Here is a 51,169-nt window from a genome sequence, read left to right as displayed (position 1 = left end):
CAGCATTCGTTTTGGTGGTCCCAGCACAACAGCATCTAAGAAGAAAAAGTGGGAAGCACCGACGCTTAATGCGTTATCAGTATCACCAAAAAATCGAGATGTACGTGTGCACGACCGACCGGGGAAGGGAGGTTGTACGGAATTCGGCTGCGGTGAATGGGCACTACTATAGTGGGACACTAGATGTCAAGTTCAACTCCCAAATCCCCTGCATTGACAGGGGATTTTTATTGCATCAATAATGTCAATAATCCCATAAACAAGACTTCATTGCCTGACACGATTGAGCGCAGTAAGTATTAATCAAAGACACTTCAAAGCATCGTTGCTATGACTGCTTAAAAGACCTGCTAACCGTGTCAGAAGAACAACTCAAAGCGTTCATAGAAAAGGTCAAAGCAGACACCAGTCTTCAGGAGCAGCTCAAAGCAGCCGCTGATGTTGACGCAGCTCTTGCAATTGCGAAAGAGGCTGGGTTTATGCTTTCAGCTGATGACATTCGGACCAAGATTTCAGATGATGAGCTGGAAGGGGCGGCTGGAGGTGGGACCAATCCATGTATCAATAATAGTCAACAGTGGAAATGTGTAAAATACAACAGTGGACAGTAAGAAGGCTTCGTGTGTGTTAGTTGAGACGATCATAGAAGTATACTCATAAGAACCCCTGCCACCACAGGGTTTTTATTTCTTCAATCACGCCAAACAGCCCACAAATCAGCCTTCAATACCTGGCACCATTGAGCGCAGTAATTATTAACCAAAGACACTGCTGCAGACCGTTGCTATATCTACTGAATAGACCTGCTACTCATGTCAGAAGAGCAACTCAAAGCCTTCCTTGAAAAAGTCAAGGGCGACACCAACCTTCAGGAGAAGCTCAAAGCAGCTGCTGATTCAGACGCAGTTCTTGCGATTGCCAAGGAAGCAGGTTTCAGTATTTCTGCTGATGACCTGACTAAGGCTCAATCCGAACTTTCAGAAGAAGAGCTTGAAGGCGCGGCTGGGGGTGGTGGATGTGTGAACAATACTTGGACAATATTGACGATTTGTGTGGGGGCAACACTTGCGTGTGATCCTAAGTGCAAGTGATATATAAATAGTGATCTTGATCACTCAAACATCCCGCAAAATTAAGGGTTTTCTACTGCTTCAGTAACCTGACTAATCATATAAATCAGCCTCAAACAACTGGCATGATTGAGCGCAGTAATTGTTCGCCAAAGACTTTGCTGCAGAGCGTTGCTATAATTAATCAACAGACCTGATACCCATGTCAGAAGAACAGCTCAAAGCGTTCCTAGAAAAAGTCGAAGGCGACACCAGCCTTCAGGAGAAGCTCAAAGCTGCATCGAATCCTGATGCAGTTCTTGCAATTGCGAAAGAGTCTGGGTTTAGTATTTCCGATGACGACTTAAAGAACACTCAATCAATGATGATTTCTGAAAAAGAACTGGAAGGCGCGGCTGGGGGTAGTGACGACTGTCGGTTGAGTGTTCCTATCTCTGAGTGCTATGTGTCGGTTGTACGATGCGAATGAGAATCTTAGAAAATTGATGAATCTTACACCCACAAAAGTCCCTGCAACCTTAGAAGCTTTTTACCCCTTCAATCACCCCTAACAGCCCTAAGATAATCCTTCAATACCTGCCACGATTAAGCGCAGTAAGTATTAACCAAAGCCTCTGCAGCAAACAAGTGCTATGACTGCTTAACAAGCACGTTACCCATGTCCCTAGAACAACTCAAAGCTTTCCTCGAAAAAGTCAAAGCAGACACCAGTCTTCAAGCCAAGCTAAAAGCGGCAAAATCACCTGAAGACGTTGTGGGCATCGCTAAAGAACACGGCCACGAATTCACTGCTGATAAGATTACTGAACTCAGTGAAGAGGAACTAGAAGGTGTGGCTGGTGGCGGTGACTGTACTGAAATCACATTCGGAAGGTGATGGAGCAAGTAGCCTGATTTCCCCCTCGGCTTCAAAACCTACACACTCAAAACCTCTTGATTGACAGGGGCCTCTTATTGCTTCAATAGCCCAAGTAATCCCATAAATCAGCCATCAATGCTTGGCACGATTGAGCGCAGTTGAGCAGAGATAAATAAAACTGATTTTTTGAATGGGGTTGTGATTTGGGATATTGCAGCCCACATGAAAATGACACCAAAGCAGATTCAATTATTGAATCGAGCTTGCAAGATGGCAGGCATTGATTCAAGCAAGATCAGCTCGTCTAATCCATTTGAAAAGAGTGGATCTACTGCGGGGATGTTGCAGGCAGCGATCGCAGAGATTGATCCAGCACAGGCTGCTAGGTGGCGCGTTGCTGCTGGTGGAAGTTTGAGTGTGGCGACGATGGCGGAGCTGCACACCGGAGAGGAGCTGAGTGCTGCGGCGCAGGCTGATCTCTGGAACCACGATCCTGAGTTCGTTGCTGAGTTTCGGCAGCAGCGAGAGAAGAGCCTCGAGGCACAGCTGAAGGCAATGGAAGACGGCGCCAATCAGAAGCGCTTCCAGAACGCTGTGGTTCGTGCTGGTGGTGATGAGCGCCAGGCAAAGCGGCTGATTGCTGCAGAGGACGCAGAGAACGAGCGAACCAACAGCAACGTCAGGGAGTGATGAGCTGATGGTTGAAGCAACCAAGGCTGAACAGGCGGCTTACAACGCGAGCGTTGCCAGGTCTAAGAAGCAGGTCGCCAGAGATCGTGATGCTGCTGATGCGTTGAAGGATGCACAGGCGGGTGCTGTTGATCGCGCTCGTAGAAGAGCCCTGGGCGAAGTGGAGGCACCTGCTGAACTTGCAGCTCGGCACTCCAGCTGCTGCAGCACCAAAGCCCAGCGTTCGGTTTATTCAGGGTGTTGATGGTCAGCGCTACCCCGAGGAATTTTTCGATCTCTCCCCAGCAGATCAGAAGCGATGTAAGGAGTTGATGGCGGAGCGTCAGCAGCAGACCGCTGATGAAAACACTCTTGCCACCGTTGCCAATGGTGTTTTGGATGCACTGGAGTTAGAGCGCAAGGCACGGAAGGTGCTGGAGGGCCAGGTGGCCACATTGCTGACGCTGGTGGAAGCGCAGCAGCGGCGGATGGATCAGATGGATCTGCAGGTGCAGGCCGATAAATCCACCGCGTTACTTGAGCAGGAGGCGGCGATTGGGCAGCAGGTCACCAACTTTTCAGCGATCAGGGCAGAGGCCGGGCAGGAGGCTGAACAGCATCAGCGAGAGCGTGAGCAGGCTGCAGCGGATCACCGTGACCAGCTCGAAGCACAGGCGACCGCCATTGATGCGCTGTCGGGATCGGTGAAGAGCACCACGCTGTTGATGCAGGAGCGGGGCAACGCAGTGGAGTCGCAGGTGGCTGCGATGGAACCACGGGTGCAGAAGCTCGACGTTTCCATTCAGGAGCTGGAGGGCAAAACCGATGCCTGGACTGATCCGATCACCAGAGCAGAGGTCAACACCATGGCGATTGAAGCGGTTGCAGAGCAGTGGAGAGCACAGCTGCCAGCGCTGGTGGATGCAGTTGCTGAAGAGCTGCAGATCAAGTTCCCGAATGGTGTTCATGCCGGGCGGATGGACATTGAATATGTGCGCCGCCAGAAGGCTGATGCAGCACGGCTAGCTGATCAGCAGCAGGGGATCAGCTGATGGCTGATCAAAAGGCAAGCTGTCGTTCGGCCTGCTGCGCTGCAGCAGATTCCGCGTGATGCCGATCCAATGCAAGAGGTCTGCATTCCTGCTTGTGATGCGGTGCTGCTGTCGCGGTCAGTGCTGAGAGGGCTGCGCTGACTGATGAAACCAAAGCGCCGGCGACCACCACCGCCGAAAGCAAGGGCTCAAGCTGAAGCGGAAATTCTGGAGCGTGGCCGCTGGAGCCAGCTTCGAGCAAACGAAAAGTTCCACTCAATTGAGGAGAACGCTGCTGCGCGTGAACGATGCCGGCAGCTCCTCACCGGCGGAGCCGGCGCGGTGGATTGGCTGGATCTGTCTGGACAGAAATGATTACCAACTAGGCGGGCATCGCTTCCACCCGCCTGATTTCTGCATCGTTTCCCAGGCTTCGATGGCGTTGTGCGTAAGCAAGCGCCTGTAGGACTGAGGAACAGATTGGCTGGCCTGATTTCGCAATGGACACAGGCGACATCATGTATTGACCTGCTTCCGTTCGATGCTGCCTTCGCTATCATCTACGGAATTGGTCATTTGTTTAAGCGTTATCTCGCTTTTGACTGCTTGCTCAAATGACGGCATTGCGTTGTCGAATCGCGTTGTTGATCGAGAAGCGGGTTTGATAGAGCTGGTCACCATGGATCAGGCGCCTGAAATGGATGAAGAATTAATCAATTTTGATCGTTTATAAAAGTAAATTTTGTGAAAAATATTTGATAGCTATATGTGCTTTGGAATACAGGCGAGACGCGCTGCAGGTTTTCGAGAAAGGTTCGGTTTTACGCATTCATTCAACGACACAAGTTGCTTAGGGTTTTCGCACCAGTCTTTTCAGAATGAACACCACCGATCTGCTCGTTCTATTCATCAGCTTTGCAACTGCTTGTTTAGCTCTCAACATCTACAAGATTAATCGAACCGCTAAGCAATGACAGAAAACATCACAGTCTTGTTTCTCGTAAGCTTCTCTTCTGGAGTACTTGCTTTGAGTATTTACAGGCTCAATCGAACTTCTGAGCAGTAATCCGCTGACAACCATTTTCCTGGTACATTCTGAATGGAGATCCACACCGCCCACGCCGAACCAATTGGTGAGTTCATTCGTGACGGAAAACACAAGCCATTTCGCGCTTTAGCTTGCCCAATTGGTCCCAGCTGCAGACTTGCCGGTCAAACAATACAAATCAAAGAAAAGATTCTGCGCTGAACTAGATACGACAATCCCACCCACGGCTGTCTGCTCTGATTCATGGATTATTCAAGTCACTTATTAGTGGTGATGATGGCGGAGGAGGGACGGGCAAACCCCTCCTCCTTTTCTTGACCTCACCAAGCAACGTGCTTTATCTGTTGAATACTTTCACGTGGATTGCGGTGTTCTTTGGTATCACCAAAAGCGATAAATAAAACAACAAAAGAAACTCCCGCATAAGGCAGAGGTTCCTGGAACTCTGCGTGAATGTTTCCTTGTTTTCACCATGACCAATTGAGCATGAGCTGTTGGATTCGCGTTGATGAAGCTGCAGACACTTCCTTCCCAATCATTTATCAACCAGCCGACACCGTTCTTTGGTGGGTGCCGTTCAACCTGTGGGCGGTCCTTATTCGGCATCGGTGAAGTCTGGAGAAATCGCCTGCCCACCAAGCGAAAGACCGACTGTTCGACAAGCAGTTGGTCGATCCACAAGAAAACTGGATACAGCTTGCCTTCTGTATCCAGAAACGTCCATTTCAGGGTCGCCCCCAATCGACCCCAGGCATTAAAAAGCCAGTCATAGCCCTGAAACCCCTTGCTACGACTGGGCTCAATTACTGCCTTCTAAGCAGTCGGTCGATGGTTCGAATCCATCAGGGGGCGTCAGTCACAGCACGGCTTCTCAGCCGTCCTCACACGCCACACCGTATGGGCGGTGCACGGAAGATTGGCGATGGGGTTCAAAAAGGCGGAATCCCGTTTAAGCCTTCGGAAGGCGCAGATGACCGAGGAAGCGGGCCTGGCCAGGTTGCGCACGATGTTGTGGGCGACCGATCGCGATGAGAGCCAGCCGTGGCTGAAGGCGAGCCGGCGGTGCAGGGCGTTTTGGGAGCTGACACCGTTGTTGGCGAGGGACACCAAGAAGCGGGAGATGTTGGATCCCACTGCGATCACTCACAGCATTAATACGTGGCGGTATGCGGTGAACTACTGCCAGAAGCCTTATGCGGTGGGCCGTGGGCCGAAGGTGTGGTGATGGATGTTGTCATTAAGGGTGAGCGTGCAGTTGTTGGCGATTGTGTGCTGCTGAGTTGTGGCGATAGCGAGCGGATTATGAGGGTGCGTGATGTGGATGGATGTCAGATCAGGCTTGATGGAGTGGTGAAGAGTGTGGAGCGTGATTGGTGCAAGGTTTTAGTTCAGGCTGAGGAAAAAGGACGGATTACTTATTCGTTGATGCACACAAGGCTGAGGGATGTGGAGTTAACAGAGAGGGTGCATGTATGGAGCAAGGTAAATGCGAAGCAGATTGATCGAGTGAGGCGATATGGAAATGACGAGTGTGAGTTTTGGGCACCATTAGAGGAAAGCAGTTTTTAGGGGCTACCCAAACGGGGGAGTCAGGCGGGTGGAAGCGTTGTCAGCCCAGGTGGTGACAAAGGTTTAACCCATTCACAAGAAGCTCAGCAGAACCTCATGAGGTCTCCATCAGAGCTGTGTAGTGGGGTTCACCAGAAGGGCTGTGATCTTGAAGGAGTCGAGGGGGCAACACCCCACACATTCACTCCTTAAAGCCATGTCAATCAAGTCACTCTTCGTCTACACCCTTTTCCTCACGCTGGGCATTGGCTCTGTCACGAATGCCAAAGCTCTGTTGATCGAGCAGGGACCTCAACCTCAGGAGGCCGCTCAAATCGCGAAGTCCTATCGCCCTGGTGGCGTACAGCACAGGCGCTATCGAATGAGACCCAGTTTCAGAGGCCCTCGGAATGACTGGCGATGGATGTACAGAACCAGTTACAGCAATGCGCCCAACCAATGGGGACGCTGGACTGCCTGATGCGGATTCACCACCCGGATCAATCCGGGGCAGTTGGATAAAGATCTGGACAGGTTGCAAGAAGACCTTTCGCTATTGCCACACCAAAACCTTGCTCGCCAGCTGACAAGGCATATGCGGTGAACTCAGGTCCATAGCCTTGCTTGAGCACGTAATCCACCGACTCTGTTCCCACCTCACCGACTTGACCTTTCTCCGCGGTGAGCTCACACATCTTGTCGATCAGCAGTTCGAACCACGCCTCGGTCGGATAGGCAGCAACTGGATTGAAGAAAGCACCCATAGCCAACAGCAGTGCAGGCAGAACATTGGATATGTTTTTCATCTCGGTTCTGAAGTGGATTGTTTGGCTGCCACGCTGGCTCTCCATTAGCACGGAAACTAATCGTCTCCCTGGGTGTTGGCATCACCCGGATCAATCCGGGTCAGCGTGGATCGACCGGCACCAACTTGGCCTTAGTCGGTACCGGGAAGGACGTGCGTCACCAGATCAGCGTTGACCCAGCGGATCACGCCTGAATCCACATCGGCGATCTGAAACAGGTTGTGCATGGAGGGATCACGGGCAGCACCACCGCAGTGGATCACCTGCCCCATCCACCAATCCTTGTCGGCCTTCTCTCCGGTCAGAAGGTCGTGGCGCACGATCACCCTCATGCCTGGAACCACGCTCAGGAAGATCGGCTGTTCTGAGGGGTCCTGTTGGTTGTAGATCCCGTGGTCGACTGACACTCTCTCACTGCTAGTGCACCAGTACTAGCCACAAAACAGAAGGTCTGCCCCAAGTTTTTTTGGCAAGACCAAGCCTGATGGTGCCCTGAGTGCGGGTGACGTTGATGCCGGTCATTGCTAAGTCTTCCGCACTAGCCAGTCACCCATGTCCTTAGAACAGCTCAAAGCCTTCCTGGAGAAGGTCAAAGGCGACACCACTCTTCAGGAGAAGCTCAAAGCAGCTGCGGACGTTGATGCAGTGGTAGCAATTGCCAAAGAGGTGGGATTTATGATTTCTGCTGAGGACTTGAAGAATGCTCAGTCAGTAGAACTTTCAGAGGTAGAACTGGAGAACGTTGCTGGGGGTGGCACTGGTTCAGGTGATTATTATAAATATGGCACTAATTGCCAATCTTGTGGCTGCGACTTAAACAAATAAACACCCCACTTTTAAGCAATAATCCTCAATCCCAAAAAAGCCAGAAACTCTTTTTATTTCTTAAATCACACCAAATAGCCCCACAAATCAGCCTCCAACACCTGCCACGATTGAGCGCAGTAATGATTAGCCAAAGACACTGCAGCAGACCGTTGCTATGACTGCTGAACAGACCTGACATCCATGTCCCTAGAACAACTCAAGACATTTCTCTCCAAAGTCAAAGGCGATTCCAATCTTCAGGAGCAAATAAATACAGCCAAATCATCCAAGGATGTACTTGCTATTGCAAAAGAATATGGCCACGACTTTAATGCAGATCACTGCAGCGAACTCACCAAATCTGATCTGGAAGCTATTTCTGGCGGCAACAAAGACTTGGAAAAAATATTGGGAAAAGCAGGGTGCATGCCGTGGAATGGCTCATGAAAACCAAACACATCATCCAATACCTGGCAAGATTGAGCGCAATAATTATCAACTAAAGACTCTGCAGCAGACCGTTGCTAAAACTGCTGAACAGACCTGATACCCATGTCAGAAGAGCAACTCAAAGCTTTCCTTGAACAAGTCAAAGCTGACACCAGCCTTCAGGAGAAGCTCAAAGCAGCAGCCGATTCAGATGCGGTTCTTACCATTGCCAAGGAGGCTGGATTTAGTATTTCTGCTGACGATTTGAAGAACGCTCAATCAGACATTTCAGATGAGGAACTGGAAGGCGCTGCTGGGGGGACATACTGCTGTTTAATGTCATATTTTTATGTGTACTCCTCGTGGTGCTGAATTTATTGTATGCACTCATTGTTAATTGCGTAGATGTATATGAGTTTACTCATCAAAGCCCCTGTCGCCGTTGGGGGTTTTTACTTCTTCAATCTCGCCAATAAGCTCATAAATCTCCCCCGATACCTGCAACGATTGAGTGCTGTAAGTATTAGCCAAAGACGCTGCTGCAGGCCGTTGCTATAACCATTCAAGACTCCCGACAACCATGTCAGAAGAACAACTCAAAGCCTTCCTAGAAAAGGTCAAAGGCGACAACACGCTTCAGGAAAGCTCAAAGCAGCTGCTGATTCAGACGTAGTTCTTGCGATTGCGAAAGAAGCAGGTTTTATGATTTCTGCCGATGATTTGAAAAACGCTCAATTAGAGATTTCTGCGGAAGAGCTGGAAAGTGCGGCTGGTGGCGGGGGTGTCGCCTGGTCAGCTGAGTGTTCTAAGGAGTGTACTATTCGGATTGAGGGTCGGGTAATTATTCGGTGCTGATCTGTCTGATGTCCTTGCTGGTAAATTGATGTCACAGCCTGACCAGGCTTACACACTCAAACCCCCTGCACTGACAGGGGTTTTTTATTGTAAATCACCCCTAAAAGCTCATCAATCAGCCTTCAATACCTGGCACGATTGAGCGCAGTTGATCAGAGATCAGGCAGGCAGATACGTTACTTACCTAAACGGTGAAAAGTTTCTGAGCCATTCACCAGAAGCTCACAAGAACCTCGCAGAGTCTGCATCTTCTCCAGCGAGACCAGACTTCCTAAATTCAACTTCACCCTCACTCGAACCATGGGGCTGACAATCATTGGTTGTGGATATCTCGGCGAGGCCGTGGCGCGTCAGCTACAACCGCGCCGACCGGCACTCCCATTGACCTTGACCACAACCGTGACCGAACGGCATGCAGAGCTGACCGATCTCGCCGATCAGCTGATGCTCTGCGACGCCACCGACCCTGCACAGCTGCTGGCGGCATTGCAGCACAAGCGCACGGCTGTGTTCTGTCTTGCCCCCAGAGGAAATCGACAAGTGAATGCTGATGGCTACCGCGTGACATTCGTTGACAGTTTTCGCTGCCTGAGATCCCTGCTGCCTGATCTGCCTCACCTGCACCAGATCATCTACACCGGCAGCTGTTCGGTGTATGGCGACGCCGACGGTGACTGGGTAGATGAATCGACAGCTCCTGCTACTGGAACTGAGCATGGTGCGGTCTTGCTAGAGAGCGAACGGTTAATCACCGAGATGGGAGACAGCAAACGACAGGTGTGCATCCTCAGACTCGCCGCCCTATATGGACCAGGACGTGAGCTGGATGATCGACTCAAAGGGCTGGCCGGCAAGGAGCGCACTGGAGACGGAAGCTTTTTCAGCAACTGGGTACATGTGCATGACGCAGCCGGTGCCTTGATCGCTGCCATGGATGGTGCCTGGAGCGGCGTTGTGAATGTGGTGAACGACGAACCGATCCGGATGCGCGATCTGGTGGACCGCAGTCTGAAGCGCCAACAACTGGACGCGGTGCACTGGAGCGGCGGGCCAGCACCGGTCTCGGGTAACGGACGCCGCATCTGTAACGACAGGCTCAAGGCCCTTGGCTATCGGCTTCAGCACCCGATGCTGGACTGAGAAAAACCAACTGCTCTAAAGGCAGTTGGCCGAACCACCGAAAAACTGGAGCCACTGCCTGAGATGGCTCCAGTAATGCCCTTTTCAGGGTCACCCCCAATCGACCCCAGGCATTAAAAACCCAGCCATAGCCTTGAAAACCCCTGCTACGACTGGGCTGAAAATTGCCTTCTAAGCAGTCGGTCGATGGTTCGAATCCATCAGGGGGCGTTAGTCACAGCAGGGGTTCTCGGGGAGTCCGGGAACCCTTTTTTTTAATGCCGAAAGGCGAATATGGACAAAATACTGAAATCCTGACTGCAACTTTTCCTTTCGCCTTCGAGCCAAAAACATCATCAGTCCGGAACTAGAGCGCTTCTTTCCTATGGTCGCTGGCAGCAAAGATTTGCAGCAGCAACTGACATGCACCAAAGAGGTTGCCGATGCCGCACAACTTGCGCAAGACCTGGGATTTCAAATCACAGACGCTGAAGTGATGCTGGCTCAAGCGAATCGGATTATCTCCATGCCGATCAGGGACCAAGAACAAATAGCCCAGGGGTATCAGGCTGAATTCGTTGCACAATGGCGTCAAGGTGGACAGGGCTACCTCAATGCCACAGGGCACAGGGCACAGGGCACAGGTTGATGAATATGATGGATCAGTTGCAACAGCTCCCGGATTGTCAAATCACGCGATTATTAAAGCCCCACCCGATCAGCACTGGCAAAACAGTGGCCGACGTTGCCAGTCGATTCGGTATTGATTACTGCGAACTTCTTGTCTTTTTGGCTCAGCAGATTTTGACTCTCAATGACAAGCAGCTGGCCGTCATGGCCTCAGGGAAGAAAGGAGGAGCTCCCCTGTAGCACTGGTGAGATCCAGGCCAATCGTCTTCCTGTTGTTCTCTTTTGACTATGACCTTGGCTCTGCATCCATAGATCCCCCCACCACGAACGGGGGTTTTTATTTCCTGCTCTAAAGGAGGGAGGGAGCTGTTAATAGATTGCGACTGAGTTCTGAGCCATTCACAAGATGCTCACCAGAACCTATTGGGGTCTGCACCAGAGCTGTGCAGTGGGGCTCACCAGAAGGGCTGTGAACTTGAAGGAGTCCGGGGGAAAACTCCCCCACACATCACACACTTAAGGCTGACTTCTCATGATTAACAAGTTTCTTTCCACAGTCGCTGTTCTTGGTGCAACGACACTCTCCACAGCTATTCCCGCAATGGCTCACATGCAGCCCACTCAGGAAAACCATGCCAACTATGCAGGCTATTGGCTATTGATTCAGACCTACACCACTGCTCCCAGCCACACGCTTGAGCCCACGGCAGCTGAACCTGAGGGTGCTGTCGACCTAGCTCATCAGAAACGGGTGCTGGATGCTTTTGGCCTTACACGGGAGACCATGGATAAAGCGCCTCTCGCCACCAAGCTTGAGTTGATCAAGCAGAACAATTTCTCCTTCGTTGAAGCAGAAGCAACCGGTTCTGAGGTACTTCCAATGCCCTCTCTACAAGTCTGTGAAGCTGCTGGAAAGGAGGCTGTTAACAAGCTGACAGTCCCATCTTTCATGACAACAGCCCGTTACACTTGCCTGCCAGGGCGATGATGATTTGTCAACAACACAACCAGTCAACCCCAGAAAATTGCTGTTGACATTTTGACCTTCATCCATTCCAGATAAAAAAACCCGCCGCGCCGCGAGCGGTTTTTTTTAATGCATCAATGACGCCTAAGAGCCCTTAGGTCAGATTTCAATACCAGGCACAATTGAGCGCAGCAAGTATTAACCAAAGCCTCTGCAGCAGACAGTTGCCATAACGACTGAACAGACCCTTCCCTATGTCAGAAGAGATACTCAAAGTCTTGCTTGAGACAGTCACAAGCGACATCAGCCTTCAGGAGAAACTGCAGGCTGCAAAGTCGCCCGATGAAGCGGGAAGAATTGGTATAGAACACGACCATGAGTTTTCTGCTGACGGCTTTAATCAGTTGAGCAATGAAGAGCCAGAAGGAATCGCCGGGGCAAGAGCTCTAGTCCAACAAACGCAATCATTTGGGGCAACAAATACATTTTGTAAAATGCGACTCAGGATATCCAGGATACGCCTGACAAATGCGCCACAACTTTTACGAAAGCCAAAACCAATCAGACAACACCACACAGCATAAATATTAAAACCAAAACACCCTAAAAAATAATCACCTAAGCGGCCAATTGTCAAGCCATAACCGGAATTCAAAATCCAGTAGGATATCGACAGAAGCAGTACAACCAATAAAACACTCACACAATCAGTAGTGGAAATACTGAAACGTGGTCGTAGAATCGAGCTTCGAGGAAGAGAGAAATTCTATTCAATTGAGGACTGCTCTACTACACGTCAACGATGCCGGCAGCCCCCCCCACCCCACCGGTGGAGTCAATGCGGTGGATTAGACGGAGCTGTACGGACAGATGAAATGCTGATGCGAGAGGTGTTAAAACCAGAGTTGAATCACATAAACCAGAAGCTCGAACCCATGAAAAACGTTGCTTTGGGCTTGATTTGCATTCTCACCAATGCAATGCCCGCCATTGCTTGGGAACCTGGAGATGACTGGCGGGATGACCAATGCGAATCGGTTATCGATGGAGCCGACAGGGTTGCCAATGTCTGTAGAGGTGTTTATGGGAGAGGAGAAGTATTTTTAGGTATTTACTGGAATGACGGAGCTGAAGTCGTAGGCCCATGCAACGCAACTGAAAGCTGGCCGATGGAGTACCGAGGGCTATCACGTGTCGATGCTTATGACTGGCTTGTTGGGTATTGCGGTTGGTGAGCCATGAGTTCAAGAATGCCATTAAAAAATAATCCCAGGGTTAGTCATTAATTCGATTTGAGTGGAATTCCCCTTCCCTCAAGTTTTCCTCGATAAAACGTCATTACAAGCTGGTATGACACCGTTTCCAGCCAGCTGTCTTCGGCATGGTTTCCCATGCCTCGATGACGTTGTGCCTGAGCATTCGCCTGACCACGGGCTCACCAGCTCCGCAGTATGACCTGGGCTCAACGAGCACCCACTATGTGTGTGAAGTTGGCATGTCGTTTCTGAAACTTAATGAAGATCTGATAGACCTATTAACGCATTGATCGCGCAAGCACCTCCCTCATTCCGAACCCCAGATTCTCCGCAATACAGCAATGTCCTAATCAGTAAAAAACTGAGGAGGACTTCCGGGCCGTGGTTTGTAGGCCATCACTGTCACCCCAGCATGCGCCGAGGCACTTGAAAAAGGCTGGTTGTCATAGAGACAATCCCCATCTACATCGGAGAAGGGGTGTTCAAGGCCAAGAGCATGGCCAAATTCGTGCAGGAATAACCATACGGGATCTTCTTGACCTGTAGCTATTCCTCGACACCCATTTAAAATCATGATGTATTGGGTACCTTCGGTATTCTGAGCAACAGCCCCCTCTTTTCCGTCGTTCTTGTCGCAGTATCCCAGAATTACTAGGTCAGCATCTTTGGCACGCCGAACCCCCCTGAAATCAAGACTGATCAAGCGATCGGTGGCCCTAATCAGCTCGATGCCAAGGGCTTTTTCTTCATCATAGAAAGGATCTGACTCGATAATTTGCCATGGGGAGCCAGGTTTAATTACTCCTTTGGCATTGCCGTACACCACTTGATAGCGACGTCTCCGCATTTCAAAGAAGTAGTTGATCGATGTGCGTCCTCCAAGGAACTCCTGGTCTGCAGCATTCCATGGTGCTATTAGAGCCCGAGCTGTTGGTTGGTTGTCACAATATTCCGCGAGAGCTGGCAGAGGTCCCATTAACCAAAAGCAAGCTGCCGTGAATAACGTCCATCTCTTCATAGTGAATCTTGCTCAGATTTCCAGTAAAAACAAAGCGTCCACTCAAAAGCAGACCAGTCTCAAGAAGTATGTGGCAATAACATATTGATTATACTCAGTCATAACTGAGTTATAAAAGCTGCAGACCATTGCTTCCCGGGCGTTCATCAATCAACCGATACCATTCTTGGGCGCATGCCTGTCGACAAGTGACCTTCTCCTTGTCGGGCATCGATGAAGCCTGAAGGAATCTGACACCCAGCGCCCCAAAACTCTGCTTTAAGAGGCGGAGATCCACATCTGAACCACCCGCCTGAAACATGCCCTCCCAGCGAAAGACCAACTGCTTTGAAGGCAGTTGGTCTCTCAACCGAAAAACTGGAACCACTGCCTGAGATAGCTCCAGTACCCCCCTGTGCAGGGTCGCCTCTTATCAACCTCAGGTATTCAAAACAATGTGATAGCAATGAAAACCCTTTATACGACTGGTCTGAAAATTGCCTTCTAAGCAGTCGGTCGATGGTTTGAATTCACTAGGGGGCCTCAGTTTCAGCAAGGATTTCAGCCAACACCCGCCGCGATTAAGCGCGGAGCGGGTTTAGTGCCCTTGAGCCTTGGGTTCGCCAGCTTCTGCATGGGCTGATTCCAACCTGGAAGACAAGCTGAGCCATTCACCAAAAGCTCACCAGAACCTGTTAGGCACTGCACCAGAGCTGTGCAGTGTGGTTCACCAGAGGGGCTGTGATCTTGAAGGAGTCGATGGGGCAGCACCCCACACAACACTCAACTGACTTACTTCAAAACAATGACTGAACAAAACACTCATCATGAAACCATCGAGCTGAAGGATGAGCTTCTTGAAAACATCTCCGGAGGTCTTGATATAGACGACGACCACGATTTGGATACGAGCTGGTGGTACAAAGGAATCAACCGCATCCGTGAAAGAATGGGTTTGCATCCACTTTCTTGATCAATTCCCCCGCCATACGCGGGGTTTTGATTGGACTCCCTGCGGATACGTTGCGCCTGCTGACCGTTGCCATGACAGCTGAAGAGACCCGCTAGCGATGTCCCTAGAACAACGGAAAGCATTTTTTGGAAAAAGTGAAAGGTGATAGCAACCTTCAAGACAAACCCAAAATAGCTAAGTCTTCTGAAGATGTCGTGAGCATCGCTAAAGAACATGGTCATGAATTTACTGCTGATAAGTTCAGTCAGCTCAGTGAAGAGGAGCTGGAAAACGTGGCTGGTGGCTGCCAGTACTCGACGGTCTCTCTGGTGGCTTTCAATGCTCAGTGCGATGGAGCAAACGCTCCTGGCACCAGCTGATGGCTTGAACCGTAATTTCAAACTCATCATCAAAGCCCCTGCATCGACAGTCGCTTTGATTTCTTCAACAGCCTGACTAATCCCCATAAATCAGCCTTCAATACCTGGCACGATTGAGCGCAGTTGAGCAGAGGTAGACAAAACTAAATTATTGATTCTTGCCAACCTAAGTGATGATCACCAGGCAGAGATGGGCTCACTGCTACAAACTATCCAGGGTGTGAACCCTGAATCATTGGGAAAAATTCGGACTGTCACCAGAGGTTGTGAGAGAACGTTTTTTATGAAAACGGCAAAAATTGATTGCCAAAACTTCAGCTGTTGCCGCGACACTGTTTTCTATCTTATATCCGAAAGCCACGGAATATTTTCCTAATTTGCAATTCACCAGAAGTGCTGTTGATTGCCTAAGTCCATTGTCTGCAAAGATTGGATTCTTAGCCGTTATTGCGAGTGCATATTCAGCAGGTTCATCCCAAGAACGCGCATAATTTATTGAGATCAGGGGATTGGTGAAGCTGAAATTTCCATATTCGATATTTGAGTCATAGAGTCCTTCCGCATTGGCAGGCGCCAACAGAGAGCTAAGAGAAAGGGCTGCTGCAGTGAGTGTGGTGCGGATCATTTATTAAGTGCTATCGGCACAGCTTGACAAGCAAATGCACTTCTGTGTGCAATCTGATCAACAAACCTGGCTGAAGCGAGTGGATTGATAGGGGCGGCCTCGCTCTGCTGAACCGAGAACTGATCCTCGAACAGTGCAGGCAGGAAATGGAGTCCAATTCGAGGCAAAGAACAGCTGCTCAAAAGGCAGTCGGTCGACGGTTGGAATCCATCAGGGGGCGTCAGTTACAGCAGGGCTATTCAGCCAAAACCAACAGCCCTGAAAACGGTGAGGGTTTTGTGCCCTGGAGCCTTGGCGTCGCCAGCTTCTGCCTGAGCTGATTTCAGCCTGAAAAACGAGTCTGAGCCATTCACCAGAAGCTCACCAGCACCCCTTGAGTTCTTCACCAGAGCTGGGCAGTGGGGTTCACCAAAAGGGCTGTGATCTTGAAGGAGTCGAGGGGTCAGAACCCAAACATCCACCCCTTGAAATCATGACAGAAGAACTACTTAAAGGTTTCCTGGCTGACGCCAAAGGCAATACCAAACTTCAAGAGCAGCTCAAAGCAGCTGCTGATGCTGACGCTGTTGCTTTCATTACCAGAGAAGCGGGATTTAGCATCTCTGCAGACGGCTTGAACAAAGCTCAATCGGAGATATCAGATGAAGAATTGGAGAGAGCAGTTGGAGGCAGAAGATTGAGTCCAGCCTTCTGCACTTTGGGTCAGTCACCGGCCATTAATAGTTGCCTGGATGGCGCACTGAAAAAGTGGTAATTGTCAGCCACTCATCCAAAGTACCTGAAAAGCTTTTTATTGCATGAGTCACATCCAAATCCTTTAAATCAGCCTCCAATACATGGCACGATTGAGCACACTTCAGCAAAAGCGAATAAAACCGACTTTTTAAAATGGGAAATTGATTAGGCACATTGCAGTCCCCGCAAATGCAGGTTTTGTCCTGAAGCGTCATCCTCCTCCGCTTATGACATACACCGACCCCTAAGGGCTCGCCCCAGAATTTCTTTATGCCTGAATGTTTGAAGCTTATTTGGCTTTTGCCATCTCTTTGATCAAAGTTTCGATTGCTCCGGGTGATCCTTTGATTTTCTGAACTGCCCAAAGCAGCTGACTCAAGACATTCGATGAAGGTTTGGTTCTGACCCGAGAACTCAGTACCGATCAGCTTGTAAGCCGTTTCTGAGCTCTCGTAATGAACAACGCACACTTGACGTTGTCACCAGGCAGCTCCTGAAACAGTCCATCCATAACGGCGCAACTCTTTCCAGAGCGCGATCGCATCCTCGTAACGCATGTTTCTTCGCGTCTTCAGGAGTGCTGGCTGTCCATCTCGCATTTCCCTGCCGTGGTCAACGATCACCCGAACGTCTTGCTCCCAGGCCTTCGGATCTCGATGGAACCTGACTGACCAATGCTTGTCCGCGTCCGTCAGCCAGCCTTCCATTTGATGCGATCTCGACAGACAAAAGCCACACGAGGCGTCCTGTGTCGCCGGATACATGGGCCCTGCTCCCACGCTTCAGCTCCTCTTTTCTGCTGGCAGCTTCAGTCACAATCAAGCCATGGTTCATGAGGCAAACCAGAGCTTCACGGAGTTCTCATGGCTCATGTCTCTTTTGTCTTAAGTCAATCGGGCTGACTATCAGGCGTAGGCATTCACTGGTCAACCACTCCGGATGAAAGAAGCAACCAGATCAATCCGGTGAACAGCAGATACCCAACGAGCACCGGATTGGGCCCGATGGTGATGATCAGCACGCAAGCGATGATGGCGCTGGCCACAAAGCCGATCAGCGGATTCCACCTCTGTTCACGGGTGGGCTTCAAGACTTGTGGTCGATCACAGGGCCAACGATGGTGACCTAGAGGTTGCCAGAAGAGGTTGACAAGAGTCTGTAACCAAATGCACCCGTTTGCACTGCTTGATAAGCAGCTACGAAAAGCCATTGAAGAGGGGGGCCTTGCACCCACCTGATGGTGATCTCAAGACCCAGCGACACGGGATTTATGACCTTGATCCACAACGAGCCAGCCAGCATCTGCTGAACATGGGCCCCTCCACCTGTCTTTGCTCTCCAAGCAGACTCAACAACGGTCCAGCCAATTTTCTTATCCCTGACAGGACCGCGTTGGCTATCAGATCGTGCTCAGCAATCAAGGCAGCGCAGTGGCCCAGGTAGAAGTACCGGCTACAGAAGATCGGCATGCAGGACATCCATCAGCCGGGGAACCTGCTCCAGCAGAGCCACTCCAACAAGGTCCTGAAACCGAACCTCGCAGGACGGTTGGCCTCCACCCAAGTGTTTTCGAGCAGGCATAGACCGATGAAGCAGCTCTGATTAAGCCCCATGGAAAGCGCACCCCAGATCAACATCGGTATCCCTCAGGAACAGCGCGAGCAGATCGCTGCTGGGCTCAGTCGATTACTGGCTGATACCTATGTGCTCTATGGAAAAACGCATGGCTTCCACTGGAACGTGACCGGTCCGATGTTCAACACCCTGCATTTGATGTTCATGGACCAGTACACCGAGCTTTGGAACTCCCTGGACGAGATCGCCGAGAGAATCAGGGCTCTGGGCATCGTGGCCCCCTATGGCGGCGCGACCCTTGCCGGACTGGCATCGATCAAGGAAGTCAGCCAACCACCTGCTGCTCTCGACATGGTGCGCGAACTGGTGGCTGGCCATGAGGCCGTGGCCAGAACCGCTCGCAGCATTTTCCCGCTGGCGGAGGCCGCCAGCGATGAACCCACCGCTGACCTGCTGACCCAGCGGCTGCAGATTCACGAGAAAACCGCCTGGATGCTCAGAAGCCTGCTGGAGGATTGAAAAAGGCCTACTGGGGGGAAGTTATCCAATGGGTAATCCGAGCAGGGTCAGTCATGATCCCCATCCGTAGCGATGTGGTGGCTTGTCATTCCAGAAACTGCAGACCTTCCTCCCGGTCGTTCATTAACCAACCAACACCGTGCTTCGGTACATGGCGATCAACAGGTGAGCGGTCCTTGTTTGGAATCACGCCACGTTGGATAACAGGAGCTGCCGCCATCAAGGCAAGATCAATACGTACGGTTGGCTCCACACTGATCGATGGATGGTTTGAATCCATCAGGAAGCGTCAATTACAGCAGAGCTTTTCAACCGTCCCTTCCCACCTCATCGTATGGGCGGTGCGCTGACGATTGGCGATGAGTTTTGAAAAGCCGAGATTCTTTTTAAGCGTGCGGGCAAGACGCGGATGTCGGAGGAAGCGGACTGGCAGGCTGCGCGCGATGTTGTGAGCGACGGATCGAGATGAGGGCCAGCCGTGGCTGAAGGCGAGGCACACCAAGAAGCGGGAGCTGTTGGACCTAACGGCGATCACGCACCGCATTGATGCGTGGCGGTATGCGGTGCACTACTGCCAGAAGCCCTATGCGCTGGATCGTGCCCCGGAGATGTGGTGATGGAGGCTGAAAACGGAAGATGTAAATTCAATCCGTCAATGCCTTGAAAAATAGTTTGAGAAAAATCCTCCCGACCACGATTGCAGCCGTAGCCCAGTTCACACTACTTTTTTCCATCACCGAATCGAAAGCGGCAAAAATCGAACGCTACGAGTGGAAAACAGAAGCCATCAAAGCGTGCATTAGCTGGCTAAAGAGAGGCACAAAATATACTTATCATGACGACGGAACATGGCTTGAGGACAACAACCGAATCTGCGTAGACGGGAGCGAGAATTATGATTCAACAGAGATCACTGGAATGGAAGACCCATCAATAGAATCCAAGAACTATGACAACATGCCAAATCCTGTTGAAATGAAAATCATCAAGTTCTTTGATTACAGAGAAGATGATGGAAGATCACTTAATCAATAAAAACAGGAACAATCGGCATGGATGCTTTCGTCAAGCGTGCGAGGGCAGTCACCTCTGATTGAGCACTGTTGAGATCTGGTGATGGCGAGCGCATTGCGAAAGTGAGTGTTCGTACGCGATATGGATTGGCACCAGATCAGGGGAAATAAAGTGGTGAAAAGTGTGGAGGATTATTTACACCAAACCTTGATCCAGGCTCAGGCGTGAAGTGTATACAGCGATAAAACAATATCAATGCAGCTTGAGTGGAGAGTCCGACTATAAGCAATGAGAGTTGTACTCATTATCCAGCAAAGCCCCTAGCAATGCGTGGCCTGTTTATTGAATCAATCACACTCAAATTCTTTAGATTAGCCTCCAGCGCCTTGCGCGATTGAGCAGAGGCAGCCAGAACTTATCAACGATCAAAACTGCTATCAAACAGCAACTCAAACCAACACTCGTACAGCGGCAGCCATCAACTCCGCTAACCGGTATTGGTGCCATGGCACTGCACGGAGGTCATGCGGTTATTGCCCACGAACTGAGAGAACGTAAGATCATTTAGCCCGATCAGATCAGCCGCACATGCATAGCAGTGGCGGAATGAATCGGAAGCGCGCACTTCCCCTTTACTTCGCCAGATGCAGCGGTAACAGTGGCAGTCATTAATCTGCTGTTGCTATTGCGGTTAGCTCTTGGGGCATGAGCTTGAGCAATGGTTGCCAAGCGAAGACCACAGCAAACCAGGGCACGGGCAGAGGCTGAAACCGAGATTCTGGGAAAGGGTCGATGGAGTCAGCTCCGAACTAACGGCCGATTGCACACACCTGCCTAGAAAGACGCTGACAGGCAACGGTGCCAATCAGATACCAATCTGCTGAGAATCGCCAAATCAGCTGCCGTGCCTGGGAGCGTGTCGACATCGCGCGGATACCATACAAAAATCGCCTACGGGTTGAAAGGTGCCCAGCAAGGAACGGTGTGGCTGGCTGTGCAAAATGCGGATGGGTCACATCTGCCGGTTCCAGAACGACTTGATCACCGCCCACTCTCAGTGGGTCATTGTGGAAACCAGGCCATGACGCGGAGGTGGTCAGCAGGTCATTAGACACATGCTCAGGCATAACACTATGGAAATACAGGAAAGAAGGTCGACAATCAATTTCAGTGCTATGAAACAGAGCCTATCTGAAAAAAACGATGAAATTTATCAACAAACTAATATTAGCAGCCTTCTTCTTTATGATTGCTGGGTGCTCATCCAAGCTTGAGAGACAGCTTCTGAGATGCGCAGACTTTGACGCATCTCAAATCACGATAGCTACAGCCATGAAGCGCCTGGGGCTAACTGCACAACATACAAATGTCATGAGCGAGATAGAGATCGTCAATGAATACTGCGATACTTTGGACTAAAGCTCTCCAATTGTCTTGGCCAAGACAATTATTACGCATTGGCTAACAGCATCAGAATTAGCCAACTAACAGATATTGCGCCACAACGCCGTCGAAGCCTGGGAATCGATGCATAAGCCTGGCGGAGGTCAGTGTTGGACGCCTAAGCGATGATGGCTAGGCAAAAGGCTTAACACGTTTTCAAACGGTGACTTCTTTCCGTACATTGACTGCTTGCCACTCCAGGCACCCATCTGCATATCAAACCTTTTCGCGATGCCGAGAGTCAAAAAGTGAGCAGGAATTTCCTTCATACCTGCATCTGTCTCTTTGATACATATGAGGTAGATTAGCTCAATATACACATTCGCCACCCTGCACGATTGAGAGATGGCGAGTGTCGGGCGATCATTCAATCACCTTCAAAACCCCAAAAATCAGCCTCAAATACCTGGCACGATCGAGCGCAGATCAGCAGAAGTTGACAAAACTGACTTTTTATAATGTGGTGTTGATAGGGGACATTGCAGCCCCACCAAGTGCGCGGGTTTCATGGTTTGCCTGCTAAGTGAACAGAAGTGATCACACTTGCCGACGACGGCTGTTTTAAAAGACGCCCTTTTAAGGATCGACTTTTTTGGTATCAGCCAAGAACCGTCGGCGTTCCCAGGCTGTGAGACGTCTGCTGTCATCAAACACAATGCTGAGCTGCTGAAACAACCCCACACCGAGCAGACCGCCGATCTCCAGCTGAAAGGCACCTTCCGGCAGATACTCAGGCACCGAAAAAACCAGCGCATCCTGCATGACGGCAGTCCTTTCATGGCGCATGAACTGATCTGGAACAAAAACCGACGGCTGAGCTGTACTCACCTGACCGATGCAACCAGGCTGTGGCCGGAACGTTTCCACCACACCAGACCAACCCCGCAGCGGTGCCAACATCGCCTCTGCAGTCCTGAATGCAGGACGTTCCGGTTCGGGCACCGAAGCCCTGCGGCAACGGAAACCAACGGCGCCCACTAACTGCAGACGCCATCGCGTCCCCAGTGGCTCCCAGATCAGCACCAGCATGGACCGGGACCGACCATGAAACAGATTGATCTCGTGGCCGAAGCGTCGGCGGTCAAGATCTGGCACAAGACTGGACTGACCTCCAGCTCCTTGGAATTGCCAGCATCCGCCGCCGGCGTTGTAGGTGCTGCGACTGATGTCATACCTGGCCTGGCTGCCGGGGGCGAAGAACAATCCAGATCCATCCCAGACGCCGGTGTCGGAATCGCTAAAAGAGATGTCGTACGTCGTGGGATCCATCACCCTGACCGGTGATGCCAGATCAAGTCGATCCTCCGTATTACGCCCGAACCAAGCACCACGGCCCTGCCAGCACCCCTGGAAGTTGAGCCGATTCAGCGTCCATTGATCCATCATCACTGACACAATCCCAGGCCCACGAACTCCCTAGGGTCACCTCTAATCACACCCGAGGCATGGCGCTGAAAATCGTCGGTCGCGACTAGCTCAGCAATATTCTGGCGCATCAGCAATCGTGGTTAAAACCAATCTGGCTCAGGATTCCCAGCCCAGTGATCAGCTCGATCACAAGGCCAATGACATAGCTCAGCATCGCCAGACGAGCATTCAAGATCTCAGCGAACCTGCTGGAACCAAATCTGTTTTGAGTTGAGGTTCTCATGTCTTGGATTGATTGATTGATTGAGCTTCACAGTTGAAAGACTTTGATCTGCTGAGATCAGTCCGCTACAGCTGAAATGCTGCTTAGAGCTTCTGGGGAGCTGGTAGTCAGAGGGTCAAGCTGATTCCAAAACTGGCTTAACAGGTAACACTGAGCACACAAGTGGAATGCTGGGACAGATTCTTTTTACTTGGATGGCAAAAAAACGCAGAGAAGCTACTTTCCAAAGATCGAAAAAACGTAAAAGCCTGGGCTGAAGATTCAGCAGAAGTCAATGCCAATAAAAATCCAGACTTCGGAAGTGGATTCAAATTCAACCCTGAAACATTGAGCCCTGTTCATTTGAAATCATTACTATTAACCGATGCCTATCTAGTTCAAACTGCCGTTCCTGGGGCTGCATTGATCAGTAGCGACTGGAATGTAGAAAGGGGCCCTAATCGAATAATAGAAGAGCGATACGAAGTACTGACTTGAGCCCCAATCAACAATTCACCATTCCCGCCAGGTGTATGTGAGTGGAAGGAGGGGGGGGGGGGGTATTCATGGCAATTCATTCGATCCCCCGTTGCCAGTGAATATGACTGAACTTCAGACCAAATCTGACTACCCCTTCAAACAAAGGATCTTGAAACCGTATCTTCTTGTGCGGCTGCCCCTCTCCCGGCTTCTAAACAGCAGGCTTAGACAGAAAGGGTCCCAAACGGAGACACATCATGTCACAAGAACAACTCCAAGCATTCATCAACCAACTACAAGACAACAAAAGCATGCAGGCCGCCCTTAACAAGGCAACTGACTATGAAACTGTTTCCCTAATCACTCAGGAAGCAGGACTAAAAGAAACTTTTGAGGAACCACGCATGGAACTGACAAACCAAGATCTGGAAAGTGCTGCTGGTGGAACAATCACTCTTTCAACAGGCTCATGCGGCAACACATGCACGGCCACATGCAGCACATGCGCAAGACAGTGTTAGAGAATAAGAACTTGCTAATCCAATCTAACAACAGAATCTAAAACCACCACGAAGCCTCATGGTGGTTTTCCATACCCGACAAGCTTGACAAGGATCAATTAACTTAGTCAAGCAACAAAACCCTTTCAAATCAAAGCCTTGAAAGGGTCTCTGGATGACAGAAATTCGCAGGTAACAGTAGCACAAATAACATCGATTACCAGCTGTTTATCCAAATTGCGCCAACGATTGATTGGGTAAAAATGAGGTTTTTTCATACCACGACAGCCAACGCAGCGCGCCGTGCACACCGTTGCTATAAATCTCACAGCGAGGCAGGAAACCATGTCCCCAGAACAACTCAAAGCTTTTTTAGAAAAGGTCAAAAGCGACACCAGTCTTCAGCAGAAACTAAGAGAAGCAGGCAATGCCGAAGCTGCCGTTGCCATAGCTGAAGAAGCAGGTTTTTTGATTTCTTCTGACGATTTGAAGGACGCTCAATCAGCGGACCTTTCAGATGAAGAATTGGAGGGCGCCGCTGGCGGAGGAGACTGTGTTCTCGGTCGGGCGTTGAGTTGTTTGATATTGGGAAGTTACGCGAAACAGAAGGGTTAGGGTACTCATCAAAGCTCAATCAGCAAAAGGGGCTTTTCATTTCTTCAGACACGAGCTAAATCCCGTTAATCAGCTTTTAATGGCCTACACAATTGTACAGAGGTAGACTACACAAAATGGCGATTCACCTCCACTTTATAGTGATTTTTGGGGGCTGTCCTGAACGCTTTTGAGCCACGCCTGGTATTCCTCGCAATCTCTCTGTTCGAGCTCCACCTTGGTTGCGGATGGTTGGTTTTCTTCGGCTTGCTGCCATTCCCGCCAGCATTTCATGACCTCATAGTTGCGACTTTCAATGTCCTTATTGAACACTCGACGAACGAGAGTTGCAGTAGTCGAGAATCAAGTGTTCGGAAATTCTTGATGGCCTGAGTCCAAAGGCAATTATCCGCGCTGGCACATTCCGCAAAACTGGAAGCTTGAGCAAAATTCGAAGCAGCAAAGGCAACCTGAAGGGTTGGGCATTAATGAGAGCGTTCTTAATGATGCGGTTCTGCACCATGGTCTGAAAGCCCTGAATCGAATGAACTGCCCCCTCCCGCTGCAATTGCACAGTCTCCAACTGATCTAAGCCGATAGATTCTCGTTTTAGCGCTTCTGTGAGCAGATTTGCAGCCGAGATTGCATCCTGAATCGCCACATTGATTCCTACGCCTCCGACTGGGGACATCACATGAGCAGCATCGCCGATCAGCAGAAGCCCAGGCTGATACCACCTCTTCACGAAACTGGACTGAACGGATAAAACAACAATCTGCTTCCAGGTCTGCAGCACATGCACCCGGTCTGCAAGCCAGCACACATGACGGCTCAGATCTCTGCGAAAGGCGTCTAAGCCAGCAGCCTTGGTGGCCCCAAACTGTCCTTTTAAGAGCAAATAACCAACCTGCCACTCCCTGTCACGCTCAAGGAGCACAACCAGATGAGCTCCGCCAACGTGGAAGCGGAGCTGATCATGGGGATCGTCAAGCCTGCGAGGCACGCGGAACCAAAGCACATCCATCGGTGGTGAGGTGTTCTGCGATTCAGCCCCACAGAGACTGCGAACCTTGGAAAATCGCCCATCTGCTCCCACAGTGAGAGTGGCACGAACCTCATGCAGTTCATGCCGCCGATCTCGGTAGCGCACTCCATGCGTGGTGCCACTCTCTTGTATGAGTTCCTCCACCCGAGCTCCCATCACCAGCTCAAAACCTGAATAGCGACTGGCTTCTCCAGCGATGCAGTTAAGAAACTCAACTTGCGGAAGCACAGCAACAAACGGGAAGCGCGTTTTCAGGCGACGAAAATCCGCCAAGTTGGTGAGTAGTCCCTCAGAACACAGCTGAGCCATCTCCATTCGGCCATGCGGTATCTCAAGAACACGCTCGGCGAGACCGATCTGATCGAGGGCTTCAAGAATCGCTGGGTGAATCGTGTCTCCACGGAAATCTCGATCAAAGTCGATCTGAGACTCCAAAACTGTGACCTTGATCCCCTGACGAGCCAACAAAAGACCAAGCATGAGTCCGGCGGGCCCACCCCCTACGACGCAGCAATTCGTCGTGCGATGCTCGATGACGTTGTGACCCATAGCTGATCGATCAGCTCACAATTGCATCATGAGCCGAAAGGCATGAAGAAAAGCCTGGCGTTACCGCAGGCGTATTGAAAGCCAACAACTCTGATTTGAAGGCGGGGGAGTCAAGCCATACCCCCTTGGTCATTATCAACAAGCCGATACTGTTCTTCGATGCATGCCGATCAACAAGTGGTCTGTCCTTGTTCGCCATCTGCGCTGTCTAACGAAATCGCCTGACCATCAAGAGGAAGAGCAACTCCCTAAGGCCGGCCGTTAGTCGATTCAAAGGCAACTGGCTACAACTCATTCTCTATTTCCAGAAACACCCGTTTCAGGATCCCCCCTATCCAGCCCAGGCATAGAAAAGACAGCTGTGGAAAAAATAGTGAGCTCTGTCACTGGCCATTAATGAGCTTTTCTCACTCCTTTGATTGATTGCAACAGTACGGCAGGTGGTTTCTCTGCACCAATCGATGACCTCCAGACATTTCTGTCAGTCTTCAGACAAAAACTTATTGTAAACAAACTACCAATCTGACAAATAAAATTGGCAATACAGACATGTCCCAAATCCAAACTTTACTACGATTGCGAAACACTCAGAGAATGACGAGAAAGGCAAAACTCATGAATCCTGGCACTTGTGAATGACGCAGGGGAAAGGGTTGGATCAAACAACCCAAAGCTTCTACCACAAGCAACGACCTCCACCAGCCATTACACCAGGGCCGCACTTGGATCAAAGCAATAGAGCGACATAGACTAAAAATACAATTTAAAGAAAGAATTGGCGGGTAGCAGGAAACTATTTGGACAAACCTCAATTCCCTCGCTATCAATATGTAACCAACAAAACCGCAGGCAACAATATGGTTCACTACTCTCGGGAGTTCATCAGAAGATTACGCTTACGTCATCGTGGATATATCACACTTTTGGCAGCACAAGTTATTTTTCTGCTATTACTACCAGTAGCAGAGCGCTATCCGGCTTTTCAATCTTTCCTGAACATAGCCCTTGCAGGGGTAATACTTGGGCTGGTCAGCCGCTATACACAAATAAAAAAGCTGAATTCAGTTTTCTTTGGACTTGGAATCTTCGCCATTACGCTTGAAGCGATCTGGCGTTTAAGCCTGGAGCTACTTCCAAACCTAGGCCAGTGGCTTACACTTTTACATGTGATTACTTGGATTTTATTTTATTTTGCAAGCATTTTACGTCTAATAAAATCACTCGTACGCGAACCATTCGTAACTGTTGCTGTGGTAATGGCTGCGGTGGAAGGTTATCTCTTGATTGGAGTGGCCGGTGGCGTGCTGTTGACAGCAACTCTTGAGCTACATCCCAGCGCATTTGATTTCAACATTCTCACCAATGGTGGTGCAAATAACAACCTGGGAAGCATATCAAATACAGTTGGCCACTTTTCGCCAGTGTTAATGGCAGCAGCTTTTAACCTTTTAACCACAGTAGGATCTGGAGTTGTAAATTCGGGAGACACAATCTCCTCAGTAGTTGTCACAATCATTACCGTGAGTGGTCAACTGTATGTGGCGATCCTGATCGCCTTAATTCTTGGACGATCTCATTCTCGATGACAAGTTCGAAGATATATGGTCCAAAAGCTCACCTGTTTCGATCCTAAGGGGTGGTTATAGAGCAACCACCTGCCAGAGGATGCTACTGAAACCCGTCGCGCCAAGACTCTGTCCAAAGAAACAGGATCCGCATTTGAAGCACGCGCCTGAAACCTCCCCAGCAAGTAAGAAAAAAGACAGGCGTTTAGACAATTGATCGATCCCATAAACAAAGTGGTTCTGTTAAAGAATGCCGGATCATCGAGCCTTTTCTGGGTCGCCCCCAGTTGCCCCAGGAATTAAGAGCTTTCTCACAGTCTGGAAATTATTGACGACGACAGGGCTGAAAATTGGCTTCGAAGCAGCTGGTCGATGCTTCGAGTCGATCAGGGTGCAACTCTGCAGCAAGTCGCATCAAAGCAAATTGTTGGAGTCAGACGGCAGGGAATGGAGTTGTGAGTATTGGGCAGCACTAGAAGAGAGTTTTTAGGGCTACCCAAATGGGGGAGGCAACCGTTCTGAAGACCACCTGATCGGGTGAGGTGGAACAAGTTCAGTTGGGCGATGGTGAGTACATCGGAGGGAAAACCTCCTCTATTCACGGCAAACCAATGCATTTCATTTCTAGATTGTCAGCTGCGGCTTTTCTCGGCATCACATGTTTGCTTGCAGCTCCCAACCAAGCACAAGCAAATGAATGCTTCGGGCTTTATGGCTCTGAACTAAACACTTGTCAACTGACGCAAAGCAAGAAAAAAGCAATAGGAACGATCGATGTCAATCATAACTGTCCTGAGGGAACGCGTTATCGAAAAATCAAAGCTGGTGGGCTTCTCTTCAAGCGGACTGTGGCTGAAGGTTGCTTTACTGACTACCAGGCCAGCAATCTAAAGATCAATGCGCAGAGGGCATATGAAGCTCGTACCAGGAACAACCTGAATCAGATCCAATCTCATCATTGCACAACAAACTTAGTTGGCAATTCTGCATTTACTAATTGCATCTGAGCTGAATATCGGGAAACATGATGCCATTGTGGGGCAATTCAAAGCAATACTAAACTCTTGAAGAGAACGTAGAGTGCGTTATGCGGATACCACCCAACTCCCGAGCAACCAACTCAAATGGAGCACAACCCAACGAGAGCAGCATTAAGAACGATCTGACAGAAAAGCTTTTTATACGAGCACCTGCACGGTGATCAAGTCGCCTGCGCGATATAGGCTTTCGATAGTTATTAGGTGCTGAGAAAATAGTTGGCATTGTCAATCCACCACTCCCTCACCGATTTTGATTTCTTTCCCGTAAGTCTCGTAAAGTCATCTGTCGTCCGAGCAGCCTTGCCTGCACGGAAAGCATCGAGGTGACACATCACCTCAATATCTACATCTGATTCTGAAAAACCGGCTTCTGTCACCATTAGCTTCCGAAACTCATCTCTTGGCATGTCTTGATAGATAATGCGGCGATCAAGAGCCTCTGTGGCAGCAGTGGCCACATCATCAAAAGTCACCGCCTCCGGCCCAGTAATCACATATTCACAACCAACATGTGCATCATTATTTGATTCTAAAACAGCTATGAATGCATCTGTGACATTGTCCAACGCCACAAAACCAACCTTTGCTGCTCCAACACAAGACATCAACATGCTTTCACTTTGGATCAATTCCCGAAATGGTTTGAAATTGGTTTCCATGACCGTCTGAGGACCGACAACCGTCCAGGGCAGACCCGAGGAACGCATTAATTTCTCGGTGGCTAACCCAGCCGCACCAAGTGCGTCATCATGCAGCACTCCACCAGTTAAAAGCACAATCTTTGCCCCATTACCAGAGCGAATCATGGCCTCAATAACGTTTTTCTCTCGGACTTCTTTCTGATCATCCATGGGTGCATTGACCAGCACCTTGTCGACTCCATTCATTAATTTGAGCAAAGATGAAGGATCATCCATATCGGCGGGAATAAGTTCAGCCCCAGGTGCATCCAACGTTGCCAACCCTTTTTCAGATCGTCCTGTTGCCCTGACTGGCAGACCACGTTTGGCTAAGCCTTCAACAACAGGACGACCAAACATGCCAGTGGAGGCCATGACAAGGATCATCTTTGTTCAATCAACTCTACAAATTGGGATAGCAGATTTTGCAGCTGCCGGCACGATGGCAGTTTCATACGGCCCCAGACCGCTGGTCTGAGATCGTTTGAATGGTTACTCACTGCGCACAGGCAGCCGGCAGCGGACGCGTGAGACCGCAGAACACCTTCCTCGGCATGCAACAGCCAACCCAGACCGTTCTCCAGTACGGAGCGATCATCAAGCAGTCGCTCGATGATTCGAATCCATCAAGCGGCGTCGATGACAACATGGCTTCTCAGCCAATCCTTACCCGCCACCAGGCGGTTTTTATGGCCGGGAAATCATGAAAGCACAGGCTTGAACAAGAACTGAAGCAGGCCTTGAAGAGGGATCTGAGCGATTCAACAGGCGTTCACCAGAACCTCGAACTGTCTATACAAAAGCTGTGTAGGGGAATTCACCAGAAGAGCTGTGATTGTGAAAAGGTTCAGGGACAGCGCCTCGAAACATTACTCCTAACAACAATGACAGCTTCCAATCAGATCCATACAACTCATGACCCGTGGGAAAAGTGAAACAAACTTCCAAAAGAAGAGAGAGAACCAGATTCAGCAGAAGGTCATAAGCGACTAGTTGAAAAGCGGTGGCGAGAAGAGAAAGCTTATGAAGAGACCATTCTCATTGACTTTTCAGGTTGGGCTGATAGAGACGCAGCTGCAGAAACTGAAACTGTTGGTCATCGCGGTGGCGCGCATCCTGAAACTCCAATTGTAGTTGAATCAGATTTTGGCCCCCACCCTGCCAGATGATTCTCTGCGTTCAGCGCTCCGAAGCGATACAGAAACCTCAGTCACCGAAGTGACTAATTCCCTTACGGGAGAGACAATTCTCAATGCTAGTGGAATATGTCATAAGCGTGACTACAAAGTTGTCCATCCGAACGGAGATCTGGGATCAGGTGCACCTGATTTACTGACCGGAAAGACAGCTGATGAAAATGCTGTCAACCACATCGTCATAACAGTAGTAGTGAAGTCGAATAATAGAAATGAATCTGAAAATATCCTCGAAGCAGATTACATCTCCAAACCGGAAAAATTAATCGCGCTTAAGGCAGATGTAATCGTACCGCTCTTGACTGGCCAGCCTTTGATCGGTGATCAATCAGCAGGCATTGGACTTCAGGAGAGCTCTCAGACATCGTATAAACGGGCGGGTGGCGTTCGCATTGTTTATACTCAATACAACAGTAAACACTACAAAACGTCCACAGAAAGCCTAGCCAAGTGCACAAATTGAACTGCAATATCTGGCATGAACGAAAGGCTGATCACCAACATGCAGCGGCCTGATCTCAACCACAAGCCACTGGCGCTGTGTAGTTGGGTTGTCGATGGTGAAGCGACAGCTTTTTCCTTCCAGGTCGTTCATTAGCCAACCGAATCCGTTCCCGGATCAACCTTGGCCACTAAGTGACCAGTCTTTATTCGGCATCTGATATATCAGCAGTCACAAAGCCAAAAAGGACGGTAATACGAAAACATATAAGCCGGCTCAATAGTTATTGCGAACGCTACTTTGAATTAAGTCGACATCAAAGATTGGATTGATCGCGGGCACAACGAATTGATGGCTTTCCATCAAAATCAAGATACCAAATCGACGATTGACCTGACAGGAGAAGACTGAAATTTGGCCCCTCTGGACTCGTATAAACCCAGCGCCCACCAAAATCTCCAGGAAATGCTGCTAGCAGCCTGTATCGAGAAGATCCAGACTGCGGAGTTTTCAAGCGAACCTCAATGAGATCAGCCAGTGGAGAACGATGGGTCGATTGAGCAGACAGCTCAGTCACTCGAATCAAGGTGCCATCCTCGCAATCAAGAGAGAACTTTTTCGGCACAGCTGCCTGAACTTGCGGGAAAATCAGGAATGGCACGCACCCCAGTAGAGACAACGAAGCAATAGCAGCATGCCTTTGAGTCATCACTCCTCCAAAAATTTGAGTGCAGTGGCCTGCATGCATTTTTCCATGTATGACGATCAACACACAGGGGAGCAGGGAGCCTTCTTGGGCTTGGGCAACGATGGAGAAATGCCCTGAGCCTGCGTGTGTTCATCGATTGACTTTTCAGCTGTACCCGCACAGTGCGGGCAGGCAGAGCAGCCCCAAGCCACCCGCCCTCTTTACATTCCGCAATGAACCGCTTAACATTGGTTCACTAGTGGAAGCCTCATGTTCGGAACATCGGATCTCTTGGTCTTGGTCGTCAGCTTCGGTGCTGCTTGCTTCACACTCAGCCTTTACAAGGCAGCTCGACCGGCGCAGTGATCAGCCAATCGACCAGCTCGAAAGTCACAGCTTCGAATACGTCGTTTCCAAGGCTTTTCGCTCAAACACTTCCAAAGACCTTGTGTCTTGCCAATCAGCATGGTTTTCCTGCTGCTGATGTCCAACAGTTTCAGGCTCTACGGAACTTTGTTGGCGACTGACATCTCCAGAATGCAGGCCACCCTATGCGGAGACATGATTTCACTCAGGGAAGACTCAAACCTGATTGATCACCTCTGCACAAACATTCGGTCCAAAGAGCGTGCCTCGAGCTTGTATTCTTCAAAACCTTATCGAGACTGCAGCAAACGGAAAATCAGTGACTTGAATTGATGCAACCGAGACATACAAAATTTTTCACGTTAACTCCTGGGCTGACTCTGACTAAATGGAAAGTGAGACAAACAAAAGCTTCCATTCATTGAAATTGATCAACATCTTGATGAGGACAGGAATCTCCTATCAAGACCAATGGTGAGGGGATCTTCAACAGTCGATTTTTAAAAGTCATCACTGTCTTGAAACTCGGTTCTTTTTCGACGTTGCACTGGGAACACCAGCAGCATTGATGTCCCTTTCCAGAGAGTTGACATCGGCTTAAGTGGTCACCACTTCGCCTTAGCTCAACAGCGTGACCTTGAAGCGCGCGAACTGTCATCAGGCATCCATGCGAAAGTCACCGCTTCAAACATGACCGTTTCCAGCCAGCTGGCTTCTGCCTGTCCATCGCCACCAAGCTTGTGAATCTGCTTCCGTGCAACCCGCCCGGACAGGTCCTGAAACCGTACTGCTGAGGTCGGTTGCCCCTCTACTCCCTGCAACGTGAGAGGCGTAGAACGAAAAGGTCCCTCTCGGAGACACCCATGACTCAAGAACAACTCAATGCATTTTTGGTAAAACTCGAAGGCAATAGAAGCCTCCAGGAGACAATCAGAACTGCAAAGTCAACAGAAGAAGTCGTTGATGCGGCGAAATCAGCGGGTTTTGCATTTTCTGCAAACGGCCTCAATCAACCATCGAAAATTACAGAAGAGGAGCTTGAAGAAGCAAGCGGAGGACAGTTTGGATCTTACTGCATGTGTCATCATAAAACTCTCTGCAAAAACGATTCGGTTGACCTCTGAATCCATTGACAATCGAAAATTCCCGCCAAGAGCGGGTTTTTTTTGGATTAATACCTGCACCTTCACAATCCGTTGTATCCAAAAAATCAAAACAACAAAAGCAGCCAGCCATGCTGAACACAATTGCGATAGAAACTGTTGAAAACAGGATAAAATTAAATCAATACTGATGTCCACTAGTCATTAGCAATTTCGATGAAGACAACTTCAGCGCGAGCAATCAATTCTGTCTCCCTGGCATCAGCCCCCTATGCTCTGTTATTGACTTGCAGGATCTTCTACCACCAGGCGGGCAACGTTACCGCCCGCCTGATTTCTATGTGGTCTACGTAGCTTCGATGACGTTATGCCAGAGCATCCGTAACCACTGGTTGCATGTTGCCCCTCCAATGGCCTGGTCTGCACACGAATCGCAGCGAATGAAGATTAATAATGAGTGGTCCCATTCTCACCATTGGAGAACTTACTGATTTATGGAGCATCAAGACGCTTGACTTCCTCCATAAAATTGTCTTCACCATGAGAGTGCTCTCGCTTCTTTTCGTTGGGATGACTGTGTCGTTCCTCTGCACTAGCTTGCTTCAGCGGTTCTTTCTCACGATGAACAGGATCAAACCGTTCAAGATCAGCTTTGTTTGGGCGTCTGCCGCTTTGATGATGTTCGTTACTCATTTCAATTGATCTCCTTACGGAAGGTGGCTGGCCCCTGGTCCTTCATGAGTTCATTTGTCTGTTTGTCAACCTTCTTGAGTTCTTCATTACTGATCGTCTTGGCTGACAGGTGATTCACACTGCGATTCCGCTCAACTTCAATATCGAGAGAACCGGCATCCGATCGATGCTTGTGGTCATTCTCATGACGCTTAGCGTCCTGACTCTGATTCATCAAAATGCATGTAGCTAATTAGCTCATAGCAAACTCTGAATTCCCCGGCCATGCTTGCCCAAATCCTTCAATCACACCGTTTCCAGCCAGCTGGCTTCTGCCTGTCCATCGCCACCAAGCTTGTGAATCTGCTTCCGTGCAACCCGCCCGGACAGGTCCTGAAACCGTACTGCTGAGGTCGGTTGCCCCTCTACTCCCTGCAACGTGAGAGGCGTAGAACGAAAAGGTCCCTCTCGGAGACACCCATGACTCAAGAACAACTCAATGCATTTTTGGTAAAACTCGAAGGCAATAGAAGCCTCCAGGAGACAATCAGAACTGCAAAGTCAACAGAAGAAGTCGTTGATGCGGCGAAATCAGCGGGTTTTGCATTTTCTGCAAACGGCCTCAATCAACCATCGAAAATTACAGAAGAGGAGCTTGAAGAAGCAAGCGGAGGACAGTTTGGATCTTACTGCATGTGTCATCATAAAACTCTCTGCAAAAACGATTCGGTTGACCTCTGAATCCATTGACAAGCGAGAAGTCCCGCCAAGAGCGGGTTTTTTCTTGGGGATTAACGCCTGCACCTTCACAATCCGTTGTTTCCAAAAAATCAAAACAACAAAAGCAGCCAGCCATGCTGAACACAATTGCAATAGAAACTGTTAAAAACAGGATAAAATTAAACCAATACTGATGTCCACTAGTCATTAGCAATTTCGATGAAGACAACTTCAGCGCGAGCAGTCAATTCTGTCTCCCTGGCATCAGCCCCCTAGGATTTGATATTGATTTGCAGGAACATCAGATAGCGCTAAAGACACCAGTACTCAATGTGCGTTATTGCACCGGCGTCAAGAGCGAACATCAGAAATACACGTAAAACCTCAACCTAATCCTATACAGAAACCCTTTGCAGATGCAGGTATTTCACACATCAACAACTTCCAGAATTCCAGAAATCACGCTTCAATGCCTGGCAAAATGGAGTGCAATTGAACACTATGAGGGCGATGCATTGGTACAGCACATTCGACCCAAAGAGCCGGTGTTGAACCGTCACCAGCATGGCGGGCATCATTTCAAGCGTGAAGACTTAATGACTCAGCCCGTTATGGACTGATGCCTGCTTGACCTCCTTGACAATAATTCACAGCTTTGGCATGAATTCTGTTTTTAGTCAAACCACTATTGTGTAAGTGCTGTCGCTGATACTCGACGCACCTGTTGATCTCGTGGCTCTCCCAAGCAAAGGGGAAAGCATGCAGGATTGCGACTGATCCGAAAAAAATTGCGATTAGCTCGCCTTCTTTAAAATTCATTGCAGTGGTTTTACCCCACTGCATGCTATGTGAAGCGGCTGAGATGTCTGATCAACTCATCACCTGGGAGGGAATCGCTTCCACCCGACTGTTTGTTGCACGTGCTCATAGCAATCGAAGGATTTATGACTGAGCATCCGGCGCAAAAAACAACTGAGCTTGAAAATGTAAATCTCTTGCGTGGGAAGGATGACAAACGACCAAATATTATTTCAAAGCGCTTTAAGACGTTTCTCACCAGAAAAGATCGCACTGAGAGCAGAAAGCATAATAAAAAATATGCCGATCCACTGGTAGTGATCGAGGTGAACATCGAACAGCCAAGACTCTGCAAAAGCGACAATTGGCAAGTTAAGTAATAATATATTCCTAAAAGTCACCGGTGGCAAAGCAAACGCAGTCTTTGAAGCTGTAAAACTCTCTAGCATTTTCAGGCATCCAGTAGCAAGCAACAACACCCAGAGCACTGCCAATGCAGGGTAGGGGGCCGCAGGCAATCGTGAAATCAAAATCAGCCCAAAACACGCAAAAACTACCTTACTGAGCTGCTTGGAGAAGACAACTTCTTTTGCATTAACGATTCCGCGCATTCTGCCGGTCAATATGACGGCATTCGTACCAAATATCAGCGTAAAAACGCCAAACAACAAACCAATAAAGGAAAATGATTGGAGCTTCACTCCTAAAACAAGGAAAGCCCCAACAACAGCAAAAATGACAGCCAAAACCTCTAGGAGCAGGGGCGACCTTGCTTCAATACCACATGTTCGGAGCAACAGTGTCACAGAAGAAAGCCCGATAAACATCGTCGCAATAGATGTCGGCAAATAATTGATGCTGAGCAGGATAGAAAAATTATACAACCCACTCAATAAAGCCATTAAAATGACCAGCCTCCACTGCTTATGATCCCAGCTTTTATAGACATTAGATCGCTTGACAACAGAGGGAATTAAGGCAACAATTCCAACACCTGAAGCAAGCAACAACCATGGCGCAGAAAAGTGCGCAAGAAGATATTTAGACAAGACAATATAGAAGCTAAAAACAAAGCAAGTAGAGATTCCCCAGATCAGCCCCCGAACCACGGTATCGGTAACAACTGGAGACAGAATACAATAACCCTAAAGCAATCGATCATTTCACAAAGGCTTCCAAAAAAGACAAAAGCCAAGCAACACAAATATCAATCACAAATAACAGAGGTCATGGCCATCAATATTTAAGCGTGGAGTGGTTGATAATGACTTGAAGGTGAAATTGCCCATCGCGAAAAATCAGCCATTAGTCCTCTGTCTACACCAGAGGCTTCTTCGGCAAGTCAGGGCCTGACTTGCTAATCCAACTGACGCATTGAGAGCAACAGTTCGAAAACAAACTCGTAGTCGATACAGCTCAGCATCTGCTCAATGCATCCATAGGATTTGCTGTGCCCAATCTCAAACCACTCTGCGAATGCCTCGTCGCTCAGCTTTGCTTGCCAGTCCAGAGCATCTCGCCGTATCCAGGCTGAGACCTCTTCCGAGGTTTGACAACGCAGCAGCTCTTCGGCGGCTGCATCGTTGATCAAGTCAACGATGATCAGGGCATAACGATAAGTGGCTTCTTCAAGCTCTCCATTCCCCGACGAGTGTTCGATGTCGTGAAGGGCCTGAGATCGGTTCATGCATGTGCTCCAGGCTTCTTCCCTACCTCGCTACCCCACAGCCAACGAGCTCGTTAAGAGGCAGCACTGACCAATTGCTCTGGAGACCCTACCTACAGCAACTGCATCAGTGGTTCTTTGAGGGCCGTAGGTAGCCCAGTTGCTCATTAGCCAAGGGATAGCCTCAAGGCCTATGCCAGAAGTGGCGTATTCGTAAGGACGACGAGCGGATGACAGTCCAGCTGTGCCCAGACAGAACGGGCTGAAAGTTGCCATAGAAAATAAGATCAGCGCGGCAATCAGCATCTGAACACTTGCCCATGCCTGCGCAGGCGATGATCGAACAACATCTGCAACCTTTTAGATGGCACGCTTCATGATCCAGTGGTCCGCTCCCGATCCAGCTAGTGAGGAGTACGCCAAGGCGATTGTGGATTACATCAAGGGAGGCAAGCCCATGGATGAATTCGCCGGTTTCAAGCTGCTAGCGCGCCAGATCCACCCTCACACCGGTGGAGGCGTGCTGCTGGTGGAAGCCGACAACCTGGCAGCAGTGCAGAAGCACACCTATCCCTGGACCAAAGGCCTCGGCGTCACGGCTGAGATCATCCCCGGCCTCAGCGATGAAGAGTTTGTCGAGCTGGAAGAGGGATTGAATAAGGTCTGACCAGTTGAACCAAGGGCCGAGCAGAGGTGGCCCCAGGCTTCGATGGCATTGTTCCTGTGCATCCATCGAACCACCGCTGCCCCCAACAACGGAGGAGCCTGATCTCAATCCAAACCCTTGCAGAAAGTCCTCGCAACTTTAGGTACTTTTTTATTTGTTGAGTCACCTTCAAACGGCCCAAAATAAATCACAATACCTGGCGCAATTGAATTCGATTCAATCACAAATGAAGACACATCCTCAGATCATTGCTATGACGAAATAACAGATTACAAAACCATGTCCGAAGAGCAACTTAAAGCATTCAAGAAAAAGATCAAAAATGACTCAAAATTGCAAGACAAAATCAAAGCAACAACAGATCCAAGTGCCATCGCAGAAATCGCTAAAGAATTGGGTTTTTTGATTTCTCTATCAGACCTAGCGGACGGCCTCGGCATAGACGAACTCGATGGAGTTGAATGGGGCATTGACTGAAGCCAAGCAGCACAGAAAATATTCTGAGCAGAAGCTCGCCACAATCAAAGCATCAATCATGCGGCACAGTTGAGCTAAATTGAGCAGAGAAAGATCCAAGAAACTTTAAAAATGAAATGCTGATATGAGATATCCACAACAGGACCAAAATCAATTACAGCAGATTTTTACACGAAATAATTACTATGAGGCAACCTACCCATAGGAGAGAATTCGGCAGTGCTTGGCGGCACTCCCGAAGCGTGCCAAGGCCATAGATGTAAAAAATCAGCATCAAGCATGATCAACTGAAGTCACGATGCCACCAACTCAAGCAAAATATCGCAAGCTCCAAAGCCCATACTCAAAGCATTTCAATATCATTTTGCTAGCCTGGATTTAACTGAGCACACAAGATTGGCATTTATTGACGCATTGACAAAATACCTGTCAAGACCTAGGGAGATTTATTTTTTGATGATTTCATACCTATTTACGACAGCATTCAACAGGTCGCTTTCCCTGGCAGAGATAGAAGACGGCCGCACCAAGCAATTACTGATGGACACAAATTTTTTCTTAGAAAATCTCACTTCTCTTGGCCACCCGTTGAATAGCCTGTTTCTCCTGGCAACAGCTTATTTAATGGTATCTGGAGTCGTTGGGAGAAATAATCGATTAGGGAAGGACATTCTCGCAATCTTTTTATCAATGTGCTGGCTCGTTGAGCTGCTCTCCATCAACCTTCTCCTCATAGCTCCAATAAAAGATCCAAAGCTGCTTCTGGTGGAAATGTTGCTATTCCTGCCAATTATCATTGTCTCCTTTGCCTGGTGGTACTGGCGAATAAACTATTCATACTTCCAAAACAACGAGGCAGAAACAGAGCCAATCACATTCAAAGCGCCCCCGTCAATACTGAATTACCTATACCTTTCAATTGATACATTTTTCAAATACCAGCCCAGCTACGTAAGCTTCAACACTAAAAGTGCAAAGTCTCTCCATTTATTTCATGCAATTGTCAGGTTAAATATTTTAGGCTTAACGCTAGGTCGCGCCGTCAGTTTGGCAACTTCTGCGTGACAACGCTCAGGCTTGTCTTCGTTGAAGCGACCCAGAAGTATGCCAATGAACGCTTAGAAATCAATTTCAAGCATGAACGCAACCAAGTCATCAGGACGAGACTGACCATTCTTTATCTTCTACTTATGCAAAGGTGGTGAGGCCGACCACCACCATAAAAGGGCCTGCTTTCGATCATCAGCCACTGCGCAGGTGCAGAAATCACGTCGTCGCGGAAGCTACAGACCGTCCCTTCCTGGGCATTCGTGAGCCTGCCAATGCCGTTCTTCGGCGGATGGCAATCAACCATAGGGCAACCATTGTTTGGCATCCCTCCACTTTGACCAGTCAGCGGATACTGTTCGAGACGTTTCAGCGAATCCTTCCTAAGCCATAACCCACCAGTAAACCTGCAGCAGCTCCAAATACCCCCCAGTCAATGCAGCTCGTTGCGTGATGTTGAGCCGTCCTCCGAAAACGATGGCAATAGCGACAACAACAAGAAGCCCAGATGTGGCACGACGGCATCAATACTTTGATGCTTCGCTGTCTTGCCAGTCGACTGATGCTTTTTCAACTTGCCTGCAGCAGCGCTATCCAATTCACGCTCAATCCTGTTGATCTCGTCGTGTGGGCCTGCCATTCGATCGGAAGAGCTCCGGGGATTCTGGCCATTGCCGGGCGATCCAGCTGAGATCAACCAGTGGGTGAAACTTGTCGGGATTCGTTGAAGTCTGGCCGCGACCCGGACCGAACAATGACAATGTGCGTGATCACGGCATTCAAGCCATGGGCAGCATCAACAAGCGATCGATCAAAAGAGCAGTCATTGTTGGCGCGATAACTGGACTCATCGTCAGCTTGCTGAGTGATCTAGACCCAGCTATCGCCATCCTCATTGGTGTTGCCTGTGGAATAGGCCTAGGTCGAATCATCACGAAAATCTGGCCATTGCCCTGATCCATAACGTTCCCCCATCATCCGGCGTGAATGGGGTCAAACACCATAAGAGCAGCAGTGAGGCCAACCGCAATTGCGAACAGCGCTGCACAGAAAGCCTGCATCATGTAACGACACCACACGAGCCAGGTGACTGCGTAACGACAAACCGCGCAGGCTGGACAGCACTGGTCAAGTCGTCTGATCTACGCAGCGAATGAACAAGATTGCTGCCAAGAGAAAAGCCCCCTTTCGGGATCCACTGTTTTTGGTTTTGGAAGTTCCCTAACTATTGACGCGCAAGCAGCCAGTCCGTGTTGTTCGTTTAACGACTAAACCGCAACGATCAGTTCCTTCCAGCCCTCGTGCCTCCTCAGAAAATGCCGAGGGTCTTCTTCTTGCAGTAACCAGCACCGATATTCATCCATCCCGACTTACAGGCTTCACCGTACGTGGGTGCCACCTCGTAGTAGACGGGCGACACACAAGTGGTGCCGAGAGTGTTGACGTAACCAAGCGGGCACTGATCATGACCAGGAGCTTTGGGGATTTCCTTCTGAGCCATGACGGCAGGTGCTGTCGTTGCAAGCACTAAAGGCAGCAGTGCGAACAGGGATCTCTTCATGAACAGATGATGACTTGATGTCGCTGTAGCCACCTCAGTCAGTTGAGACAAGCCGATCAAACTGGCAGCTGATCGTTGTCCTCCACGCCAATCCCCTGGAGCCACCACCTCCAGAGAGAGCTGATCCTCAATCTGTATTGGCAGGAGATGGAGCCAGGCCCCAACCATCAGAGAGCGTCAGTGACACCAAAGTTTTTCAGTCAACACTCACCCGCCGCCCGGAAATTGTTAACTGCCCGGAAACCTTGGCTCTCCTTGTCTTTGCTTGAGCCGCTACTTGCTGGACTAGTGCCTTTGGGCTGTCCTTTGGCTCCCAGTAATGGTGGGGGGCCGGTCGCTTTTTGACCGACCAGGATTGATTCTGGTCAACCCCCCATCCAAGTGAGTGTCAGCACTTGAACAGTTAATACGTCCACCTACCTGGTTGCTGCATCGCCACCCAGGCTTCGATGGTGTTGTGCCTGAACATCCGGCAAACCACTGCCTGACTATTCACCAGCCCAGTTCAGGTGCGCTCTTGAGTCCTGGCAAAAGCATGGTCCGTTCACGACGAACTGTTGCCGGTGTGACTCCGAGTTCCGTGGCGATTTTGGTGATCAGTCCGCGTGGCCAGATATCAGGATGCTGTTCAGCGGCCTCATAGATGGCCTCATCCAGATCAATTTTTGCGAGGCGTGCACGGCGGCTTTGCTCTGCAGTGAAACCGGGTCGAAGGACAGTTGCTGTCATGAGTACCACTAGGTGGAACCCCTTAGGTCTATGGCCGCTAGATGCTTCACGAAAGGGTGACAGCCGCCCTGGAAGGTTCGGTTTCAGGATCTTGGCTAGCAAGTTCCGTGAGAAGCAGAGTTCTCTTATCAGACTTCAAAGGTTATTTCTTGAAATGCGCCCTGAAGAGGAGATCTGGCCTGTTGTGCTGATTGCTGGAAGCATCGTGGCCGTTTTGATGATTCTTGCCTTCAGCGATCCAGGGACCTTCGTGTGCGTTGGAGTCTGCGAGTGAATCTCAAAGGGCAGAAGTGAGTAGGAGCGGTTTATCTCGCGCGTCTGAGCACAATTGCCCGGGCTTCGATGGCGTTGTTTTGGCAGAAGTCATTGCAGAAAATCCCCCCCAGTGATGAGAGCGAGGCATTGCTCTTACGAGCTTTGGAGAGTTGTACGGTTTCGATGGGCACACCATCTCCGGGATCCACCTTGGAATCGATGACAGACCTCAAGCAGGGCTGTGATGGTGCTCACAGGGTCTTTCCCTCGAAAGGGGGATGGTGAATTCAAGCCATCTGATCGATGGTGAATTCAGACAGAAGAACGCCATGGAGCCCATCAGCGCCGCCATCGTCATCGTTGCCCTCGTTGCTCTGAGCTGCTGAGCTTTGAACTGTTGCCAGCTCGGCTGACCGCCATGGTTCTGGACTTGATTGGCGCGTCAACTGCCATTGACGGAAGAGAAAACTGATGTGAGCACCATTGGACGAAACGCCCGTTTCAGAGTCTTCACCCATGCCCCGCAGGCATTTACAAACCAGTCATAGAAAAAAAATCCTTGCTCAACGGAATTGAAAATTGCCGTTTATGCCGTCGATCGATGGTTTGAATCCATCCGGGGTGTCAGTTACAGCAAGGCTGCTCAGCCAACACCAACCGCCCTAACCACGGTGCGGATTGAGTGCCCTGGAGCCATGCCGTCACCAGCTTCCGAATGTACTGATTCCAGCCTGTAAGTGGAATCTGATCGATTCACCAGAAGCTCACCAAAGCTTCTTGGGAAAATCACCAGAGCTGTGTGGCTGGATTCACCAGAAGCACTGTGAGCTTGAAGGAGTCGAAGGCTCAAGACGCCACAAACCGCTGAAATCACTCATTTCAAGCCAATGGCCGAAGTCGTGATCTGTTCCAACTTGCACCCATGACGCACAACTCTCTAAAAGCACTTTGCTGCGCGCTAGTCATCACATCACTGCCTGGGATTCCAGCGTCTGCTTTAACGAATCAACAGCTTTTGAAACAACGTCTGATCACCCCAGCTGTGTATGTACTGCTTAATAGCCGTGGTGCAAACACACCAATCAAGCGATGGGAGGTACTACAGGACGCCTGTGGAGCAGGTCGGCTTTCTCCGAGTGAATGCGGAACCTCGAGAAGGCGAAGGGAGTATTGATCAGGTGGTCGTGAATCTGGAATCTATCCCCTCAAAGCCCCAACAAACACTGGGGCTTTTTGTTTGCATTGCACCTTGGGGTACATCTAGCCGAACATCTCTTGATCCAAACTGTCGCGCGCAGATTGTTGCCATGACGACTGACAGCAAGAGCGGCTGTCATGGCCACGTCGATAGCCGTGAACAGGTGGACATACCGTCCGATCCTTGGCCTGTGCCGTTGCTGAGTCGGGTTGATCACAGCTGAACCTGATCAGACTTTCGGCTGATCGGCGTCCTGGATGCCGCTCCACAAGGACATGAATCTTGTCCCGGCTCACCGCGCTGCATTGATCAATGAACAGGACCTGGGTCAGCGCTGTGTGTTTTGCCGTCTGCATCAACACATGGACTGAGAACTGATTCTCGATCTTTTTCGACAGGAACGGAGTCAGCGGACCGCAGTCAAGATTCGGACACTGTGGATCCTGTTGACCGATGCTCAGCGCAGCTGATTAGTTCCGGATGATCAGTTCCGGTTTCGATGACGCAGTCGATGAAGCTTGTCTCCCAAAGCAAACCATTGATCGGTCACAACAAACCAGACGACAAACCCTGAGAGTCCAACGAAGAGGGCAATCGCCAGAACCACCGCACTGGAGCCGATGAGCTGATGCCGAGCACATGAATCGAAATCCGGTCCAGGCTTGCAGACGGGTTCGATTTCTCGAAAACCACGATTCCCGCCGCTTTGGCCCCAGCCACTACCAAAGCCATTGGGGAAGTTCATCAGCTGAGCCTCAATGAACGGCTGTCAGCGGGTGGCAGTGATTCATGGCTGGCTCGATAGAGAGTTGACTCTGGTGGAGTCTGCCTCCTGAAGGGAATCAACGGGGCTGATCCAAACAAGGGCGTCAAGCACTCAGAAGCAGCCTGAATGGAGATGTGGTGTTCATTCTCTGCATTGATCATCACCAAAGAGGAGGGACGAACACTCAAGCTCCAACCAATCTCCCCCCCATCGACAGTGTTGGTTGTTTCCCCTGAACATCGATATCGTCCACTTCCTCAGCACCTGATCCAAGGCTGACCAGACGATCTGAGACGTTCCCGAAAAGCGCACCAGAACCTCATTAGGTTCGCACCAAAGCGATCGAGCTGGCTTCATCAGAAGAACCGTGATCTTGAAGAAGTCAAGGGGAGAGCCACCCCCATCATTCACAGCTTTGAAACCATGACGACGTTGAACAGCACATACGAAGCAACCAAAACGATTCTTTGCGCCGGGTTGATTAGAGCCACAACTTGGACAATGGCACCCGCTGCGGAAGCCAGAGGCTACGAGCATCAAAAACGGCATGAGCTGAGGCAGCTCCGTAGAGAAATGCGTCATGAAACTCGTGACTACAGACGTGCGCGGAGAGAATATCTCCGTGAGGTCAATCGTTACCCCCGCATAATTCCAACCCATGGATTTGGCCGAGGATATGTTTCTGAACAACCTGCAGGCTTTGGAGTTCAGTCGCACTTCTGAAGTATGAGCGGAAATCATGAAGCCACTCAGGCGAAACAGCATCCTCCGGAACCAGTCATCAGCATCGCAGAGTGCGTGTTTTTTGTATTGCGACACCGCGGAAAGGAAAACTTCCCTACATGTACAATACAGTGAACTCATCAATGGAGTGCGACTTATCCCTCAGGAAACTCAGCAGTTTCTCATCAAACCCTTATCAATCACTTACAACCAAACGACCGACTGATCGATCATGCTGGGGGTAATGGTTATGGATGCAATGACAGCTCTCTGCTACCTATCTGCTGAAGAAACAAAGAACTTTATTGACACCGTGATCGACGAGGGACTTACAAGCACTACAGAGCATCATCATAAACTTGGCGCAGCAGATGTATGGAACTTCACCCTCTCTAATGGTGAGCACTTCCAACTCTGGGAAAGAAGCCGTGCATTTGAAACCATTTACACCTACTACAAGCAAGGAATCGGCTCGATGCAATTCAAGACACTAAAAAGTGCTGTACAATCCATGAAAAAGTTTTTTTAAGGGTCAAGCTCAAGACATTCATTGTTGGTTGATTTCGCAAGTTTTTGCAAGTTACAGCATTGGGAAAGAAGTCACTTTGAGGCTGGATTTTTCGGAACCCAGGCGGTCACACCAGCTGAATGGTTGAGCTGATGTGATTTCTCACAGCAGCAATACGAGAGATCAAAACCGATGCCCTCACAGATAGCTTCGCCCTGCCTGCAAAACCCCCAGACAAAGTATCTGCATCTGACCAGGTCGGCTCAGAACTAGCTTCCAGCAGATCAATCTTCAGTCTGCCGGTTCTGATGAGGGCATCAGCAGCTTCATTCGCCTGAAGCACTGGGAACTGCTGAACGAAACCGCCGGGGAAGTCGCTGTGCGAAGCCACACGACGCAGCTGATGGATCAACTGGAAGGGACCGCACCATGTCCCTCAGGGCGGTTGGCTACGTCACTCGAAGTAGTGCGAGGCTGTGAAGCGGGCGTCCTACCCAGGAGGTGGAGACGAACAGGTGTCCATAGCGGTCGGGATACTCATGCTTCTCCCTCAACACCCGCTCTGGCATCAGCCATGAACGCAAGAGGTGATCTGAATTCAACGAAGATCGTCCCAACGAGGCTCTGGGTAAAGAGCACGGTCACGCAAAGAAAAAACAGTTGCTCGGCCCTCTTGCGTCTGCCAGCGAGCTTTCTGATGCAGCAACAATTCCTTCAACTGCTCAACGCGGGAGTCCACTAGGAGTTCCAACGCGAGGTTGATCAGATCGGCTTCTTCTCTTGTAATCGTTATTTGGCGTGTTTCTCCTGCCATTGGAATCGATCAGATGTATTAACTTAACCTCACTGTGAAGCCAAAAGCCTCGGCCGTCATCACCAGTCCCGAACTGTTCCGATGGCTACCCAGCGAATGCCGGGGCGGAACAAAGAACATAATGAAGCAGTGCGAAAGCTTCTTAGCAACAGAACTCCCGCCGAGAAGGAAGCGCTCGGCATCACTACACGATTTTTGATTGAAGCTGAAACTGGTGACACAGACTGGCTAGGCTGTACGGACAGAAGAGATGCCAATTAAGGAATCATTCGATTATTAGCAGCACCAACCACTCAATCGCCACAAGAATGAGTCGGGAAACTGTTTTTCATGAATAAAAAATGGACTCGACACCCTGAAGACATCACACACCATATGGTTCGTGCTGCAGTGGTTTTTGTGCTCATCACTGCAGCTGTCGTAGGTTATTGGGTTGTACACGACAACAAAAAGGGTGTTTTGGTCCCGACGATTGAACCAATGACTCGTCAAGCAATACCGAAAAAATCATCTCGCTGAATCAAACAACGTTGATCAACTCACCAGGCAGAAGTGATCAACCCCACGAAAAGCCAAGGATCCGGCCGCACTTCCGCATGACCCGCCTCCAGACGATCGCGTTGTGACTCGACCTTCACCTGACCACCTGCTGACCATTGCCGCAGAGCCCTTTGGTCTCCACAACCAGCAACCGCACCTGGCCAGCGAGGCTGTCCCCCTGAGCCGAGGCAACGCCCCTTGCTGCACTAATGAAGCCCCGCAGAGGCATCGCAGCGCATTGGAGATCGCGGCGAGAAACGGAGGATCGATACAAGGCGTCAAACGCATCACTTGGCTTCATCAAACACCAATGCATCAATTTCAGAACATTCCCCTTCAGTAGCAACCGTGACCAGGATTTTGTCGTTCGTAGCGACTGTATTCACAGAAAACTTACCAGGAGGCTGTATCCACACAGCACGTGTAGCCTCATACCCGAATCCATCGACCTCACCAATACGCAAGTCTCTTATAACACCGTCAACAATCTGAACATCCTCCCAATCACTGGCTCCAGCTCCCATACTTCTACTATTATCAAGATCAACCTTGAACACAATCGATACAGTCCTTGAATTCTCTTCTAAAACATTGTTTGCACCCAAGTCTGTTTTTGTATTGGCAACCTCAACTTCACAGCTTAAATAAACATAATTATCAGCGAAGCCGGGAGAAGCCGAGAGGACTAGTGCGCCAAGGAACGAGACAAATTTCATGACAATTAAATCGGGATCAATGCACTCATCAGAAAAGCACAAAGATTTACGTTTTTAGGCAGGTTTTTCCCCAGTTGAACATTAAAACCCAAAAGAAGACAGCACCCCCTAAAGCAACTTTCCAGGTATGACTTGAAAAAAATCCATCTCTCTCAATCTTTTTTGCTTTATTTTCATCAGTGGCGTAGTTAGCAGCAAGGGTGTGGACAAGCCCATATAACTGCAAACAAATGGCAAGACCAGCAACTCTTACAATTTCCGTAAACAATTGATTCATAAAAGACTTGAGGGGTTACATAAAGACTACCAACTGACCGACTAGGCTGATTGAATAATTTTCAGGTCTATGACCACGAACAGACTTTTACTCGCCGCCTTGGCTCTTGGCATTCTCGTAGGCCTGCTGACAATTGCTCAACGAATGACAACCAACCCCAACGAACAGAATGAAGCAATGCCAGCGGCTGGCGCTTTCTAAGTAGATTCAGTCCCGAAACAAACAATGAAGATTCAGGCAATCAACACTGTCGAAAAACACTGGCTGATCATCAGCATCATCATTCTTTCCAGTATCACAGCACTGTCGTTATCGCCGCTGGCAGAACTAGCTGATGCTCCTGGATCAGACAAAACACACCACTTGATCTCATACGCTGCCCTGGCATTTCCCGCCTCTTTACGCAGGCCCACAGGATGGAAGTACATAATCCTACTTTTCGCCTGGTACAGCGGACTGATCGAAGTTATTCAGCCTTATGTGAATCGCCATCGAGAATGGCTTGACTTTATTGGGAACCTTTCAGGCTTACTACTTGGGTTCATACTTGCACTATGGGCCAGAGCACTTCGGACCAAATGCAATATTTTGCACAAAGAAGAGACTGACATATAACTGATACAAGATTTGATGATTAACGCTGAGACAAACTTTCATTCTCTGGTCTGATCAGTAGCGAAAGCGCTTGATCGCCTCACCCCTGCCTTTCGCTCCCTGTTTATTCTGCCAGACTTTAGTGATGATCTTTTTATTTTCATACCCAAGAATTTGTTTATTAACACTGTCTTCTCTACACCATCGAGCAATAACTTCATGCTCAATCAATTCACGACCTTCCCGATCCTCTTGAACTAGCTCTTCATAGAAATCCACCTGGAATGCTTTTGTTTCTGCTCGGAATCTATCGGCATCTCTGTAAGCACTTAAATCCTCCTCTTCTATCTCTTTCAAGATCATCCCCAACTCTTGGCCTCGGTCTACAGGTTTGAGTGGCTGCTCATCCCTGAAACTGACAATCGTCACTGCAGCATGCCTGTTTCTCCACTTATCACATGCTTCTTTTGCTTTCTGCTCAGATGGATAACTGCATCCTGCTAGGCCAAGCGCAAACAGGATGACCGGAAGCCGCTTGATCATTTGCTCACTCATTCATCCACACTACTTCACCAAGGCGAACATGAATACATCAGTAACCAATTCATTGGACAATCCCTGGCTACAAGCTGACAAACTGCTTGAGCGAGGTTCACCTGGAAGAGCTGAGTGCTGCAATCAAAAAACAGGCATCTAGTTTCGGAGCCAACAGATTGCGTAGATACTAAGAACCAAAGTAAAAGAAATCATGCCAACTGTACTCTTGTAGCGCATCCACTTTCTATCCCACTTAAAGGGCCATCAAAACATTCGAAGTAAGACTGAAAAACGCAAAACTTGCAAGAGACCAGTGTGGCCTAAGATGGTGTGTCAAAAGATAAACAGCATACGCCAGAAAGCAAAGCTGTGAGAAACACGAGCTGATCGCTCCAAGATTATAAACAAGTGCTTTGTGATTAAATGCATATTTAAACAGGGAATTTGGCTTCACTGCAATCAATCATTCATTGGACAAGCAACAGGCAGAAAATCTCTCAACCAATCAACACTAGAAGCATAGAATCGCACAATCCCTCGGGAGATTTCTGAATCAGAGTTCAAGTTGTTTCCAAAGCAATGAAACGAGTGCATCTGCGGCCAATTGTTTATTGGATTCATACTGGCTATAAGACAGTTCTGCATCCTGAGCGTCGACATCTGTGACAGCTATCAAAATCTCAACTTGTGTCGATGAATCGATCACTCCTTTTCGCTGGAGCCAAGGAATGGAGAGGGAATTGGATGAAAGCAGGAGAGGGCGTTGGCTGCAGACTGGAGACTCCAGACCACTGCTTACCCAGCCAAGGTCGTACAACATCATCGCAGGAGGTGGACCGTCGGTGCCAGTTCCACTGACAGGAAGGCACGAACCCTGAAATTGAATCTGTGTGATGCGATAAAGACTGTTGATCCTGGCAGATCCGGGTGCCGGAATACCTCCGGTTTGCAGAGTGAAGAGACGTTCAGGTCGGTGTTGCTTGAAGAGGTCCTCAAGCAAGCGAATGCATTGCCGAGGAACATCGGGAACCCCATGATTCGCGCAGCGCAACAAAGGATGGACAAATAAAATCCCACCAAGCCGATAAGCCCTAAAACGCGGTCGCGCCGACAGTCGTTTAAATAGTAACTTTTTCGCCTCTAAACGATTTTCAAAAGTGTCATAGGAAAAGGCATTCCAGTGCACCACTAAGGTTTCAACCGGCGGTGGGGGGAGAGAGAAAGGAATCACTTTGATGCTTCAGATCAACCAACTCGATGAGAAAAAGTCCAACGTCTCAAGACAGACATATTAAACCCGCACATGGAATGCCTGTCCTGACCATGACGTTTCGCTTTCATTGTTTTACGTCGAAGGCAAGGAAGCAAAGCTGTGATGCCGTGAACGATTTAACAGGTCCTCCATGGATATGATCGACCCTAACGAAATTGCTGGAGCAACCAGATAACTGACCACTGAGAGCCAATCTGGACACATAACAGGAATCTCTGAAGCATCACGATCTGCTTCCGAAGAGCTGAAGTGGACGACCGACTTGCGAATCAGTCTCAGATGCTGAAGTGAACAGCGGTTGATTGCAACGCGAATCGCTATCGCGATGGCTCTGGCTTACGGTTCAGCATTTGTTTCACGAATGTTACCCCAGCTGTTTGCCCAGGAGACTAATCTCTAGCCGACCATTTCAGGGGTTGATTGATCAGATCAGTCGAAAGGCCGCAAAAGGCAAGCTGCACTGGGCTCGTGTACCACTGGTTGCTTTATGGCCCACAACTCTGATAAAGCAGGCCTCAATACACGAATCACACCACTATCAAGAGTGGAAGGGTTCGAGCTGATGATGCAGTCGTGATCGCGTCAGAGCAACTGATCTTGGAACTGACTTGGCGATCGAGCTGCAACAACTGCGGCCTAGCCCCAGAACATGCAACAGATCCTGGGATCATCTGATCAGAATCAACTTTGAGAAACGCCTAGCTTTTCTTCTGTTCTGGGCTTTGAAACTTGCAATGGACGTGCTGTTGATGGAATCCGACCTGCACAAAACAGCAGCCGCAGCAAGACAATCGCTCATCGCTTTTGCCGTGACGTGGATACGCGCCAATTGCACTGAGGATGAGCGCGCCCGCATGGAGTGGATCAGCAAGGCGGATCTCCAAAAAGACAGTTCATTTGGCTGCGAGACCAGCGAGGAGCACAACCAGCGGCTAGAGACGGTGCTCAATCAAGCAGCTGAGGGGGTCATCGCCGTTCTTGCGGACCATTGGGGAATCACTTCGATCAGAAACTCCATTGCGAACAATAACGAATCTGATCAAGTTGACTCCACAGAGAGCGCGCTCAACAAGCCATGACGCATAACTTTGATGACCTTGAAAACCAATACGTTCAGAGATGGTGATTACCGAAACAGCTCAGCAGAGCTTCGCCCCAGCTGAAGTCGTTATCAAGACGATCCGCCCTTAGATTTCTTCTTTTTTCAGCCTGCATTTTCATCATTATGGCTTCGGTGAACACATGCCCCTTGTCCTGGGCAAGATTCACTTCATGTACCGGAAGCTTTGTCGTTGTCATGGGTGTCTCCGTTTAGGACCTTTTCGGTCTATTGCCACTGAATGTGGCTCGCGAGATGGGAGAGCCGCACAAGCCGGTACGGTTTCAGGACCTTCCCGATAAGGCGTTATGCAGCAAACT

73 protein-coding genes and 1 pseudogene (1 of these 74 cut by a window edge) are annotated in these 51,169 nt (G+C 49.5%); 44 read left to right on the top strand and 30 right to left on the bottom strand.

Features of this window, described 5'->3' with window-relative positions; all coding sequences use genetic code 11:
- The 8 genes from SynBIOSE41_RS14995 to SynBIOSE41_RS14960 all read left to right on the top strand — a co-directional run.
- A protein-coding gene (locus SynBIOSE41_RS14995) for an inverse autotransporter beta domain-containing protein (protein WP_255475817.1) crosses the window boundary here: on the top strand, positions 1-172 show its 3' end. Its footprint begins 836 nt before the window's first position; the window shows 172 of its 1,008 coding nt (coding positions 837-1,008); its start codon lies off the left edge, out of view; the stop codon is at positions 170-172.
- Positions 173-356: 184 nt separating this feature from the next.
- Entirely contained in the window at positions 357-611 is a 255-nt protein-coding gene (locus SynBIOSE41_RS14990) for a Nif11-like leader peptide family natural product precursor (protein ID WP_186538665.1), read from the top strand.
- 201 nt (positions 612-812) lie between these two features.
- The gene (locus SynBIOSE41_RS14985; protein WP_186538663.1) at positions 813-1,091 is read left to right on the top strand and encodes a Nif11-like leader peptide family natural product precursor; all 279 of its coding nucleotides are present in this window, start codon (positions 813-815) and stop codon (positions 1,089-1,091) included.
- A gap of 181 nt (positions 1,092-1,272) precedes the next feature.
- A complete protein-coding gene (locus SynBIOSE41_RS14980) occupies positions 1,273-1,539 on the top strand; it encodes a Nif11-like leader peptide family natural product precursor (protein ID WP_186538661.1) in 267 nt (88 codons plus the stop codon).
- Positions 1,540-1,728: 189 nt separating this feature from the next.
- Complete coding sequence (locus tag SynBIOSE41_RS14975; RefSeq protein WP_186538660.1) at positions 1,729-1,947, top strand: Nif11-like leader peptide family natural product precursor; 219 nt, start codon at positions 1,729-1,731, stop codon at positions 1,945-1,947.
- Between the two features lie 252 nt (positions 1,948-2,199).
- On the top strand, positions 2,200-2,619 hold the full coding sequence (locus tag SynBIOSE41_RS14970; RefSeq protein WP_186538659.1) for a hypothetical protein: 420 nt from the start codon (positions 2,200-2,202) through the stop codon (positions 2,617-2,619).
- Between the two features lie 7 nt (positions 2,620-2,626).
- Positions 2,627-2,863 carry a hypothetical protein gene (locus tag SynBIOSE41_RS14965; protein WP_186538658.1) on the top strand — a complete coding sequence of 79 codons (237 nt, stop codon included), beginning with the start codon at positions 2,627-2,629 and terminating at the stop codon, positions 2,861-2,863.
- Positions 2,799-3,650 (top strand): hypothetical protein, encoded by an 852-nt coding sequence (locus SynBIOSE41_RS14960; protein ID WP_186538657.1) that lies wholly within the window; start codon positions 2,799-2,801, stop codon positions 3,648-3,650. The genes SynBIOSE41_RS14965 and SynBIOSE41_RS14960 overlap by 65 nt, the downstream gene beginning before the upstream one ends.
- Positions 3,651-3,657: 7 nt before the next feature.
- Here the strand turns inward: SynBIOSE41_RS14960 and SynBIOSE41_RS14955 are convergent, their stop codons facing one another.
- Positions 3,658-3,909 carry a hypothetical protein gene (locus SynBIOSE41_RS14955; protein WP_186538656.1) on the bottom strand — a complete coding sequence of 84 codons (252 nt, stop codon included), beginning with the start codon at positions 3,907-3,909 and terminating at the stop codon, positions 3,658-3,660.
- 95 nt (positions 3,910-4,004) lie between these two features.
- A complete protein-coding gene (locus tag SynBIOSE41_RS14950) occupies positions 4,005-4,130 on the bottom strand; it encodes a DUF1651 domain-containing protein (RefSeq protein ID WP_255475816.1) in 126 nt (41 codons plus the stop codon).
- Positions 4,131-4,170: 40 nt separating this feature from the next.
- On the opposite strand from SynBIOSE41_RS14950, the gene SynBIOSE41_RS17880 reads away from it, so the two are divergent.
- The 4 genes from SynBIOSE41_RS17880 to SynBIOSE41_RS14930 all read left to right on the top strand — a co-directional run bounded on the left by SynBIOSE41_RS17880 (position 4,171) and on the right by SynBIOSE41_RS14930 (position 6,706).
- Positions 4,171-4,362, top strand: a complete 192-nt coding sequence (locus tag SynBIOSE41_RS17880) for a hypothetical protein (protein WP_222930552.1) — start codon at positions 4,171-4,173, stop codon at positions 4,360-4,362.
- Between the two features lie 1,237 nt (positions 4,363-5,599).
- Positions 5,600-5,902 carry a hypothetical protein gene (locus SynBIOSE41_RS14940; RefSeq protein ID WP_186538653.1) on the top strand — a complete coding sequence of 101 codons (303 nt, stop codon included), beginning with the start codon at positions 5,600-5,602 and terminating at the stop codon, positions 5,900-5,902.
- Positions 5,902-6,246, top strand: a complete 345-nt coding sequence (locus SynBIOSE41_RS14935; protein ID WP_186538651.1) for a hypothetical protein — start codon at positions 5,902-5,904, stop codon at positions 6,244-6,246. The genes SynBIOSE41_RS14940 and SynBIOSE41_RS14935 overlap by 1 nt, the downstream gene beginning before the upstream one ends.
- Before the next feature lie 196 nt (positions 6,247-6,442).
- Positions 6,443-6,706, top strand: coding sequence for a hypothetical protein (locus tag SynBIOSE41_RS14930; RefSeq protein ID WP_186538649.1), 264 nt, complete (start codon positions 6,443-6,445; stop codon positions 6,704-6,706).
- Positions 6,707-6,725: 19 nt separating this feature from the next.
- Here SynBIOSE41_RS14930 and SynBIOSE41_RS14925 read toward each other — a convergent pair whose 3' ends face one another.
- Positions 6,726-7,076 carry a hypothetical protein gene (locus SynBIOSE41_RS14925; RefSeq protein WP_186538647.1) on the bottom strand — a complete coding sequence of 117 codons (351 nt, stop codon included), beginning with the start codon at positions 7,074-7,076 and terminating at the stop codon, positions 6,726-6,728.
- A gap of 86 nt (positions 7,077-7,162) precedes the next feature.
- On the bottom strand, positions 7,163-7,438 hold the full coding sequence (locus SynBIOSE41_RS14920) for a DUF3104 domain-containing protein (protein ID WP_186538645.1): 276 nt from the start codon (positions 7,436-7,438) through the stop codon (positions 7,163-7,165).
- 145 nt (positions 7,439-7,583) lie between these two features.
- Between SynBIOSE41_RS14920 and SynBIOSE41_RS14915 the strand changes: the two genes are divergently transcribed.
- From SynBIOSE41_RS14915 to SynBIOSE41_RS14875, 9 genes and pseudogenes are all read left to right on the top strand, one after another.
- A complete protein-coding gene (locus SynBIOSE41_RS14915; RefSeq protein WP_186538643.1) occupies positions 7,584-7,856 on the top strand; it encodes a Nif11-like leader peptide family natural product precursor in 273 nt (90 codons plus the stop codon).
- Between the two features lie 183 nt (positions 7,857-8,039).
- Positions 8,040-8,285, top strand: a complete 246-nt coding sequence (locus SynBIOSE41_RS14910) for a Nif11-like leader peptide family natural product precursor (RefSeq protein ID WP_186538641.1) — start codon at positions 8,040-8,042, stop codon at positions 8,283-8,285.
- Between the two features lie 105 nt (positions 8,286-8,390).
- Positions 8,391-8,639, top strand: coding sequence for a Nif11-like leader peptide family natural product precursor (locus tag SynBIOSE41_RS14905; protein WP_186538639.1), 249 nt, complete (start codon positions 8,391-8,393; stop codon positions 8,637-8,639).
- Positions 8,640-8,847: 208 nt separating this feature from the next.
- Positions 8,848-9,122: pseudogene (locus SynBIOSE41_RS14900) on the top strand (Nif11-like leader peptide family natural product precursor).
- A gap of 300 nt (positions 9,123-9,422) precedes the next feature.
- Positions 9,423-10,262 (top strand): NAD-dependent epimerase/dehydratase family protein, encoded by an 840-nt coding sequence (locus tag SynBIOSE41_RS14895; protein WP_186538637.1) that lies wholly within the window; start codon positions 9,423-9,425, stop codon positions 10,260-10,262.
- 331 nt (positions 10,263-10,593) lie between these two features.
- Entirely contained in the window at positions 10,594-10,890 is a 297-nt protein-coding gene (locus SynBIOSE41_RS14890) for a Nif11-like leader peptide family natural product precursor (protein ID WP_370594242.1), read from the top strand.
- A 513-nt stretch (positions 10,891-11,403) separates the two neighbouring features.
- On the top strand, positions 11,404-11,859 hold the full coding sequence (locus SynBIOSE41_RS14885; protein ID WP_186538633.1) for a hypothetical protein: 456 nt from the start codon (positions 11,404-11,406) through the stop codon (positions 11,857-11,859).
- A 233-nt stretch (positions 11,860-12,092) separates the two neighbouring features.
- On the top strand, positions 12,093-12,422 hold the full coding sequence (locus tag SynBIOSE41_RS14880; protein WP_186538631.1) for a Nif11-like leader peptide family RiPP precursor: 330 nt from the start codon (positions 12,093-12,095) through the stop codon (positions 12,420-12,422).
- 291 nt (positions 12,423-12,713) lie between these two features.
- Positions 12,714-13,073 (top strand): hypothetical protein, encoded by a 360-nt coding sequence (locus tag SynBIOSE41_RS14875; RefSeq protein ID WP_186538629.1) that lies wholly within the window; start codon positions 12,714-12,716, stop codon positions 13,071-13,073.
- 367 nt (positions 13,074-13,440) lie between these two features.
- On the opposite strand, the gene SynBIOSE41_RS14870 is transcribed toward SynBIOSE41_RS14875, so the two are convergent.
- The gene (locus SynBIOSE41_RS14870; protein ID WP_222930551.1) at positions 13,441-14,070 is read right to left on the bottom strand and encodes a M66 family metalloprotease; all 630 of its coding nucleotides are present in this window, start codon (positions 14,068-14,070) and stop codon (positions 13,441-13,443) included.
- Between the two features lie 826 nt (positions 14,071-14,896).
- On the opposite strand from SynBIOSE41_RS14870, the gene SynBIOSE41_RS14865 reads away from it, so the two are divergent.
- Together SynBIOSE41_RS14865 and SynBIOSE41_RS14860 are read left to right on the top strand one after the other, a co-directional pair.
- On the top strand, positions 14,897-15,064 hold the full coding sequence (locus SynBIOSE41_RS14865; protein WP_186538625.1) for a hypothetical protein: 168 nt from the start codon (positions 14,897-14,899) through the stop codon (positions 15,062-15,064).
- Between the two features lie 134 nt (positions 15,065-15,198).
- Complete coding sequence (locus tag SynBIOSE41_RS14860; protein ID WP_370594138.1) at positions 15,199-15,423, top strand: Nif11-like leader peptide family RiPP precursor; 225 nt, start codon at positions 15,199-15,201, stop codon at positions 15,421-15,423.
- A gap of 232 nt (positions 15,424-15,655) precedes the next feature.
- Here the strand turns inward: SynBIOSE41_RS14860 and SynBIOSE41_RS14855 are convergent, their stop codons facing one another.
- A complete protein-coding gene (locus tag SynBIOSE41_RS14855) occupies positions 15,656-16,048 on the bottom strand; it encodes a hypothetical protein (protein WP_186538621.1) in 393 nt (130 codons plus the stop codon).
- Positions 16,049-16,194: 146 nt separating this feature from the next.
- On the opposite strand from SynBIOSE41_RS14855, the gene SynBIOSE41_RS14850 reads away from it, so the two are divergent.
- Together SynBIOSE41_RS14850 and SynBIOSE41_RS14845 are read left to right on the top strand one after the other, a co-directional pair.
- Entirely contained in the window at positions 16,195-16,368 is a 174-nt protein-coding gene (locus SynBIOSE41_RS14850; RefSeq protein ID WP_186538619.1) for a hypothetical protein, read from the top strand.
- 152 nt (positions 16,369-16,520) lie between these two features.
- Complete coding sequence (locus tag SynBIOSE41_RS14845; protein WP_186538618.1) at positions 16,521-16,802, top strand: Nif11-like leader peptide family RiPP precursor; 282 nt, start codon at positions 16,521-16,523, stop codon at positions 16,800-16,802.
- A 460-nt stretch (positions 16,803-17,262) separates the two neighbouring features.
- Here the strand turns inward: SynBIOSE41_RS14845 and SynBIOSE41_RS14840 are convergent, their stop codons facing one another.
- The 3 genes from SynBIOSE41_RS14840 to SynBIOSE41_RS18195 form a co-directional block, all read right to left on the bottom strand.
- Entirely contained in the window at positions 17,263-17,490 is a 228-nt protein-coding gene (locus tag SynBIOSE41_RS14840) for a DUF1651 domain-containing protein (protein ID WP_186538616.1), read from the bottom strand.
- 212 nt (positions 17,491-17,702) lie between these two features.
- Positions 17,703-17,873, bottom strand: a complete 171-nt coding sequence (locus SynBIOSE41_RS14835) for a hypothetical protein (RefSeq protein WP_186538614.1) — start codon at positions 17,871-17,873, stop codon at positions 17,703-17,705.
- Between the two features lie 362 nt (positions 17,874-18,235).
- A complete protein-coding gene (locus SynBIOSE41_RS18195; RefSeq protein WP_255475811.1) occupies positions 18,236-18,364 on the bottom strand; it encodes a hypothetical protein in 129 nt (42 codons plus the stop codon).
- A gap of 30 nt (positions 18,365-18,394) precedes the next feature.
- Here SynBIOSE41_RS18195 and SynBIOSE41_RS14830 point away from each other — a divergent pair, with 30 nt between their 5' ends.
- On the top strand, positions 18,395-18,877 hold the full coding sequence (locus tag SynBIOSE41_RS14830; RefSeq protein WP_186538612.1) for a Dps family protein: 483 nt from the start codon (positions 18,395-18,397) through the stop codon (positions 18,875-18,877).
- A gap of 85 nt (positions 18,878-18,962) precedes the next feature.
- Here the strand turns inward: SynBIOSE41_RS14830 and SynBIOSE41_RS14825 are convergent, their stop codons facing one another.
- Positions 18,963-19,157: a hypothetical protein gene (locus tag SynBIOSE41_RS14825; protein WP_186538611.1), complete on the bottom strand. Its 195-nt coding sequence runs from the start codon at positions 19,155-19,157 to the stop codon at positions 18,963-18,965.
- Between the two features lie 380 nt (positions 19,158-19,537).
- Between SynBIOSE41_RS14825 and SynBIOSE41_RS14820 the strand changes: the two genes are divergently transcribed.
- On the top strand, positions 19,538-19,912 hold the full coding sequence (locus tag SynBIOSE41_RS14820; protein ID WP_186538609.1) for a hypothetical protein: 375 nt from the start codon (positions 19,538-19,540) through the stop codon (positions 19,910-19,912).
- Positions 19,913-21,910: 1,998 nt separating this feature from the next.
- On the opposite strand, the gene SynBIOSE41_RS14815 is transcribed toward SynBIOSE41_RS14820, so the two are convergent.
- Positions 21,911-22,720, bottom strand: coding sequence for a hypothetical protein (locus SynBIOSE41_RS14815; RefSeq protein ID WP_186538607.1), 810 nt, complete (start codon positions 22,718-22,720; stop codon positions 21,911-21,913).
- Between the two features lie 427 nt (positions 22,721-23,147).
- On the opposite strand from SynBIOSE41_RS14815, the gene SynBIOSE41_RS14810 reads away from it, so the two are divergent.
- The 3 genes from SynBIOSE41_RS14810 (at position 23,148) to SynBIOSE41_RS14800 (ending at position 24,559) form a co-directional block, all read left to right on the top strand.
- Positions 23,148-23,462, top strand: coding sequence for a hypothetical protein (locus tag SynBIOSE41_RS14810; protein ID WP_186538605.1), 315 nt, complete (start codon positions 23,148-23,150; stop codon positions 23,460-23,462).
- Between the two features lie 239 nt (positions 23,463-23,701).
- Positions 23,702-23,965, top strand: coding sequence for a Nif11-like leader peptide family RiPP precursor (locus SynBIOSE41_RS14805; protein WP_186538603.1), 264 nt, complete (start codon positions 23,702-23,704; stop codon positions 23,963-23,965).
- A 324-nt stretch (positions 23,966-24,289) separates the two neighbouring features.
- Positions 24,290-24,559 carry a Nif11-like leader peptide family natural product precursor gene (locus SynBIOSE41_RS14800; RefSeq protein WP_186538601.1) on the top strand — a complete coding sequence of 90 codons (270 nt, stop codon included), beginning with the start codon at positions 24,290-24,292 and terminating at the stop codon, positions 24,557-24,559.
- A gap of 301 nt (positions 24,560-24,860) precedes the next feature.
- Here the strand turns inward: SynBIOSE41_RS14800 and SynBIOSE41_RS14795 are convergent, their stop codons facing one another.
- Entirely contained in the window at positions 24,861-26,132 is a 1,272-nt protein-coding gene (locus tag SynBIOSE41_RS14795; protein WP_186538599.1) for an FAD-dependent oxidoreductase, read from the bottom strand.
- A 797-nt stretch (positions 26,133-26,929) separates the two neighbouring features.
- Here SynBIOSE41_RS14795 and SynBIOSE41_RS14790 point away from each other — a divergent pair.
- Complete coding sequence (locus SynBIOSE41_RS14790) at positions 26,930-27,718, top strand: hypothetical protein (RefSeq protein ID WP_186538597.1); 789 nt, start codon at positions 26,930-26,932, stop codon at positions 27,716-27,718.
- Positions 27,719-28,239: 521 nt separating this feature from the next.
- The gene (locus SynBIOSE41_RS14785) at positions 28,240-28,704 is read left to right on the top strand and encodes a hypothetical protein (RefSeq protein WP_186538596.1); all 465 of its coding nucleotides are present in this window, start codon (positions 28,240-28,242) and stop codon (positions 28,702-28,704) included.
- Between the two features lie 230 nt (positions 28,705-28,934).
- Here SynBIOSE41_RS14785 and SynBIOSE41_RS14780 read toward each other — a convergent pair whose 3' ends face one another.
- Entirely contained in the window at positions 28,935-29,792 is an 858-nt protein-coding gene (locus tag SynBIOSE41_RS14780; RefSeq protein ID WP_186538594.1) for an NAD(P)H-binding protein, read from the bottom strand.
- 113 nt (positions 29,793-29,905) lie between these two features.
- Here SynBIOSE41_RS14780 and SynBIOSE41_RS14775 point away from each other — a divergent pair, with 113 nt between their 5' ends.
- Both SynBIOSE41_RS14775 and SynBIOSE41_RS14770 read left to right on the top strand, forming a co-directional pair.
- Positions 29,906-30,124: a hypothetical protein gene (locus SynBIOSE41_RS14775; protein ID WP_186538592.1), complete on the top strand. Its 219-nt coding sequence runs from the start codon at positions 29,906-29,908 to the stop codon at positions 30,122-30,124.
- A 439-nt stretch (positions 30,125-30,563) separates the two neighbouring features.
- Complete coding sequence (locus tag SynBIOSE41_RS14770; protein ID WP_186538590.1) at positions 30,564-31,076, top strand: hypothetical protein; 513 nt, start codon at positions 30,564-30,566, stop codon at positions 31,074-31,076.
- A gap of 295 nt (positions 31,077-31,371) precedes the next feature.
- Here SynBIOSE41_RS14770 and SynBIOSE41_RS14765 read toward each other — a convergent pair whose 3' ends face one another.
- Positions 31,372-31,827, bottom strand: coding sequence for a hypothetical protein (locus SynBIOSE41_RS14765; RefSeq protein WP_186538588.1), 456 nt, complete (start codon positions 31,825-31,827; stop codon positions 31,372-31,374).
- A 1,145-nt stretch (positions 31,828-32,972) separates the two neighbouring features.
- Between SynBIOSE41_RS14765 and SynBIOSE41_RS14760 the strand changes: the two genes are divergently transcribed.
- The gene (locus tag SynBIOSE41_RS14760; protein ID WP_074159359.1) at positions 32,973-33,233 is read left to right on the top strand and encodes a Nif11-like leader peptide family natural product precursor; all 261 of its coding nucleotides are present in this window, start codon (positions 32,973-32,975) and stop codon (positions 33,231-33,233) included.
- 673 nt (positions 33,234-33,906) lie between these two features.
- Here SynBIOSE41_RS14760 and SynBIOSE41_RS14755 read toward each other — a convergent pair.
- Positions 33,907-34,119 (bottom strand): hypothetical protein, encoded by a 213-nt coding sequence (locus SynBIOSE41_RS14755; RefSeq protein WP_186538586.1) that lies wholly within the window; start codon positions 34,117-34,119, stop codon positions 33,907-33,909.
- A gap of 245 nt (positions 34,120-34,364) precedes the next feature.
- On the opposite strand from SynBIOSE41_RS14755, the gene SynBIOSE41_RS14750 reads away from it, so the two are divergent.
- Positions 34,365-34,625 carry a Nif11-like leader peptide family natural product precursor gene (locus tag SynBIOSE41_RS14750; RefSeq protein ID WP_074159359.1) on the top strand — a complete coding sequence of 87 codons (261 nt, stop codon included), beginning with the start codon at positions 34,365-34,367 and terminating at the stop codon, positions 34,623-34,625.
- A 5-nt stretch (positions 34,626-34,630) separates the two neighbouring features.
- Positions 34,631-34,798 (top strand): hypothetical protein, encoded by a 168-nt coding sequence (locus tag SynBIOSE41_RS17875; protein ID WP_222930550.1) that lies wholly within the window; start codon positions 34,631-34,633, stop codon positions 34,796-34,798.
- Positions 34,799-35,635: 837 nt separating this feature from the next.
- Here SynBIOSE41_RS17875 and SynBIOSE41_RS14745 read toward each other — a convergent pair.
- Positions 35,636-36,511, bottom strand: a complete 876-nt coding sequence (locus SynBIOSE41_RS14745) for an EamA family transporter (protein WP_186538584.1) — start codon at positions 36,509-36,511, stop codon at positions 35,636-35,638.
- A gap of 248 nt (positions 36,512-36,759) precedes the next feature.
- The gene (locus SynBIOSE41_RS14740; protein ID WP_186538582.1) at positions 36,760-37,089 is read right to left on the bottom strand and encodes a hypothetical protein; all 330 of its coding nucleotides are present in this window, start codon (positions 37,087-37,089) and stop codon (positions 36,760-36,762) included.
- Positions 37,090-37,432: 343 nt separating this feature from the next.
- On the opposite strand from SynBIOSE41_RS14740, the gene SynBIOSE41_RS14735 reads away from it, so the two are divergent.
- The 5 genes from SynBIOSE41_RS14735 to SynBIOSE41_RS17870 all read left to right on the top strand — a co-directional run bounded on the left by SynBIOSE41_RS14735 (position 37,433) and on the right by SynBIOSE41_RS17870 (position 40,216).
- Positions 37,433-37,735 (top strand): DUF3303 domain-containing protein, encoded by a 303-nt coding sequence (locus tag SynBIOSE41_RS14735; RefSeq protein WP_186538580.1) that lies wholly within the window; start codon positions 37,433-37,435, stop codon positions 37,733-37,735.
- A gap of 279 nt (positions 37,736-38,014) precedes the next feature.
- Positions 38,015-38,212 (top strand): Nif11-like leader peptide family RiPP precursor, encoded by a 198-nt coding sequence (locus SynBIOSE41_RS14730; protein ID WP_186538578.1) that lies wholly within the window; start codon positions 38,015-38,017, stop codon positions 38,210-38,212.
- Between the two features lie 396 nt (positions 38,213-38,608).
- Positions 38,609-39,277 (top strand): hypothetical protein, encoded by a 669-nt coding sequence (locus SynBIOSE41_RS14725; protein ID WP_186538576.1) that lies wholly within the window; start codon positions 38,609-38,611, stop codon positions 39,275-39,277.
- Positions 39,278-39,821: 544 nt separating this feature from the next.
- Positions 39,822-39,950 carry a hypothetical protein gene (locus tag SynBIOSE41_RS18185; RefSeq protein ID WP_255475808.1) on the top strand — a complete coding sequence of 43 codons (129 nt, stop codon included), beginning with the start codon at positions 39,822-39,824 and terminating at the stop codon, positions 39,948-39,950.
- A 95-nt stretch (positions 39,951-40,045) separates the two neighbouring features.
- The gene (locus tag SynBIOSE41_RS17870; protein ID WP_222930549.1) at positions 40,046-40,216 is read left to right on the top strand and encodes a hypothetical protein; all 171 of its coding nucleotides are present in this window, start codon (positions 40,046-40,048) and stop codon (positions 40,214-40,216) included.
- A 352-nt stretch (positions 40,217-40,568) separates the two neighbouring features.
- On the opposite strand, the gene SynBIOSE41_RS14715 is transcribed toward SynBIOSE41_RS17870, so the two are convergent.
- The 5 genes from SynBIOSE41_RS14715 to SynBIOSE41_RS14695 all read right to left on the bottom strand — a co-directional run bounded on the left by SynBIOSE41_RS14715 (position 40,569) and on the right by SynBIOSE41_RS14695 (position 43,747).
- Positions 40,569-40,820, bottom strand: coding sequence for a hypothetical protein (locus SynBIOSE41_RS14715; protein ID WP_186541282.1), 252 nt, complete (start codon positions 40,818-40,820; stop codon positions 40,569-40,571).
- 492 nt (positions 40,821-41,312) lie between these two features.
- Positions 41,313-41,549: a hypothetical protein gene (locus SynBIOSE41_RS14710; RefSeq protein WP_186538573.1), complete on the bottom strand. Its 237-nt coding sequence runs from the start codon at positions 41,547-41,549 to the stop codon at positions 41,313-41,315.
- A gap of 305 nt (positions 41,550-41,854) precedes the next feature.
- Positions 41,855-42,037 (bottom strand): hypothetical protein, encoded by a 183-nt coding sequence (locus SynBIOSE41_RS14705; protein ID WP_186538571.1) that lies wholly within the window; start codon positions 42,035-42,037, stop codon positions 41,855-41,857.
- 54 nt (positions 42,038-42,091) lie between these two features.
- Positions 42,092-42,322 (bottom strand): hypothetical protein, encoded by a 231-nt coding sequence (locus SynBIOSE41_RS14700; protein ID WP_186538569.1) that lies wholly within the window; start codon positions 42,320-42,322, stop codon positions 42,092-42,094.
- Between the two features lie 1,164 nt (positions 42,323-43,486).
- A complete protein-coding gene (locus SynBIOSE41_RS14695; RefSeq protein WP_186538567.1) occupies positions 43,487-43,747 on the bottom strand; it encodes a hypothetical protein in 261 nt (86 codons plus the stop codon).
- A 976-nt stretch (positions 43,748-44,723) separates the two neighbouring features.
- Here SynBIOSE41_RS14695 and SynBIOSE41_RS14690 point away from each other — a divergent pair.
- Positions 44,724-45,020 (top strand): hypothetical protein, encoded by a 297-nt coding sequence (locus SynBIOSE41_RS14690; RefSeq protein ID WP_186538565.1) that lies wholly within the window; start codon positions 44,724-44,726, stop codon positions 45,018-45,020.
- A 577-nt stretch (positions 45,021-45,597) separates the two neighbouring features.
- Here the strand turns inward: SynBIOSE41_RS14690 and SynBIOSE41_RS14685 are convergent.
- The 7 genes from SynBIOSE41_RS14685 to SynBIOSE41_RS14655 all read right to left on the bottom strand — a co-directional run bounded on the left by SynBIOSE41_RS14685 (position 45,598) and on the right by SynBIOSE41_RS14655 (position 49,708).
- Positions 45,598-45,813: a hypothetical protein gene (locus SynBIOSE41_RS14685; RefSeq protein ID WP_186538563.1), complete on the bottom strand. Its 216-nt coding sequence runs from the start codon at positions 45,811-45,813 to the stop codon at positions 45,598-45,600.
- Positions 45,814-46,447: 634 nt separating this feature from the next.
- Positions 46,448-46,654 (bottom strand): hypothetical protein, encoded by a 207-nt coding sequence (locus tag SynBIOSE41_RS14680; RefSeq protein WP_186538561.1) that lies wholly within the window; start codon positions 46,652-46,654, stop codon positions 46,448-46,450.
- Positions 46,641-47,069, bottom strand: a complete 429-nt coding sequence (locus SynBIOSE41_RS14675) for a hypothetical protein (RefSeq protein WP_186538560.1) — start codon at positions 47,067-47,069, stop codon at positions 46,641-46,643. Before SynBIOSE41_RS14675 ends, SynBIOSE41_RS14680 begins: the two co-directional genes overlap by 14 nt.
- Before the next feature lie 46 nt (positions 47,070-47,115).
- Positions 47,116-47,337 (bottom strand): hypothetical protein, encoded by a 222-nt coding sequence (locus SynBIOSE41_RS14670; protein ID WP_222930548.1) that lies wholly within the window; start codon positions 47,335-47,337, stop codon positions 47,116-47,118.
- A gap of 242 nt (positions 47,338-47,579) precedes the next feature.
- Positions 47,580-47,759: a hypothetical protein gene (locus SynBIOSE41_RS14665; protein ID WP_222930547.1), complete on the bottom strand. Its 180-nt coding sequence runs from the start codon at positions 47,757-47,759 to the stop codon at positions 47,580-47,582.
- 256 nt (positions 47,760-48,015) lie between these two features.
- Positions 48,016-48,495 (bottom strand): hypothetical protein, encoded by a 480-nt coding sequence (locus SynBIOSE41_RS14660; RefSeq protein ID WP_186538554.1) that lies wholly within the window; start codon positions 48,493-48,495, stop codon positions 48,016-48,018.
- Positions 48,496-49,030: 535 nt separating this feature from the next.
- A complete protein-coding gene (locus SynBIOSE41_RS14655) occupies positions 49,031-49,708 on the bottom strand; it encodes a hypothetical protein (protein ID WP_186538552.1) in 678 nt (225 codons plus the stop codon).
- A 776-nt stretch (positions 49,709-50,484) separates the two neighbouring features.
- Between SynBIOSE41_RS14655 and SynBIOSE41_RS14650 the strand changes: the two genes are divergently transcribed.
- Positions 50,485-50,829, top strand: coding sequence for a hypothetical protein (locus SynBIOSE41_RS14650; protein ID WP_186538550.1), 345 nt, complete (start codon positions 50,485-50,487; stop codon positions 50,827-50,829).
- Between the two features lie 34 nt (positions 50,830-50,863).
- Here the strand turns inward: SynBIOSE41_RS14650 and SynBIOSE41_RS14645 are convergent, their stop codons facing one another.
- A complete protein-coding gene (locus SynBIOSE41_RS14645; RefSeq protein WP_186538549.1) occupies positions 50,864-51,049 on the bottom strand; it encodes a Nif11-like leader peptide family natural product precursor in 186 nt (61 codons plus the stop codon).
- Positions 51,050-51,169: the final 120 nt, after the last annotated feature.

This window comes from Synechococcus sp. BIOS-E4-1 (assembly GCF_014279995.1).
In the GTDB taxonomy this organism is placed as follows: domain Bacteria; phylum Cyanobacteriota; class Cyanobacteriia; order PCC-6307; family Cyanobiaceae; genus Synechococcus_C.
Note: the sequence above shows the minus strand (reverse complement) of the source record. Positions and strands in the feature narration are given on the sequence as shown.

Excerpts from the sequence above, each read along its gene's own strand:
- SynBIOSE41_RS18195 (WP_255475811.1), bottom strand. The coding sequence starts at position 18,364 with ATGCCTGCTCGAAAACACTTGGGTGGAGGCCAACCGTCCTGCGAGGTT.
- SynBIOSE41_RS14800 (WP_186538601.1), top strand. The coding sequence starts at position 24,290 with ATGTCCCCAGAACAACTCAAAGCTTTTTTAGAAAAGGTCAAAAGCGAC.
- SynBIOSE41_RS14795 (WP_186538599.1), bottom strand. The coding sequence starts at position 26,132 with ATGGGTCACAACGTCATCGAGCATCGCACGACGAATTGCTGCGTCGTA.
- SynBIOSE41_RS14675 (WP_186538560.1), bottom strand. The coding sequence starts at position 47,069 with ATGAAATTTGTCTCGTTCCTTGGCGCACTAGTCCTCTCGGCTTCTCCC.
- SynBIOSE41_RS14695 (WP_186538567.1), bottom strand. The coding sequence starts at position 43,747 with ATGAACTTCCCCAATGGCTTTGGTAGTGGCTGGGGCCAAAGCGGCGGG.
- SynBIOSE41_RS14980 (WP_186538661.1), top strand. The coding sequence starts at position 1,273 with ATGTCAGAAGAACAGCTCAAAGCGTTCCTAGAAAAAGTCGAAGGCGAC.
- SynBIOSE41_RS14735 (WP_186538580.1), top strand. The coding sequence starts at position 37,433 with ATGGCACGCTTCATGATCCAGTGGTCCGCTCCCGATCCAGCTAGTGAG.
- SynBIOSE41_RS14905 (WP_186538639.1), top strand. The coding sequence starts at position 8,391 with ATGTCAGAAGAGCAACTCAAAGCTTTCCTTGAACAAGTCAAAGCTGAC.
- SynBIOSE41_RS14680 (WP_186538561.1), bottom strand. The coding sequence starts at position 46,654 with ATGAAGCCAAGTGATGCGTTTGACGCCTTGTATCGATCCTCCGTTTCT.
- SynBIOSE41_RS17880 (WP_222930552.1), top strand. The coding sequence starts at position 4,171 with ATGCTGCCTTCGCTATCATCTACGGAATTGGTCATTTGTTTAAGCGTT.
- SynBIOSE41_RS14880 (WP_186538631.1), top strand. The coding sequence starts at position 12,093 with ATGTCAGAAGAGATACTCAAAGTCTTGCTTGAGACAGTCACAAGCGAC.
- SynBIOSE41_RS14850 (WP_186538619.1), top strand. The coding sequence starts at position 16,195 with ATGGAGTCCAATTCGAGGCAAAGAACAGCTGCTCAAAAGGCAGTCGGT.
- SynBIOSE41_RS14660 (WP_186538554.1), bottom strand. The coding sequence starts at position 48,495 with ATGAGTGAGCAAATGATCAAGCGGCTTCCGGTCATCCTGTTTGCGCTT.
- SynBIOSE41_RS14760 (WP_074159359.1), top strand. The coding sequence starts at position 32,973 with ATGACTCAAGAACAACTCAATGCATTTTTGGTAAAACTCGAAGGCAAT.
- SynBIOSE41_RS14965 (WP_186538658.1), top strand. The coding sequence starts at position 2,627 with ATGGTTGAAGCAACCAAGGCTGAACAGGCGGCTTACAACGCGAGCGTT.
- SynBIOSE41_RS14805 (WP_186538603.1), top strand. The coding sequence starts at position 23,702 with ATGTCACAAGAACAACTCCAAGCATTCATCAACCAACTACAAGACAAC.
- SynBIOSE41_RS14750 (WP_074159359.1), top strand. The coding sequence starts at position 34,365 with ATGACTCAAGAACAACTCAATGCATTTTTGGTAAAACTCGAAGGCAAT.
- SynBIOSE41_RS14970 (WP_186538659.1), top strand. The coding sequence starts at position 2,200 with ATGGCAGGCATTGATTCAAGCAAGATCAGCTCGTCTAATCCATTTGAA.
- SynBIOSE41_RS14885 (WP_186538633.1), top strand. The coding sequence starts at position 11,404 with ATGATTAACAAGTTTCTTTCCACAGTCGCTGTTCTTGGTGCAACGACA.
- SynBIOSE41_RS14730 (WP_186538578.1), top strand. The coding sequence starts at position 38,015 with ATGTCCGAAGAGCAACTTAAAGCATTCAAGAAAAAGATCAAAAATGAC.
- SynBIOSE41_RS14975 (WP_186538660.1), top strand. The coding sequence starts at position 1,729 with ATGTCCCTAGAACAACTCAAAGCTTTCCTCGAAAAAGTCAAAGCAGAC.
- SynBIOSE41_RS14855 (WP_186538621.1), bottom strand. The coding sequence starts at position 16,048 with ATGATCCGCACCACACTCACTGCAGCAGCCCTTTCTCTTAGCTCTCTG.
- SynBIOSE41_RS14645 (WP_186538549.1), bottom strand. The coding sequence starts at position 51,049 with ATGACAACGACAAAGCTTCCGGTACATGAAGTGAATCTTGCCCAGGAC.
- SynBIOSE41_RS14915 (WP_186538643.1), top strand. The coding sequence starts at position 7,584 with ATGTCCTTAGAACAGCTCAAAGCCTTCCTGGAGAAGGTCAAAGGCGAC.
- SynBIOSE41_RS14925 (WP_186538647.1), bottom strand. The coding sequence starts at position 7,076 with ATGGAGAGCCAGCGTGGCAGCCAAACAATCCACTTCAGAACCGAGATG.
- SynBIOSE41_RS14780 (WP_186538594.1), bottom strand. The coding sequence starts at position 29,792 with ATGGCCTCCACTGGCATGTTTGGTCGTCCTGTTGTTGAAGGCTTAGCC.
- SynBIOSE41_RS14740 (WP_186538582.1), bottom strand. The coding sequence starts at position 37,089 with ATGAACCGATCTCAGGCCCTTCACGACATCGAACACTCGTCGGGGAAT.
- SynBIOSE41_RS14840 (WP_186538616.1), bottom strand. The coding sequence starts at position 17,490 with ATGGAAGGCTGGCTGACGGACGCGGACAAGCATTGGTCAGTCAGGTTC.
- SynBIOSE41_RS14845 (WP_186538618.1), top strand. The coding sequence starts at position 16,521 with ATGACAGAAGAACTACTTAAAGGTTTCCTGGCTGACGCCAAAGGCAAT.
- SynBIOSE41_RS14985 (WP_186538663.1), top strand. The coding sequence starts at position 813 with ATGTCAGAAGAGCAACTCAAAGCCTTCCTTGAAAAAGTCAAGGGCGAC.
- SynBIOSE41_RS14690 (WP_186538565.1), top strand. The coding sequence starts at position 44,724 with ATGCTGGGGGTAATGGTTATGGATGCAATGACAGCTCTCTGCTACCTA.
- SynBIOSE41_RS14700 (WP_186538569.1), bottom strand. The coding sequence starts at position 42,322 with ATGGGTGAAGACTCTGAAACGGGCGTTTCGTCCAATGGTGCTCACATC.
- SynBIOSE41_RS14815 (WP_186538607.1), bottom strand. The coding sequence starts at position 22,720 with ATGATGGATCAATGGACGCTGAATCGGCTCAACTTCCAGGGGTGCTGG.
- SynBIOSE41_RS14930 (WP_186538649.1), top strand. The coding sequence starts at position 6,443 with ATGTCAATCAAGTCACTCTTCGTCTACACCCTTTTCCTCACGCTGGGC.
- SynBIOSE41_RS14895 (WP_186538637.1), top strand. The coding sequence starts at position 9,423 with ATGGGGCTGACAATCATTGGTTGTGGATATCTCGGCGAGGCCGTGGCG.
- SynBIOSE41_RS14940 (WP_186538653.1), top strand. The coding sequence starts at position 5,600 with ATGGGGTTCAAAAAGGCGGAATCCCGTTTAAGCCTTCGGAAGGCGCAG.
- SynBIOSE41_RS14755 (WP_186538586.1), bottom strand. The coding sequence starts at position 34,119 with ATGAATCAGAGTCAGGACGCTAAGCGTCATGAGAATGACCACAAGCAT.
- SynBIOSE41_RS17870 (WP_222930549.1), top strand. The coding sequence starts at position 40,046 with ATGGGCAGCATCAACAAGCGATCGATCAAAAGAGCAGTCATTGTTGGC.
- SynBIOSE41_RS14650 (WP_186538550.1), top strand. The coding sequence starts at position 50,485 with ATGGACGTGCTGTTGATGGAATCCGACCTGCACAAAACAGCAGCCGCA.
- SynBIOSE41_RS14715 (WP_186541282.1), bottom strand. The coding sequence starts at position 40,820 with ATGAAGAGATCCCTGTTCGCACTGCTGCCTTTAGTGCTTGCAACGACA.
- SynBIOSE41_RS14830 (WP_186538612.1), top strand. The coding sequence starts at position 18,395 with ATGGAAAGCGCACCCCAGATCAACATCGGTATCCCTCAGGAACAGCGC.
- SynBIOSE41_RS14910 (WP_186538641.1), top strand. The coding sequence starts at position 8,040 with ATGTCCCTAGAACAACTCAAGACATTTCTCTCCAAAGTCAAAGGCGAT.
- SynBIOSE41_RS14775 (WP_186538592.1), top strand. The coding sequence starts at position 29,906 with ATGGTTACTCACTGCGCACAGGCAGCCGGCAGCGGACGCGTGAGACCG.
- SynBIOSE41_RS14825 (WP_186538611.1), bottom strand. The coding sequence starts at position 19,157 with ATGGATTCAAACCATCCATCGATCAGTGTGGAGCCAACCGTACGTATT.
- SynBIOSE41_RS14870 (WP_222930551.1), bottom strand. The coding sequence starts at position 14,070 with ATGGGACCTCTGCCAGCTCTCGCGGAATATTGTGACAACCAACCAACA.
- SynBIOSE41_RS14865 (WP_186538625.1), top strand. The coding sequence starts at position 14,897 with ATGACTGAACAAAACACTCATCATGAAACCATCGAGCTGAAGGATGAG.
- SynBIOSE41_RS14685 (WP_186538563.1), bottom strand. The coding sequence starts at position 45,813 with ATGGCAGGAGAAACACGCCAAATAACGATTACAAGAGAAGAAGCCGAT.
- SynBIOSE41_RS14710 (WP_186538573.1), bottom strand. The coding sequence starts at position 41,549 with ATGACAGCAACTGTCCTTCGACCCGGTTTCACTGCAGAGCAAAGCCGC.
- SynBIOSE41_RS18185 (WP_255475808.1), top strand. The coding sequence starts at position 39,822 with ATGCTTTTTCAACTTGCCTGCAGCAGCGCTATCCAATTCACGCTCAAT.
- SynBIOSE41_RS14935 (WP_186538651.1), top strand. The coding sequence starts at position 5,902 with ATGGATGTTGTCATTAAGGGTGAGCGTGCAGTTGTTGGCGATTGTGTG.
- SynBIOSE41_RS14875 (WP_186538629.1), top strand. The coding sequence starts at position 12,714 with ATGCTGATGCGAGAGGTGTTAAAACCAGAGTTGAATCACATAAACCAG.